Below are 53,358 nucleotides of genomic sequence, written 5' to 3'. Positions count from 1 at the left end.
GCGTCTGGGATCACCCGGGTGGACCGAGTGCTGCGGTACGAGCGTTGAACACCGCAATTCGCGCGTAGGCTTCAGGGGATATTAAAGGCCGGACCTTAAGCATCACGGGCTGTTTGAGTGATGTGGATAAGCCGAATGCCTCTCAGCCCCGCGCTGGATGCCGCCAAGCCTGCCCGGCCCGACGCTGCCTCGATGAGGCCGGCGACTGTCACCGAACGTGTCAGCGAGCCTGTATTCTCGCAACCGCTCGTGCCGATCCTGACGGCGGTCGGTGTGGCCCTGCTGATCGTGCTGTCGATCAATTTCGCCCGGACGGCCGGCCTGGTGGCCGCACTGTGGGGTGCCGGCGGTCTGGCGACCGTGGTCTGGCTGCGGACATCGAGAGGACCGGTCTACGACCTGGCCTATGGCGGGCTCGTGGCGCTGGGCATTCTGGTCGGCGAGTTTCTGGTCGGGAATCCGCCACTGCTCTCGGTGATGTTCACCGTCGCCAATATGATCGAGATTGTTCTGGCGGTGACGTTGGCCCGCCGGTTTGCGCCGGGCCTGAACCTGAGCACCGTCACCGGATGCGGGCGGTTCCTGCTGGGGGCCGCCATGCTGGCGCCGATCCCGGCGGCCCTGTTCGCCGCGCTCTGCCTCTATGCCATGAGTGGCGCGGACATCGGGGCCTCTTTCCAGACCTGGTGGTTCGGACATGCGCTTGGGCTGGCCATCATCGGGACCTTCGGTCTTGCGCTGACGCGCGGGCACATGCAGGTGCTGCGTCGTCCGTGGAAGATGGTGGAAACGATTGTCCTGCTGGGCCTGCTGACCGCAGCCTCCGTGCTCGTCTTCTGGTTCGCCACCGTGCCGATGAGCTTCATCGTCATTCCGCTGCTGATCCTGATCGCCGTGCGCCTGCGGGTGCTGGGCATTGCCGCCGGCTTGATGATCACGACCGTGATCGCCGTGGGCAGCGCCATGCTGGGACATGGTCCGTTCGCTCTGAGCGGAGAGGTGGCGGACCGTGCGATGCTGGCCCAGGTCATGGTCCTGCTGGGCTTCCTGCCCATTCTGCTGGTGGCGGCCCTGCTGGAAGAGCGCGATCTGCTGGCCGAGCGTGCGCGCGCCGGCCAGGTGCGGGCCGAGCGGGCCTCGGAGGCCAAGTCGCGCCTGCTGGCCAATGTGGCGCATGAGATCAAGAGCCCGGTGGGCGGCATCATAGGTATCGGCGAACTGTGGAAGTCCGGTCAGATCGGTGAGGTCACCGACGCCCAGAAGGACATGGCCGACATGCTGGTCCGCACCTCGCGTCAGATCGAGGCCCTCTCGCATGACCTTCTGGACGTCGCCCGCGCCGAGTCGGGCGCGGTAAAGGTCGACCTGCGGCCCACGGATGTGCACGGCGTTCTGGAGGATGTGGCGCGGGTTACGGCGCTTCGGCCGGATGCGGTGGGCGTCCGGATCGAGATGGAATGCGCCGTCGACGGCATGGTGGTGCTTGCGGACTCTCAGCGCCTGGCGCAGGTGCTCGGCAATCTATCCAGCAATGCCGTCAAGTATGGCGCGTCCGGCGGGGTGGTGACGCTCAAGGCGATGCGCGTGACCGGCGGCGTGCGGATCGAGGTCATCGATCGCGGCCCCGGCCTGTCGCCGGAGAAGCAGGCGCAACTGTTCGAACCGTTCAACCGGCTGGGTCTGGAACGCTCGACCATCGAGGGCCACGGCATCGGGCTGGCGCTGGCCAAGCGTCTGGTCGAGCTGCAGCGCGGCGATATCGGCGTGGTGTCCGAGCCGGGGGCAGGGGCGACCTTCTGGGTGGAACTGCCGGCGGCCTGATCCGCGGCACTTGCGCTCGGCAGGCGGGCGGACGATGGTTCGCCCCATGAAGATGACCTCGCTGATCCCGTCTGGCGCCGCTGCGGCCCTCGCGCTTGCCGCTGTCGCGTTCGCACCCGCCGTCGCCTTGGCCCAGGAGGCCGATGCCAGCGACATCACCCGCGACCTGAACAGTGGCCCGCCCGTGGCCACTCCGGCACCGTCGCCTGTTCCCGTGCCCCGCCCGGCGCCGCGGCCCGTACCTGCGCCTGCGCCTGCACCGGCGCCGCGCCCGGCACCGCAGCCTCAGCCTCAGCCTCAGGCAGAGCCCCAGGCCGTTACGCCTCCGGTGACCGCGGCTCCTGCCGTGACAACAGCGCCGGCGGCGCCTGCGCCGGCCCCCCTGACTCTCGCCGAGCGCCGGGCGTTGCCGTTCCGCATCGACCTGCCGGCGGACGGCGCCCTCTTTGCCGGTCGGTCGGGCCCGGACTTCGACATCTATTCCGTGCGGCGCGAGGGGCGCGGCCTGCTGATGATCTATGTCGGACCGACCCCGGATTTTCCCATTTATACCGGTGAAGAGCGTCAGCGGGCCGGTCGGCGCTCGATCGTGGTCACCGAGGATGGCAAGACCTTGGCGCTGGAGCACCTGTTCCGTCTCCGTGACGGGGTGCAAATCCACATCTGGGTGTCGGCCGTCACCGACGAGGACCGCGCCCTGGCCGACGCGATCGGCCATACCATCGAGCCGCGCTAGGCGGCCCGCCGCACCGGCCGGGTCTGTCCGTCGGGCATCAGGCGCAGGCCGCGTGCCCCGGTCATGATCAGGACCTCCTGTCCCGCGCGGGCCCAGGCCGCCAGGGTTTCCTGATAGGGCGCGCGCCGCCAGTCGTGCGGTCGGGCGGCGTCGCATTCGACGATCAGGCGGCGGCCTTGATCCTCGCTGTGCAGGACAAAGCCACAGGCGGAGGGCTTCCACTCCGGCCCCAGGGCGTCGGTCAGCAGCCACAGACAGTTGAAGATGCGGCAGTCCGCGGGCCGCCCGGCATAAATGCGGCATGCGGTCGATTTGCTGAAGTGGGGGCACCAGCGGCCGGCGGGCTTGTCGAGGGCGGTGACGCCCATCAGCTTGCAGCACAGGCCGCAGCCATCACACGACCGGTCTGGCGCGCCTTGCAGGGTCAGGTTTCCGACCGTGCGGCCAGTTGGCCCCCGGCCATTTCCAGATCGTCGGGCCGACCGTCTTTCCGCATCGTCGTCTCCTGCTGCGCGGAAAGGCTTGCCATGAGGGCACCGAATCCGCAAACCTGCAAATGAGTATCAATTACGACTCAGGGAGGCGGCCATGATCCTGATGATGGCGCCGGCGGGCGGGCTGGCACGGCTGCTGGATTTCGACCTAGAGCACCTCGCGCCGCGACAGGTGCCAAAGGGCGAGGGTCAGGGCCAGCAGGCCGCCGCCGAGACCCAGCCCCAGGGCCGTGTGCATGCGCCATCCGTCGCTCGCCAGCATATTGACCGGCATCTGCCAGGGCAGGAAGACGCCGATGCGGGCCGAAGTGGCGACCACGGCGAAGAAGGTGCCGCCGATCCCGACCACCAGACCCGGAACGAAGCTTGAGAACCGGAGCGCCAGCCACAGCTGGACCGCGATCAGCAACACCGCCGCCAGATACATCCGCCCCACGGTCTCCAGATAGGTCCGGGTCTCGAACACGCCGGTCGGATCGAGCTGCGGCTTGAGGGCCACCGCCAGTCGCACCGCAGTCCAGCTCAGAACGAGGACGGCGACGCTCATCAAGGCGACCACGAGGAAGACGCTGACGGCCTTGGCGGCGTAGAGGGTCCAGCGGCGCAGGGGCAGGGCGCGCAGGTGGTCCCATGAGCGAGGGCTATGCTCCATCTGGGCGACGAGGGCGGTCAGGGCCGTCACGCTCATCGGCAGCATGAAGAAGGCCCAGATCCCGAGGCTGCCGATCATCCACATGTCCCACGGCTGGGGGGCTTTGCCGCGCAGCACATTGAAGAAGGTGAAGACGGCGATCAGGCCGGGGGCGGCGACCGCGAGGGCGGCGGCCAGCGAGCGATTGAGCTTGCGCAGCTCGACAGTCAGAACCCGTAGCATCAGGCAGCCTCCTCGGTCGGGTTCGGGGACATCAGGGTGATGTCGCGATAGATGTCTTCCAGGGACCGGGGGCAGGGGCTCAGCTCATGCACCCCGATGCCGGCCTCGACCAGGGTGCGGTTCAGCTGGCGCGCGATGCCCGGCGCATCATCGGACGGCTGCAGGCTGACCAGTCCCCCTTGCGGGTCGACGGACAGGGTCAGGCCCAGACCCGCCAGCAGGGCGCGGGCCTGCTCGGGGGCATCACAGCCCAGTCTCAGGCGGGGCGCCTGACCGGCGCGCAGGCTGACCAGATCATCTTCGAGGACCAGACGGCCCTGATGAACGATGCCGACGCGGTCGGCGACCTGCTCGACCTCGCCCAGCAGGTGGCTGGACAGCAGGACAGTCGCCCCGGTGCGCACCGGCAGGTCACGCAGGAAGGTCCGCATGTCGGCAATGCCGTCGGGGTCGAGGCCATTGGTCGGCTCGTCGAGGATCAGCACCGCCGGCGATCCCAGCATGGCCCGCGCAATGCCCAGTCGCTGGCGCATGCCGAGCGAATAGCCGCCCACGCGACGATCGGCCTGTCGGCGCAGGTCCACGATCTCCAGCACCCGGTCGACCTCGCTGCGCGAGAGGCCCAGCAGGGTGCGGGTGATGTCCAGATTCTCGCGGCCCGACAGGTGGACGTAGAAGCCGTGGGCCTCCAGCAGGGCCCCCATGCAGCGGGCGGCGCCCAGCCGGTCGGCCCGGGCATCGATGCCGGCGATCCGGATCGTGCCCTGATCGGCGCGGATCAGGCCCAGCAGCATCTTGAGCGTCGTAGTCTTGCCGGCCCCGTTACGGCCCATGAAGCCATAGACGCAGCCTTTGGGGACATTCAGCGACACGGCGTCGACGGCAAGGGTGGGGCCGAAGCGGCGGGTCAGGTTTCGGGTCTCGATGGCGAGCATGTGCAGCCTCTCGGTTTTAACTCTTGTATAAAGTTGCGAGGCGTGGAAATTTAAGTCAAGATTAAAGTTCAGACAGGAAGGACCTCATGGCCGCTGACGACCTCGCCCGCTTTCGCACCCTGTGTGGCCACTACCGCTGGCTGGCGGTGTTCATGGTGGTCAGCGTCGGGGCCCTGCTGGCCCTGATGTATTTCGTGGCGCCGGCGATCCTGGCTGCCCGGGGAGATTTTCGGGGCACGACCACGAGCTGGCTGGGCGCAGTGGTCTGGGGAGCGCCGTCGCTGTTCTACCTCTATGCCGTCTGGTCGCTGGGCCAGGCCATGGGGCGTCTGGCCAAGGGAGACCTGATCCAGCCCACTCTGGCACGGGCGCTCAGGCGGGTCGGGCTGGCCCTCGGCATCGGCGGTGTGCTGAGCGTGTTCGGGGTGACCAATCTGACGCGGATCATCCAGAGCGGCGAGGGCGGCTGGCTGCATTTCGACGTCAGCGGCATGACGCTGGGCATGATCGGCGGGGCGCTGTTCCTGCTGGGCCGGGTGCTGGACCAGGCGACCGCCGTTCAGGCCGAGCTGGACGAGATGATCTGAATGCCCGTTCGCGTCACCCTTGATGCCGTTCTGGCCAAGCGCGGCCGGACGGCGCGCGACCTGGCCGCCGAAGTCGGCCTGAGCGAGACACAGATGTCCCTGTTCCGGTCGGGCAAGGTGAAGGGCATCCGCTTTTCGACCCTCGCCCGAATGTGCGCGGCGCTGGGGTGCCGTCCCGCCGACCTGCTGGACTACGAGCACGACCCGGCGGATTTGGCCGCTCCCGAAAACGACTGAGGGCGCGTCCCTCGCGGAACGCGCCCCCATTTTCGTCTCTCGTAAAGCCTAGCGGCGCGGGAAGTAGTTGTTCTCGCGGTCGGCGTCGGCGGTCTCCCAGTTGGGATCGACCTCGGTCTGCACCAGGGTCTTGTCGGTCACATACTGCCAGCTGACTTCCTGGTTGTTGAAGCGCCAGATCTCGGCGGGGATGCGGACGATCTCGCTGGTGCCGTCCTCGAAGGTCAGCTTCAGGATGATCGGCATGACCACGCCGCCGACGTTCTTGAAGGTGAAGCGATAGACGTTCGAGTCGAACGAGTCGGCCTCGGCGATCATGGCCGTCATGCCGTCACGGGCGCCCTGGCCGATGGCCCGGCGCTGCTCTTCGGTCAGCGGATAGCCGTGGTCGGCGGTGTCGTCATAGGCATCGATGCCCGGATTGCGCTCGATGACCGTCTCGATGCCGCTGTTGTTGGCGACCGTCAGGGGCACCGGCGGGGTGTCGTTGTTGGTGTTGCCGCCGCTCGTCGGGCGACGGGCCGGACGGTCGGCATCGGTTTCCGGACGGGCCTTGATGACGTTCTCGACCGAGATGTCGACGTGGTCGGTCGAGTAGAACCAGCCGCGCCAGAACCAATCGAGGTCCATGCCCGAGCTCTCTTCCATGGTGCGGAAGAAGTCATAGGGCGTGGCGCGCTTGAACTGCCAGCGGCGCGCATACTCCTGGAAGGCGCGGTCGAACAGCTCGCGGCCCATGACGGTCTCGCGCAGGACGACCAGGGCGGTGCCGGGCTTGCGATAGCCGATATTCCCCTGGTTCAGGGCGGTGTCGTAGCGGGTCATCAGGGGGACCTGATTGTCCGAGGTCATATAGCCAACGATGCCGCGGGGTTCGCCGCTGGCCGGGAAATCCGGGTCCCACAGCTTGGTCGCCTGGTACTCGAGGAAGGTATTGATGCCCTCGTCCATCCAGGTCCACTGACGCTCGTCGCTGTTGACGATCATCGGGAAATAGATGTGCCCGATCTCGTGGATGATGACGTCGACGAGGGCGTATTTGGTGCGGTCGCCGTTGATGATGTTGCCCTCGGCATCCCGCGTCGGACGGGCGCCGTTGAACGTGATCATCGGGTATTCCATCCCGCCCACCGGGCCGTTGACGGACTGGGCCGTCGGGTACGGGTAGGGGAAGGTGAAGGAGCTGTAGACGTCGATGGCGTGGGCCACGGCGCGGGTGGAATAGGTATCCCACATCGGCCGCGCTTCCTTGGTGTAGAAGGACATGGCCATCACGGTCGGGGCGCCCGGGGCGTCCTGCTCGACGGCCATGGCATCCCAGACGAAGCCGCGCGAGGACGCCCAGGCGAAGTCGCGGACGTTCTCGGCCCGGAAGCGCCAGGTGCGGGTGTCGGTGGAGCGGCCCTGTTCGCGGGCGAGGGCCTCGTCGGGCGTGACGACATAGACCGGCTCCTCGGTGCTGCGACGGGCCTCGGCCATGCGGGCCTGCTGCTCGCGGGTCAGGACGTCGCGACCGTTCTGAAGCTCGCCCGAGGCGGCCACAACGTGGTCGGCCGGAACGGTGATCGAGACCTCGTAATTGCCGAACTCGAGCGGGAATTCGCCAGATCCGAGGAAGGGCAGGGTGTGCCAGCCCTCGTAGTCGGAATAGGCGGCGAGGCGCGGGAACCACTGGGCCGCCTGGAAGATGCAGTTGCCGGCGGGCGTCGGCCCGGGGAAGCACTCATAGCCGCTGCGGGCGCCGGTAACGGCGGTCTCGGCGAACGGCATGCGATAGCTCATGTCGAACACGAAGGTCTCGCCGGGCGCCAGCGGGCGCGGCAGGTCCACGCGCAGCAGGGCGTCGACCTGGGTGGTGTTCAGCGGGCGACCGTCGGTGCCCTTGACCTGGATGTCCGAGAAGCCGCCTTCCCAGGTTTCGCTGCGCGCCAGCCCCAGGGTCTCATAGCGGCTGTAGGTTTCGGACGATGAGGAAGGCGAGGCCACGCTGGCCATCGAGCCCCTGGCCATGTCCTGCTGGTCCAGCAGGATCCAGACGTAGGTCAGGGTGTCGGGCGAGTTGTTGTGATAGGTGATCCGCTGGCTGCCGCTGAGGGATTTGGTGTCCTCGTCGAAGCGGACGTCGATGACGTAATCGACCTGCTGCTGCCAGTAGCGGTATCCGGGCGCGCCCGAAGCTGTGCGATAGTCGTTGGGGCTGGGCCACCCCTCGCCCTCGAACTGGCGGAAGGCATCCTCATAGGTGCCGCGGCTCTGGTCGACGGCGCCGACACTGACCTGGGCCATGGCGGACCCCGCCATGAGGGCCGCCGTCCCGACGGCAGCAAGCAGAAGACCGATACGCATGGAAACCCCACTGGATTGAACCCCGAATGGGCGGGGACCTTAACGGGCCGGCGGGGGGGCGCAAGCGGCGGAATATTACAGACAGTTCACAGTCCGCGTCGGCCCAGCCAGCCCTGAACCAGTTGCGGCCAGACCGCTGCGGGCCGACCCTCAATCAGGCGGATGCCAAATCCATGGCCGCCTTCCTCGAACAGGTGCATCTCGACCGGCACGGCATCGCGGCGCAGGGTGTCGGCCAGCATGAGCGAATTCTCGACCGGCACGGCTGTGTCGTCCATGGCGTGCAGCAGGAAGGTCGGGGCCGCGCCCTGCCAGTCCATCTGTTCCAGACTGTAGGCGGCGATCCGGTCGGGAGAGGGATTTTCGCCCAGCAACTCGCGCCGCGACCCGGCGTGGGCGAAGGGGTCGGTCAGGGTCGCCACCGGATACAGTAGCACCAGGGCATCCGGCCGATGCGAGGCCTCGTCGAGGGCGTCGACCGCGGCATAGGTCGCATCACGCCGGCCGCCCAGCAGACCGGCCAGATGGCCACCGGCCGAGGCCCCGAGCACGACGATCTGCTCCGGCGAGCGGTCCTCGGCCAGCGCCTGACCCCGGACCAGTCTCAAGGCGCGCTGGGCGTCCTGAAGCGGGGCGTCGGGCCCGGCGGCCCATCCGTCAGCGGGCAGGCGATAGCGCAGGACGTAACAGGTGTAGCCCATGGCCGCGAACACATGCGCGCAGTCCATGCCTTCCTTGTCGACCACAGCCCAGCGATAGCCGCCGCCGGGGATCAGCAGCAGGGAGACACCGTTGGCCTGCGCCGGCCGCACGACGGTCAGCAGGGGGTCGCGCGTGTGTTTCGCGATCCGGTCGTGATAGCCGGGGTCGGTCGAGCGCTCGATCACCTCGGGGGTGACGGTCACGGCCTCGCCACCCGGCGCCGCGCCAGGCCACAGGCGCAGCGTTTCGACCGTCGGTTCGTCGGCGGCCACCGCCAGGCCGGGCGACATCAGCCCCAGAGCGGTAAGACCCAGAGCCTGCCGCCGGTCCAGCATGGCGGGATCAGACCCGCTCGACGGCCATGGCGACGGCTTCGCCGCCACCGATGCAGAGTGAGGCCACGCCCTTCGTCTTGCCTTCGGCTTCCAGTGCGCCGAGCAGGGTGGCGAGGATGCGGGCCCCCGACGCCCCGATCGGGTGGCCGAGGGCGCAGGCGCCGCCGTTGATGTTCACCTTGTCGCGGCTCATGCCCATTTCCTTCATGGCGATCATCGGCACGACGGCGAAGGCTTCGTTGATCTCCCACAGATCGACGTCGTCGACGGACCAGCCGGCCTTCTTCAGGGCCTTCTGCATGGCGGGCACGGGGGCAGTCGTGAACAGGCCGGGCTCATGGGCGTGGGCGGCGTGGGCGACGACCCGGGCGACGATCGGCAGGTTCATGGCCTTGGCCACGCTCTCGCGCGTCATGACCAGGGCAGCGGCGCCGTCCGAGATCGAGCTGGCATTGGCGGCGGTGATGGTGCCGTCCTTGGCGAAGGCCGGACGCAGGGTCGGGATCTTCTCGGGGCGGGCCTTGCCCGGCTGCTCGTCGGTGGTGACCGTTTCGGTGCCCTTGCGCGTGGTCACCTCGACCGGCGTGATCTCGGCCTCGAAGGCGCCCTTTTCGATGGCGGCATTGGCACGGCGCAGGGACTCGATGGCGTATTCGTCCTGCTGTTCGCGGGTGAACTGGTACTGGCCGGCGGTGTCTTCGGCGAAGGCGCCCATCAGCTTGCCGGGGGTGTAGGCGTCCTCGAGACCGTCCATGTACATGGTGTCGACGATCACATCGTGGCCGATGCGGGCGCCGCCGCGGTGCTTGTTCATGACGTAGGGGGCGCCGGTCATGGACTCCATGCCGCCCGCCACGATGATGTCGGCCGTGCCGGCCATCAGGGCGTCGTGGGCCATCATGGCCGCCTGCATACCCGAGCCGCACATCTTGTTGACCGTGGTTGCCTCGACATGCTTGCCCAGACCGGCGCCGATGGCGGCCTGGCGGGCCGGGGCCTGGCCCAGACCGGCCGGAAGCACGCAGCCCATGAAAATCTGCTCGACCTTGTCGGCGGGGACGCCGGCACGCTCGACGGCGGCCTTGACGGCGGTGGCGCCCAGATCGGTCGCCTTCACGCCGGTCAGCGCGCCCTGGAAGCCGCCCATCGGGGTGCGGGCAAAGGCGACGATGACGACGGGATCATTGGATTGGGTCATGGAAAACTGTCCCTGAACTCGAATTTGGATGGGGGCTAGATCGACCTTTGTGCGCTGCAACGCAAGTCTGTTCGCAGCTGCGGTCAGTCTGCGGGCGGGCGGCGGGGGCCGAACAACTTGCGTCTCTGCCGGGCCAGAGCCAGCGGACGACCGTCGGGCGCGAAGGCCACGCCATCGTCCAGGGCCCAGCCTCCGGAGACGTCGCAGGTGCGGAACTGGAAGATGGCCCAGCCCTCGGGCGAGGTGTCGGGCGTGATCGGCTCGATCAGGTCGTAGCGCAGATCGACGCTGGCCGACGGCACCGGCGGCAGGGGCAGCACGCTCATGTAGGACGGGAAGATGCCGTCCAGCAGGAAGCACAGGGTCAGCTCGTCCAGAGGCCGGCCGTCGCGCGTGCGCATCCAGAGCCGCAGCGTCGGGTCCGTCAGGGGCGCACCGCCGCCCAGCTTGGGGCCGCCATCGAACCGGTGCTCGATATAGCGCGTGAACCAGGGCGCGAGGCGCGGGTCGACCGGCGTGGGGTCGAGCGCATCGAATGGCGTGGGAGAGGGCGAAAGGGGCCGCACCTCCGGGCCGTGGCCGAGCGTACCGAAGGTCCCCATGGCCGTCAGGGCCGGTCGACCGGGCTGTCCGGCCCGGACCGAGGCATAGGCCACGGAACGACCGCCCCGGTCGAGTGTGGGCGTGAAGGTGATGTCCTCGAACCGGGCTGCGGCCAGATACTGCACCGTCAAGGTCATCAGCGGGGGCTGGATGTCCAGACCCTCACGCATGGCCCGCACGGCCAGCGCCGCCATCAGGCCCCCGAAAGGAGCCCCCCTCAGCGGGTCCGTGGCGAGGGGGGCATTGGAGAAGTCCGGGGTCAGGGTCGCAATGCGCGCGACATCCTCGCCGAAGCTCAGCGCAAGGGCGTCATCGAGGGACTGGACAGGCTCGGGAGGGGTCATGGGAATACGGGTGGACAGGGTGCATTTCTAAAAAGGACTTACATAGGAGCATAGAGGCAGGGTTCAGAATAACAACCCACTTGCAATCAGGCTGCCGTGACGTCACTTTTCGCACATGGGACGCACCGCAGACTATTCCCGACAGAGCTGTTCGATCGCCGCCACCCTTGAGGTGATCGGCGATCCATGGACCCTGCTGGTCATTCGTGACGCCTTTCAGGGCGTGAGCCGCTTCGAGCAGTGGCAGGACCGCCTGGGCGTGGCGCGCAATGTGCTGGCCGCCCGGCTCAAGACCCTGGTGGCGCATGGCGTGCTGGAGGTCCGGCCCTATTCGGAACGGCCCCCGCGAAACGAATATGTGCTGACGGCCAAGGGCAAGGATCTGTCGGACGTGCTGCTGACCCTGCACGGCTGGGGATCCAAGCATCTGTATGGCGAGGCAGACTCGGGCGTGACCTTCACCCACAAGACCTGTGGTTCGGAGCTGTCGCCGCGTCTGGCCTGCTCCTGCTGCGGCGAGATCGTGAAGCGGAGCGACATCGCGGTCGCCTTCGAGGCTGACCGGCCCACGGTCGCCGATGTTCTGCCCAAGGACGAAGCGGCCTAGGCGGGCGGCGTCAGCGGATCGCATCCCCCTTCAGGGCGATCAGGGGGATGACGATGTCTTCCTCGTCGTCGAGATGGCGGGTCAGTGAGGGCAGGGCCGCGTCGAGGGCGTCGGCCAGCCGGTGGGCCGACGACGCCGCATCCGGTGCGTTGCCCGCCACCGCCATGTGAAATCCCCGCCCGGCCTCGAACAGGGCCTGCAGATGGGCGTGGACCGCGTCGTGATCCCGGTCCAGCAGGTCTATGCCTGCGGCGATGTCGGGCTCCATCTGGCGGAAAACCGGGAAATAGTGCCCGCTCTCGATGCGATGATGACCGTCCAAGTGCTGCAGGAAGGCCTGCAACGCCGGGATCAGCTGCGCATGCAGGCCCCGGGGATTGGCGGGGTCCGCCCGAAAGGCCGTGGTCAGGCCGGCCATGTGGTCGCCGTGGTGCCGGAAACCGGCATGCATCTGCAGCCAGTGCGCAGCGACGGGGTTCAGCCCGGCCTCGCCCCATCGGCTGCGCGGAAAGCGGTCGCGAAGGGCCAGCCACTCGCCCGGCAAACCCTGCCGATGCGCCAGATCGAGGGGATCAGACAACCGCGGTCGTGCTCGCGATGAAGCCACCGCCCAGCAGGCGGTCCGGATCGGCCGGGTCGTAGAGGGCGCAGGCCTGGCCCGGAGACACGCCTTCCTCGCCCTCGTCGAAGGCCACGCCGACCGCCTCGCCGTCACGGAACAGGCGGGCGGGCAGGGGCGGGCGGGTCGAGCGCACGCGGGCCAGCACCGGGCGCCCGGCGTCGGCGGCCGTCTGGATGTCGGCTTCGTCGCCCAGCCAGTTGGTCTCTTCCAGCGTCAGTGAACCGGTCAGCAGGGCTTCGCGGGGCCCGACAATGACGCGGCGGGTCCCGGGCTCAAGCCGGACGACGAACAGGGGGTCGCCCACAGCGACGTTGAGGCCCCGGCGCTGGCCGATGGTGTAGTCGGTGATGCCGGAGTGGGTGCCCAGCACGCGGCCGTCCATGTGCACGATCTCGCCCGCTTCGCGCCCCTGCGGACGCAGTCGGTCGATCAGCGTCCGATAGTCACCGGAGGGGACGAAGCAGATGTCCTGGCTGTCCGGCTTGGCGGCGATGCGCAGGCCGAGCTCGGCCGCCAGTCCCCGCACCTGCGGCTTTTCCAGATCGGCCAGCGGAAAGCGTAGATAGTCCAGCTGGTCGCGGGTGGTGGCGAACAGGAAGTAGGACTGGTCGCGCGAGGGGTCGATGGCCTTGCGCATCTGGCTGCGGCCGTCGGGGCCGACGGCGCGGCGCACATAGTGGCCGGTGGCCATGGCCTCGGCGCCCAGATCGCGCGCGACATCCAGCAGGTCGCGGAACTTGACCGTCTGGTTGCAGCGGATGCAGGGCACAGGGGTGCGCCCTTCCAGATAGCTATCGGCGAACTGGTCGATCACCGCCTCGCGGAAGCGGCTTTCGTAATCGAGCACATAGTGGGGGATGCCGAGGGTCTCGGCGGCCAGACGCGCGTCGTGGATGTCCTGGCCCGCGCAGCAGGCGCCCTTCTTCTTGAGGGCGGCGCCGTGATCGTAGAGCTGCAGGGTGACGCCCACGACGTCATAGCCCGCCTTGTGCAGCAGGGCCGCCACCACGGTGGAGTCCACGCCGCCGGACATGGCAGCCACCACGCGCGATCCGACCGGCAGGCCCACGGCCGCGCGCGCGGACGCGATGGCCGCGTCCATGTCGGCCGGAGCCATCGCGGGAATGGGGCAGGCGGTATCCTGCGGGCGGGAGATCACCGTGGTCATGCGCGGCATATAGAGCGCCTGCCCGGCTTTTTCGAGGCTCCCATAAGCAGATGGCCGCCCCTGCGTCGCAGGAGCGGCCATCTCAAGCCTTCGGGGAGAAGAAGCCTAGTTGCGGTAATGCTGGATGCGGGTGGTCCGCAGGCCCTGCATGCCCCATTTGTCGATGGCCTTTTGCCAGGCCAGGAATTCCTCGGCGGTCAGGCGGTAGCGCGCCAGTGCATCCTCGAGGCTCAGAAGCCCTCCGCGCACAGCGGCCACGACCTCGGCCTTGCGGCGGATCACCCAGCGGTCCGTGTTGACCGGCGGCAGGTCGCGCAGGGTCAACGGCGTGCCCGTGGGGCCGACCACATAGGCTTCACCGTCCTTGTTCAGTCGTCGCTCTTGCAACATGGGCTTATGCCTCTTTCACCACCATCACTGAGCAGAACCATAAGCCTCTGGCGCTAAAGGCCGTTTAAGCGTCGTGGTGAAGGAAGGGCTAACGCGCCGCCGCCGGGACGACGCGCTTCGCGGGGCTGAAAGGGCCATTTTTTCCATCGAATCCGACCTCCTCAGGCCCCGGATCAGCGCTTGATGCTGATCAGTTCGGCCAGCATTTCGTCGGCCGTGGTGATGATCTTGGACGAGGCCGAATAGGCCCGCTGGGTGGTGATCAGGCCGGTGAACTCGGCGGACAGGTCGACCGTGGAGGCCTCCAGCTGGGACGCGCCGATGTAGCCGGCGCCGCCCGATCCGGCGGTCTTGAGGTTGAACGTGCCGGAGCCCTGGCTGACGCGGAAGGCGTTGCCCGCCACCTCGGTCAGGCTGTCGGCACTGGGGAAGGTGGCGATGGCGACCTGGGCGATCTTGCGGGTCACGCCGTTGTCGAAGATGGCGGTCACGAAGCCGCGCTCGTCGATCTTCACCTCGCTGAGGTTACCGAAGGCCGTACCGTTGGTGATGGTGGCCTGGACGACTGAGGCGCTGTCGTACTGGGTCAGGCCACCAGCGGCGGCCGTCAGGTCGAAGGTCAGGGTCTGCTCGTCGATGCCGAGGCCCGCCGACCAGTTGAACTCGCCCGCCCCGGGAGCGGCGTCGCTGGACGCGCCGAAGTCCAGGGTGGCGTTGGCCGGGTCGTCGAACAGGGCCTGGGCGCCCAGGGCCTGCATGGCGTTGACGTCGAGACGACCGTCCTGGGTGAAGGCCACCAGACCGGTCTTCAGCTGGCCATTGGCCAGACCGGCACCGGTGATGACATCGCCGGACGGGATGGCGCGGATTTCGGCATACCACTGGTTCGGCGTGGTGCTCTTCAGGAAGGACATGGCGATGGTGCGCTGGCCGCCTTTGGAGTCCGAGACCGGAATGGTGACCTCGAAGTCGGGCTTCACGCCCGTGCCGGTTTCCGGATCCCACATGGCCATGGAGTTGGTCAGCGGGTCATAGGCCGTCGGTCCCGGCGGAACGGCGGCGGCGTCGGTCGCCTCGCTGGAGATCACCTGGCTGGATTTCAGGTTGGCGTTCAGCTGGATACGGGTGGTGGCCTCGGCCGTGCCGCCGACCGAGCCGACGTTGATGGTGCGCAGGCGCGACAGGTCGGACGGGTCGGTGGCGATGTCGCCGTTGGCATCGACCGGCCAGCCCTGCAGGTACAGGCCCGCCGTGTTCTTCAGGTAGCCGAGGTTATCGACGCGGAAGGCACCGGCGCGGGTGAACAGGCGGGTGTCGGTGACCTCGAGGTTCTCGGGCTTTTCCGTCACGACAAAGAAACCCTGACCGGCGATGCCCAGATCGGTGGCCGAGGTGGTGCGCTGCAGCTGTCCGTTCTGGCTGATGAAGTGGCGGGCAGCCGCCTGGACGCCACCGGCCGAATAGCCGGACCCCTGGCTCTGGCTGTTGACCACGGTGGCGAACTCGCTGCTGGTCCGCTTGTAGCCGACCGTGTTCACGTTCGCGATGTTCTGCGAGATCGCGGCGAGGGCGGCGGAGTTGGCGGTCAGGCCTGAAACGCCGGCCAGCAGGGCGCTGTTGATGCTCATGGGGTACTCTCCTTAGGACAGGAATTTCAGGGGGCTCATGGTCGAGGCGATCGAGGCCATCAGGCTCTCGTCCTCTTCCGGATCGGTAGGTGTGGTGGGGCTGGTCGCACTGCCTTCCTGCAGGGCGATGACGCTGCTGAGCGGCAGGATGGAGCCGCCCACGGTCAGATACGGCTGGCCGTCATAGAGCTCGACGCCCGAGATGCGGCCGCGGATCAGGACCTGGCTGTCGACGGCCTCTCCGGCGCCGTCCTTGGCCACGACCTTCAGCGTATAGACACCGCCGTCGGACACCTGGCCGCCGCCGGTCGTCTGGCCATTCCAGGTGAAATCATGCACGCCGTCCGTGGTCTCCGGGGCGTCTCCCGACCAGACGACATTGCCGCTGCCGTCGACGACCTGAAGGGTGACCTCGGCAGCATTGCCGGCCAGCTCATAGCTCCAGGAGGCCGTGCCATCCTGGAAGCGGGTGGCGGACCAGACGGCCGTCGCGTCCTTACCGATATAGGTGGCGGCGGTGTTCAGGCCGGTGCCCTGCTGGGCGGCCAGCAGGCTGGTCAGCAGGTCGTTGGTCAGCAGCTGCTGCTCGACGCCGGCCATCTGGGTCAGCTGGGCCGTGAACTCGTTGGAATCGACCGGGGACAGGGGGTCCTGATTCTTCAGTTGGGCGGTCAGCAGGCTGAGGAAGGTCTCGAAATTGCTGAACAGGCTGGTCGTACCGGCCCCGATCCGGTTGGCGGCAGCATTGGTGGTGATGGCATCGACCATGGATCAGACCTTCAGATCGACGCGGTCGCGCGTCAGGGTAAGGGGTTGCCAGACCGCGGCCTCGATCACCGGCGTATCGGCCTGATTGTGGAGGCTGGAGGCGCGGGAGAAGGCGCGACGGTCAAAGCCGCCAAAGCCCTGACCGGCCGACGAGGGATCGCGCTCGGTAAACTGGAGGGCGTCGTTGTCGAGGTGCAGGCCCGCCTGTTCCAGCTGGCGACGCAGCTCATCCGCCCGGCCCCGAAGCTCGGTCGCGGCGGCCGGATTGTCGAACGCCAGACGCGCGGCCAGACGACCGTCGGAGTCGATTTCCAAGCTGACGTCGACGCGGCCCAGCCCCTCGGGCGTCAGGGCCATTTCAAAGCGGGTCGTGCGTCCGCTCAGGCGGTTCTGGATCTGGGCGGCGATCAGGGCGGTGGTCTCGACCGTCGCGCGCGACAGGGTCGAGAGGCCGAGGTTGCGGTCGTGCACAGCCGGCCCGAGCTTGAACTCGCCGGACGGCTGGCCGTCGCTGTTCAGGGCGCCCCCTGCGCCGCCGTCGAGAGGCTGGGCCGGGGGAGGGGCCACCGGCTCGCCTGCGGTCCGGGCGACCGGAACCGGCGTTTGCGGTGCCGTGGCCGTCGGGGCGGCGCCCCCGGGCGCAGGCGCAGGGGTTTGCGGACCGGTGGCGCCGTCCGAGGTCTCGCGCGCCTTCGTGCCTGAAACCGGCTCGGCGGCGTTGGACGACCGGCCGGACGCAGCCTCACGGGCCTCGTGCGTGGCCAGCAGCCGTTTGATCAGGGTCGGAGCGACAGCCGGAGCCTGTTGCTGGCTTTGCGCGGCGGCATCCGGTGTCTTGCCCGGCGCGGGCGGCGGCTCTGCGGCCTCGGGCATCGGCTCGGTCGACGGGCCCGGGTTCACCTGGGGGGCGTCGGCGTTCTTCTTGCCCGCGACGACCGTCGGCTGGTCCGGCAGGACCGGCGGGCCCTCTGCGGGCTTGCCGACCGTCGGCGGCACGTGCGGCAGGACTTCAGGGCGGCCCTGATCCTTGGCCGTCGTTTCAGCCTCGTGCGGCAGGATCTGGGGTTCGACCGGCTTTGCCGTCGTTACCGGCGGTTCGTCGGGCAGAACCTCGGGCGCCTCCCCGGACTTTGCGGTGTCGACGGGGCCGGGGGGAAGAATCCGGGGCTGACCGTCCGCTTCGGCCGGGACGAGGGTCTGGGCGTCGGTGTCCCGGGGTTCAGACTTGACGGTTGCCTCGTCGGCGGCGGGCGCGACGTCAGCTTCGGCACTGCGCCGGACGGGAGTCGCGGCCCGCACCGACGCTTCGGCCTGCTGCGCTTCGCCCAGGATGTCGGCGAAGGCCTGACCGGCCGCGGTGCTGCCGGCACGCCCCGGGGACCGGGTCGCGGCCTCGGTGGCCGCCCCGCCCTGCAGGGGAGTGAAGACAGTGTCTGCGCGCATCGGGCCGGTGCCCCTCCGTGATGGTTCCAGCCCGGACGGACCGGGCCGGCCAAACCCGTCGCAAGGGCCGGGCCACTTCGGCGCAACTCGGAAAAACCAAGGAAAGCAAGGCGTTTTAACCCAGTCAGGAAATGGCACCTTCACCCTGCCGGGGCGAAACTTGCCGTGCGGACGGACGATTCTTGCCCGGTGGTCCGGGCGGTCGGCCCGGGCCGTTCGGGTTGGCCCGACCCTTGCGCCGAAATCGGTAGAAGGAATGAGCGCCGATTATGAACGCCAAGAATTACAATAGCCTGGCCTCGAGCCCTGCCGTCCCTGCCGGGCAAATTGCGCAGGCGTGCGGGAAGAGCTTGCCGGGTAACGCCCGTCCGGAGGTCTGCTGATGTCGCTGAATGCCATCATGAATACGGCCAACAGCGGCCTGACGGCGGCCCAGACCCAGCTGCGCGTGGTTTCGGACAATGTGTCGAACGTCAACACGCCCGGCTATGTGCGCAAGATCGCCGAGCAGCAGACCCTGGTCAGCATGGGTGTGGGCTCGGGCGTCGAGGTCGCGCGCATCCGTCTGGCCACCGACCGCTTCCTTCAGGCCGCCAGCTTTAACGCGGGGGCCGATGCCGCCCGCCAGTCGGTTCGCTATGAACTGTACGATCGGCTGCAGGGCCTGTTCGGTGATCCGGGTGGGGACAATGGCTTCTTCCAGGGCGTCGACAAGGCCTTTGCCGCCTTCGCCGCCGCTGCCGAGGATCCGGCGTCGTCGCCCCGTCGGCAGGAAGCCCTGTTCAGGACCCAGGCCCTGTTCGACGAAGGTAACCGGATTGCCGGCCAGATCCAGGCCGTGCGCGAGGACGCCGATGGCCGCATCCAGAGTGCCGTCGATCAGGCCAACAGCCTGCTGCAACAGATCGAGGCCCTGAACATCGAGATCGCGCGGTCAAGCGCGGTCGGCGGTGACGGATCCGGCGCCGAGACGGCCCAGGCGGCCCTGATCGGTCAGCTGTCCGAGCTGATGGACGTCCGCGTCTCGACCCGGTCGGTCGGCGGGGTGTCGATCCGCACGGGGGCCGGGGTGCTGCTGGCCGGCGAGGGCCATGCGACGCTCGAGTACAATCGGGCCGGCACGGTCAATGCCGAGACGGCCTTCAACGAAATCTGGGTGACCGAGCCGCGGGGCCAGAAGCGCCCCCTGCTGGAGAGCATCACCTCGGGCGAGATCAAGGGGCTGGTCGAGACGCGCGACATCGAGGCCCCCCAGGTCGCCGAGCGTCTGGCCGAACTGCTGACGCGGGTCGCGGACGAGCTGAACCGCGCGCACAATGCCAACTCCTCCGTGCCGGCACCCACGAGCCTGACAGGGCGCAATGTCGGCCAGTCGCTGGAAGCGGCCCTGACGGGTTTCACCGGCAATACGGCGGTGGCGGTGACTAATACCTCGGGCCAGGTGCAGGCCCGGGCCGACATCGTGTTCGGCGCCGGGACGATCACCATCAACGGCACGGCCACCACGCCGGCGGGCTTTCTGGCCACCCTGAACGCCGAACTGGGCGGCGCGGCGACCGCCAGCTTCAGCAACGGCGTGCTCAGCCTTTCGGCGACGGGCACCAACGGGGTGGTGGTGGCCGACGACCCCTCCAATCCGTCGAACAAGATCGGTCGCGGCTTCTCGCACTTCTTTGGTCTGAACGACCTGATCACCAGCGACCGCCCGGCCATCTATCAGACGGGCCTGACCACCAGCTCGCCGCACGGCTTCACGCCCGGTGAGACCATGACCCTGCGTTTCACGGGGGAAACAGGGGCCAAGATCCGCGACCTGAGCGTGGCCATCCCGGCAGGCGGCACGGTCGGCGACCTGCTGACGGCGCTGAACGATCCGGCGACCGGCGTCGGACGGTTCGGGTCCTTCGTGCTGGACAGCACGGACGGCACCCTGCGGTTCAACGCCCTCAATACCCCGGCCCCGCGCATCTCGGTGCTGGAAGACCGGACGACCCAGGTGCCGTCCGGCGTTTCGATCACCGAGCTGTTCGGCATCGGCGGCGGCGTGCGGGCCTCGCGCGGCGACGGCTTTTCGATGCGGACGGACATTCGCCAGAGCCCCTCGCTGCTGGGTCTGGCGCGTTTCGACTTTGCAGCAGGCGTCGGCGCCACCGCCCTGACGTCCGGTGACGGTCGCGGGGCGCTGGGGCTTGCGGACGCCGGTCAGGTGAACGCGGCCTTCCAGAGTGCAGGGGACTCCCTGGGCGGGCAGATTTCGGCATCGCGCTATGCGTCGGAACTGGCCGGGGATATCGGCGGACGGGCGGCCCTGACCAAGACCGCCATGGACAGCGCGGTGGCGCTGCACAGCGAGGCCGCCGCCCGCCAGCGCGCCGAGGAAGGCGTCAATCTGGACGAGGAACTGGTGCTGATGACCACCTATCAGCAGGCCTTTAACGCCTCGGCGCGCCTGATACAGGCCGCCCGGGACCTCTATGACATTCTGCTGGGAATGGTCTGATGCATCGCGTCTCTACCTTTGGAAATTACCAGACGGCCCTGCTGGACCTGATGACGGCCCAGAGCCGCGCGCAGGAGGCCCAGGAGCGGGTCTCGACCCAGAAGGTCGCCACCGACCTGACCGGCTTCGGGCGCAGCTCGGAAACCCTGACGGCGCTGAAGTCGACGCAGAGCCGGATCCAGGGCTTCATCGAGGCAGGCGAAACGGTCGCGGCCCGGCTGGAAACCCAGAGCCTCGCCCTGAACCGCACGGCCGAGGGCGTGGGTGGCGCGCGCGAAGCGATCGCTGCGGCTCTGGCCAGCGGCCGGACCGATGGCCTGATGCTGGAGATTCAGGGCTATTACCAGATTACCCAGGATGGGCTGAACAGCCGTCACCAGAACCGCTATCTGTTCGCAGGCGGCCAGAGCGCGGACGCTCCCGTGACGGCTATGACGCTCGCTGACCTTGCGGCCCTGCCGTCGGCGGCGGACGCCTTTGCCAACGACACGCTGAAGCAGGTGTCGCGCCTCGACGAGGGAACCTGGATGGAGACCGGCTTCCTCGCCAACGAGATCGGCGAGCCCGCCTTCGACATCTTCCGGGATATCCAGCTGTATCATCAGACCACGCCCCTGAACGGCAGTATGGATGACGCAACACGGGACTTCCTGACCGCCCAGCTGAACCGTCTGGATAAGGCACGCGAGACGGTGACGAACTTTGGCGCGCGCAACGGCTCGCTGCAGAATCGGGTCGACTCGATCCTGTCGTCGCAGAACACCCAGAAGGTGGCACTGGACGAGATGCTGTCGAAAAAGACCGATGCCGATCTGGCTGAGGCGCTGACCGATCTGGAACTGTCGCAGGTGGCCATTCAGGCCTCGGCCCAGGTGATCAACCAGCTGCGACAGGTCTCGTTGCTGAATTTCCTGAGCTGAGAGCAACCCGGCCGACGTCGGCGCATTTGACACAGGTTCCGCCGACCCCGCGGCTCCGGCCGCGTCCGGGGTGAATTCCTCGTGGGCAAAACGCGGCTTCCGTTCTAGTTAAGACCGCATGGCGACCGCCGATTTCGAGATTGAGAGCGACGAGGCGGGGGCCCGCCTGCGCCTGATCGGCGACTGGACGACGGCCGGGCTCTCGCATCACCGGGGCCGCCTTGGCCCGCGCTTGGGCCGCGAGCTGGGGGACCGGTCGGTCAAGGCCCTCGACCTGTCGAACATGGGACGGCTGGATACGACCGGTGCCCTGATCCTGTCGCGGGTGCTGGGCCGGGATCTCGACGCCGACGCCTGGTCGTCGCGCCCGGAGGCCGGCCGCATCTATCAGCGTGTGGTCAAGGTCGAGTGCAACGAGGGGAAACCTCTGAAGCGCACGCGGGGCCTGACGCGCATGTTCGCCAAGATCGGGCACGGCGTCTACGACATCGGCGGCGAGGCCATCCTGTCGATGGCCTTCCTGGGCCGTCTGATCACGGCCACGGGATCAGCCCTGAAACACCCCGGACGCATTCGCTGGCCCGCCTGGGTCAGCCAGATTGAGCGCGCGGGCCTGGATGCCATTCCGATCGTGGCAGTCACGTCCTTCTTCATCGGCGCCGTGGTGGCCTTCATCGGCGCGGACCTGCTGCAGCAGTTCGGCTTCGACGTCTTCGCGGTCGAGCTGATCGCCATCTCGGTGCTGCGCGAATTCGCCGTGGTGATCGCGGCCATCCTGCTGGCCGGGCGGTCCTCGTCTTCGTTCGCGGCCGAGATCGGTTCGATGAAGATGAATCAGGAGATTGACGCCATGCAGGTCATGGGCGTCAATCCGTTCCAGGCGCTGGTCATTCCGCGACTGGCGGCCATGGTGATCATGCTGCCGCTGCTGACCTTCATTGCCATGGTGGCGGGGCTATTCGGCGGCGCTTTGGTGAGCTGGAGCCAGTTGTCGCTCGGCCCGGACTTCTTCCTCCAGCGACTGGGCACCATCAATGACATCGGCAATCACCTGTTCGTCGGACTGGTGAAGGCTCCGGTCTTTGCCGTAGTTGTCGCGGCCATCGGCTGCCGCCAGGGCATGGCCGTGTCGGGCGATGTTGAATCGCTGGGCCGCCGCGTGACGGCGGCCGTGGTGCAGGCGATCTTTGCCATCATCTTCCTCGACGCCGTGTTCGCCCTGATCTTCCTGGAGCTGAACCTGTGACCGGGGATCGCGACGTCGTCATCGAGGTCGAGGGCCTGCTCAGCCAGTTCGGCGACCGGGTCATCCACCAGGACCTCGACCTGACCGTCGAGCGGGGACAGATTCTCGGCGTGGTCGGGGGGTCAGGCACAGGCAAGACCGTGCTGCTGAACACGATCATCGGCCTCAAGGAGCCCGACGGCGGCGTCGTCCGGCTACTGGGGCACGACATGGCCGCCGCGACCAAGGAAGACCTTGCCGACATTGAGCGCCGGACCGGGGTGCTGTTCCAGCAGGGCGCCCTGTTCTCGTCGTTAAGCGTCCTGCAGAACGTCGCCTCGCCGCTGGTCGAGCACACCGATCTGCCGCGCAGCCTGATCGAGGAGATCGCGGCGATGAAGATCGCCCTGGTCGGTCTGGGCCCCGAGTCGCATCACCTGAAGCCGGCCGAACTGTCGGGCGGGATGCGCAAGCGCGCCGGTCTGGCCCGCGCCCTGGCGCTGGACCCCGAGCTGCTGTTCCTCGACGAGCCGACCGCGGGTCTGGACCCGATCGGGGCGGCCGCCTTTGACGAGCTGATCCGGTCGCTGGCGGACGATCTGGGGCTGACCGTCTTTATGATCACCCACGATCTGGATAGCCTGTACGCCATCTGCGACAAGGTCGCGGTGCTGGCGGACAAACATGTCGTGAACACGGCCACGGTTTCCGAGCTCGAGCGTTCGGACCATCCCTGGATCCGGGAATATTTCCACGGTCCGCGGGGGCGCGCTGCCCACAGGACCGGCTGAGGAGCCACACAGGATATGGAAAGAGACGCCCACTACGCCGCAGTCGGCATCGCCACGGTCGCCCTGGCCGCGGCGCTGATCATCTTCTCGATCTGGCTGGCGCGCCTGTCGTTCAATGAGGAGTACGACCTCTACGACATCGTCTTCTACGGGCCGGTGCGCGGGCTGTCGGAGGGCGGCGAGGTGCACTTCAACGGCATCCGGGTCGGCATCGTCACGGACCTGAGGCTGGACCCCGAGAAGGGGGACCAGGTCGTGGCCCGCATTCGCGTGGATGCGACCACGCCGATCCGCGTGACCTCGCGCGCCCAGCTGGAACCGCAGGGCATCACCGGCCTGAACTATATCCAGATCACGGCCGGCACCGAGGGTAGCGCCCTGCTGAAGAGCCAGTATCCCAACAATGTCGTCCCTGTGCTGCAAAGCCAGCCCAGCCCGATCGCCGAGCTGTTGTCAGGGTCGGGCACCGTGCTGGCCCAGACGGTCGACGCCCTGAACCGCATCAATCGGGTGCTGTCCGACGAGAACATCCGCTCCTTCTCGCTCAGCCTGAAGAACATCGAATCCCTGACCACCGAGTTCGAGGCCCGCAAGGGGATGTTCGATGAGCTGGAGCAGGCGCTGGTCCGCGCCAATGCCGCCATGGCCGAATATCAGGCGCTGGGCGAGTCCGCCCGTCGCCTGATCGAGACCGACGGCCAGCAGGCCGTGAACAACCTCAACCGCGCCGCCGACCAGGCCGCCCAGGCGGCAGAGTCCGCCAATCGCATCGTCGAGGGTCTGGAAGGGCCGGTGAACGACTTTGCCGCCAGCGGCCTGCCCCAGCTGGAAGAGGCCATCCGCGGTCTGGATGCGGCCACCCGCTCGCTGGAGGACCTGGTCGACGAGGTCCGGACCAGCCCGCGCGAGTTCATCTCGCGGCCCTCATCGAATGAACTGGAGGTTCAGCCATGATCCCGGGATCGACCCTGTTCCTGCACCGCGGCCTTGCCGGTCTGGCCGCCCTGACGGTGGCCGGTCTGGGGCTGACCGGGTGTGCCCTGCTGTCGACGCCCGATCCGGTGCAGCTGTATCGCTTCGGCCCGCTGGACAGTGCCTTTGTCGGCGAACGCAGCCCGGCGACGGTGCAGGTGGCCCTGCGACGGATCGAGTTCCCCGACGCGGTGTCCGGTGAGCGCATTCTGGCCATAACCGGCAATGAGGCCGCCTATATCGGCGGCGCGCGGTGGGTCTCGGACGCCGAGGACCTCTACAATCAGAGCCTGGAGACGGCTTTCGGGGGCAGTGCGTCTGGTCTGCGGCTAATCGGGGGGCGAGAGCTGACCCGGGCCGACGTGTCGCTGGACGTGGATGTGACGACCTTCGAGACCCGCTACGCCTCGGCGGGTGCGGTGCCGCGCGTGGTCATCTCGGCGCGGGCACGGCTGCTGAGCATGCCGGGTCGGGACGTGGTTTCGGAGCAGGTCTTCTCGGTCAGCCAGCCGGCTGACGAGAACCGGATCAGCGCCATTGTAGCGGCCTATGATGCGGCCACCCAGGATCTGAACCAGCAGATCGTCGCCTGGACCGAAGCCAATGTCGGCCGGGCGGCAGCTGCCCGCTAGCCGTTTCGCAGGCTTTCCAGCCGGGCCACCTGCCCCTTGCGGCGGTCCAGCGCGGCCGAGACGTCGGCGCGGATGCGCTTGAGCGTGGCCAGCAGCTGATCGCGCAGGGCCTCCAGCTCCGAAACGTCAGGGCGGACCTTGCGCGGGCGCTTTCGATCCAGCCCCAGCCGGGCGGTCCAGTCCTCCTGCCAGTGGGAGAGGGCCGGGGCCGCGCGCCGCAGGGCATCAGTCGCCCAGGCGTCGGCATTCTGGACGGCGCGGACGCAGGGCAGGGCAGTGACGCCGGACGCCCGGTGGCGGTCGAGATCGTCGACGCGGGTGCGCAGAGCCGCCTGCGGGTCCTGGGGAGTGTCTTCGCCCTCACCGGCCACAGGCGGCGGAACAAGCGCCTCAAGTGCCACCTGGACGTGGCCGTTGATCTCCCGCACGCCGTCACGCAGGGCCTGCAAGGCGCCCTCCATCGCCTGACCGCGGCTTTCGACGCCCTTCAGCCGCTCCTCGATTTCCGCAAGCGTATCGCCGACGGTGCGGACCGCAGCCTGAAAGGCAGTCCGGAAGCGCTTGAGGCGCCCGTTCCGGCTGTCGAACAGGCCACCCAGTCCGGTCCGGGGCACCAGATCGCGGGGGCGAAGGCCTTCGATGCAGCTGACCAGATGATCCAGCCGGGCGACGGCCTCGGTCAGGTCGCCGGTGCGCGCCTCGGCCAGCACGCGGTCGAGGCAGTCGCGCACGGCCGCCCGCGAGCGCTCGCCATAGACTGCGACCTCATCGGCCTGCAATTCGGTCTGCATGCCCGCCAGCCGGTCGGACTCCGGCGCGGGGATCGCCCACGCACGCACACTGCTGCCATCCGCCATCACATCACCCTCCACTTCGGCCTGTTCCGGCCGATTGGGGCGACTATGCCAGCGACTTGAGCTTTTCGGAAATTGTGTAGCTGGCCTCGGTCTTTGCCGCGACCTCTTCCAGCGTCACGCCGTCGGCCAATTCGATCAGCTCCAGCCCCGCGCCGTCCGGCTTGACGTCGAAGACGCACAGGTCGGTGATGATGCGGCTGACCACGCCCGTGCCGGTCAGCGGCAAGGTGCAGGCCTTCAGGACCTTGGACTGGCCGTGCTTGTTGGCGTGATCCATGACCACCACCACGCGCTTGACGCCGGCGACCAGATCCATGGCGCCGCCCATGCCCTTCACCAGCTTGCCCGGGATCATCCAGTTGGCGATGTCGCCGTTCTCGGCCACTTCCATGGCGCCGAGGATGGACAGGTTGATGTGGCCGCCACGGATCATGGCAAAGCTGTCGGCCGAGCTGAAATAGCTGGTCTCGGGGATTTCCGAGATGGTCTGCTTGCCGGCGTTGATCAGGTCGGGGTCAACCTCGTCCTCATAGGGGAAGGGGCCCATGCCCAGCATGCCGTTCTCGGACTGGAGGGTAACCTCCATGCCGTCGGGAATATAGTTGGCGACCAAGGTCGGGATGCCGATGCCCAGGTTCACATAGAAGCCGTCCTGCAGCTCTTTGGCGGCGCGTTCAGCCAGTTGTTCGCGGGTGCGGGGCATGGATCAGGCTCCCTCTCTCTGACGGACGGTGCGCTGTTCGATGCGCTTTTCGAAAGTGCCCTTGATCAGGCGGTCGACATAGATGCCGGGGGTGTGGATCTGGTCGGGGTCCAGCGAGCCGGTGGGCACGATTTCCTCGACCTCGACCACGCAGGCCTTGCCCGCCGTCGCCATCATCGGATTGAAGTTGCGGGCGGTCTTGCGGAACACCAGATTGCCGCGCTCGTCCGCCTTCCAGGCCTTGACGATCGACAGGTCGGCGACCAGCCCGGTTTCCATCACATAGTCGCGGCCGTCGAAGTTACGGACTTCCTTGCCCTCGGCCACCAGGGTGCCGACGCCGGTCGCGGTGAAGAAGGCCGGGATGCCCGCGCCGCCGGCCCGGATACGCTCGGCCAAGGTGCCCTGGGGGTTGAACTCCAGCTCCAGCTCACCGGCCAGGTACTGACGCTCGAACTCCTTGTTCTCGCCGACGTAGGACGAGATCATCTTGGCGATCTGGCGGGTTTCCAGCAGCTGGCCGAGGCCGAACCCGTCGACGCCGGCGTTGTTGGAGATGACCGTCATCCCCTTGGTGCCGCTGTCGCGCAAGGCGGCGATCAGGTTCTCGGGAATGCCGCACAGGCCGAAGCCGCCAGCCATCACGGTCATGCCGTCGAAGGTCAGACCTTCGAGCGCGCTCCTGGCGTCAGGGTAGAGTTTCCTCATCGCTTCCTCTTATTTTCATCGTCTGATGAAATTGGGTCCGTCTGTTCGGTCTCTAGTGTGACCGGTCGCGAGGGGCAACCCCGCAGGGGGTCACAGTGCCGTGCCGTGGGTCACGGGACGGACCGGCGGACGGCCGCGTACGCGATAGCGGGCGCCCTTGAGCATCAGTTTGATCGCTTCCCAATGAATGGCGGCGATCACCTTCCAGGTCAGCAGCGGATGGGACCAGAAGGCGCGGGCCAGATGGGCGTCGTCGAGCGGGTGGTGGCGTCCGGCGAAGGTGGCCGTCAGGATCGGTTCGTCGCCGCGTCTGACATTCACCGTCACCGACAGATCATCGCCGGGCGGGCGGACGACGAAGTCGTAGGTCAAACCCATATCCATGAAGGGGCTGACGAAGAAGCGTTTGGGCGCACTCTGGCGAACGGGACCGGCGTCGGCCTCCGGTCTGGCGATCAGATAGCTGTGCCGCTCGCCGAAGGTGTTCGACACCTCATAGACCAGGGCCCTGAGCGCCCCGTCCGGCCCGTAGCAGAAGTAGACGCTGAGCGGATTGAAGCCGTAGCCCAGGATGCGCGGCATGGTCAGCAGCCGGATGGGGCCCCCGTCCAAAGCGATCCCGGCGGCTGACAGATGATCCTCGATCTGGGCGCGCAGGGGGCGCGGGTCGCCCGGAGCACCATAGTCGGCGGCGTTCCAGCGCATCAGGCCCCTGCGACCGGGCCGCAGCCATTTCAGCCGCGAAAGCTTGTCCCCGGCGGCATCGAGATCGAGCAGCAGCATATAGACGCGGTAGCGCAGCCGGTGGTCGAACGGGCGCACGCGCCGGTGGGTCACCTCACCGACGTAGAGACCGAAGGCGGGTGTGGCGGTCGTCACGCGGCTCGTTCGAGCGCCACGCCGGGAGCGGGGCCCAGGTGAATGCGACCGCTCTCGTTTTCAACCGACCAGGGCCTGCGGACGCCGCCCAATTGCTCGGCCACGGCGAGGCCCGCCTGGATGCCGTCCTCGTGGAAGCCCGAACCGAACCAGGCGCCGCAAAACCAGACATTGCGGCGTCCTTGCAGGCTCCAGAGCTGCTTCTGCGCCTCCAGCGCCGCGGCGTTGAAGACAGGGTGCTCATAGTCCCATTCGCCGAGCACGGTCTCGGGCGCGGGCTCGACGGCGGGGTTCAGGCTGACGAACAGCGGCGGGCCCTCAAGGCTCTGCAGTTCGTTCATCCAGTAGGTGACGCCGCCCTCGCCGGCGCGCTCGGAGAAGCCGAGATGGCTCCACGCGGCCCAGGCCTTGCGCCGCTTGGGCATCAGCCGGGTGTCCCGGTGCAGGACGGCCCGGTTCGGGCGATAGGCGATCGCGCCCAGCAGGTCCCGTTCCTCGGCCGACGGTGCTTCCAGCAGGCGCAGGGCCTGATCCGAATGGGTGGCCAGCACCACGGCATCGAACCGCTCGAACCGGCCGTCGCTAAAGCGCAGGGCGGCCTCGTCGCGGCCCCGGACCACGCTCTCGATACCGGCATTGGTGACGACCGTGCCGCCGAAGTCGGCCAGCAGGCGCGACACATATTCCCGCGACCCGCCGGTCACGGTGCGCCAGGTCGGGCGCAGATCGTACTTGAGCAGATTGTGGTTCATGTAGAACCGGACGAAGGCCGCGGCCGGATAGTCCGTCATCTGGTTGAGGGTGCACGACCAGATGGCCGCCGCCTGGGGCAGCAGGTGGGCGTCGCGGAACAGCGGACCGTAGCCCGAGCGCGTCAGATAGGAGTCGAGGGTCTCGCCGCTGCGCTCCAGCTCGGGCAGGTCCTTCGGCGCCTGCTTCTGGAAGCGCAGCAGATCGCCGATCATGCGCCAGAATTTGGGGCTGGCGTAGTTGCGCTTCTGGGCGAACAGGGCGCCCACCCCGTGGCTGGAATACTCCAGCGCCCCGTCGTCGATGGACACCGCAAACGACATATAGGCCGGCTGGGTCGGCACCTTCAGATGGTCGAACAGGGCGGTGAGGTTCGGGTAGTTGTCCTCGTTGAAGACGATAAATCCCGTGTCTACCGCGGTCGGGGTGCCGGTGTCCTCGACGGTGACCGTATGGCTGTGCCCGCCGATGCGGTCGTCGGCTTCATACAGAGTCACCTGATGGCGCTTTGACAGCAGCCAGGCCGCCGAAAGACCCGTTATCCCGGAACCGATGACAGCGATCCTGAGGCCGGTCGCACGGGCGGGATCGGGGTCCGAAGTCACGAGATGGGGGTTCATGGTCTCTCCCTGGGGCCGTCTTTCGGTAAGCTACGCGGCGGCGGGCAGGTCAGATGACTCATCCGGACTCCTGCGGCGCTCGTAAATGTCCAAAACCGGACACATCCGGGCGGAGCCTTTACGCCCGGAGCGACGTTTGGTTGCCAGCTTTGCCATAGGACCGGGGCCCTTCATGAATCCAGCGACCGCCGCCATCCGTCAGCTTCAGGACGCGCCCTTTCCCGATCCGGTCACGCGCTGGGCCATCGACAGCCTGGTGACCGAGGCGCGCAAACGACTGGATCGCGAGGCGCCCCATGACGAGGGGGCGTTCGCCCGCTCGATGACAGAGCGTGCCGTGGCCGAACACACCGAAGCGGCCAATGACCAGCACTATGAGCTGCCGCCCGAATTCTTCGAAATCTGTCTGGGCGACCGGCTGAAATACTCATGCTGCCTCTACCCGACCGGCGATGAGACCCTGGACGAGGCCGAGGTGCTGGCGCTGCGCGAGACCTGCGAACATGCCGATCTGGCGGACGGCCAGACCATTCTGGAGCTGGGCTGCGGATGGGGGTCGCTGAGCCTCTGGATGGCCGAGCAGTTTCCGGCGGCGCGGATCGTCGCCGTCTCCAACAGTCACGGCCAGCGCGGGCATATCGAGGCCGAGGCCCGGGCGCGCGGCCTGCAGAATCTGACGGTCATCACCTGTGACATGAACGACTTCGAGCCCCCCGCCGATGTGGCGGGCCGGATCGACCGGATCGTCTCGGTCGAGATGTTCGAGCACATGGCCAACTGGCGGGCCCTGCTGAGCCGGGCGCGGATCTGGCTGAAGCCGGACGGGCGGATGTTCATCCACATCTTCACCCATCGGGATGCGCCTTACCGGTTCGACCACACCGACAGCGGCGACTTCATCGCCCAGCACTTCTTCACCGGCGGCGTCATGCCCAGCCGGGGCCTGATCCGGCAGTTCCCCGACCTGTTCGAGGTCGAGAGCGAATGGACCTGGAACGGCGAGCACTATGCCCGGACGGCGCGGCACTGGCTGGCCAATATGGACCAGAACGCCGATCGCGTGGCCGAACTGATGGAAGCGACCTATGGCGATCAGGCCCGGCTGTGGACCCGGCGCTGGCGCCGCTTCTATCTGGCGACGGCGGGTCTGTTCGGGAATGACGGAGGCCGCACCTGGGCGGTCAGCCACTATCGTCTCAAGCCCGTGGCGGGCTGAGCAGGGAGGAACGACATGCTGAAATATCTGGCGGGCTACCTGGGTGCGGGTCTGGCGTTTGCGGCGATCGACGCCGTGTGGCTGACCACCATGACCAACCGCGTCTACAAGCCGATCCTCGGCCCGATCCTGGCCGAGAAGCCGGACATGAAGGCGGCGGTGGCCTTCTATCTGATCTACATCGCCGGGATTGTGTTTTTCGCCATTTCGCCGGCGCTGCGGGACGGGGGACTGGCCCGGGCGGCCCTGAACGGCGCGGTCCTCGGCTTCGTTGCCTATGCCACCTATGACCTGACCAACCAGGCGACTCTGAATGTCTGGTCCAGTCGCCTGACCCTGATCGATCTGGCGTGGGGCACGGTGCTGACCCTGTCGGCGTCCAGCATCGGTTACCTGGCCGCGCGCTGGGCCGAGGGCCGGCTGGGCAGCTGACGCATTTTAACCCTGTTGTTCGCCACAGGGGCGCAAGGCCTGTATACGAGCGTCGTATCGGTTAATCTGACCCTTCGGCCTGTCAGTTCGGCCAGAGGTTTCGTCGGGGGACGGCGTGCGCGCGGGTATCAATGCTTTGACGGTGGCCTTCGTGGTCGGGGTGCTTTCCGGGCTGCTGCTGACGCCGGACGGTCGGGCCTGGCTGGCGCATCCGACCCTGATGCTGGGCGGACAGGCCAATGCCTCCGCCTCCCCGGCCGAGGCCGGGGCGGTGGAGGCGTCCCCGGTTGAGACCGTCGCCGCCCCGGTTCCGCAAAGCACGCTCAAGACCCGCTATGCCGACGGCAAGCTGACCATCGGCGTGTTCGGCGACTCCATGGCGGATGGCCTGTGGGCCGCCCTGTATCGTGATCTGGGCGATCTGGACGGCGTCGAGGTCGTCAAGTTCAGCGAGGTGTCGACCGGGCTCAGCCGGTACGACTACGTCGACATCCAGGCCAAGAGCACCCGCCAGCTGTCGGAGCGCCCGGTCGATGTGGCGGTGGTCCTGTTCGGCACCAATGATGCCCAGGCCATTTCCATCGACGGGCAGATACACCCCTTCGGCAGCGAAGGCTGGAAGGCAGCCTATGCCCAGCGCATCGACAATCTGGTCGCGCTGATGCGTTCGCGCGGCGTGGAGGTCTACTGGGTCGGCCTTCCGCGCATGAAGAGCAGCGGCTTTGACGGACGTATGGCGATCATCAACGCGGTCGTCGAGGCGCGCATGGCCGCGCTGGGCGTGCCGTATTTCGACACTGTGGGCCTGACGTCCAACGAGGCCGGCGGCTATGAAGCCTATCTCAGCGACGACAGCGGGCGCCGCCGCCTGATGCGGGCGGGTGACGGCATCCACATGAGCATGAACGGCTATCTGCGCATGGCCGGGCCGGTGGCCGGGCGCCTCAAGCAGGATATGGGCGTCGACGACGAAGCGCCGTCCGAACCGGTCGCGCCCTGATCCATGGTGCGCGCCGGGGCTGCCTTCGCGGCTGCGACCCTGATGCTGGCGGCGTCGGCCTGTCGCGCCCAGACCCCCTATGTCCCGACCGAGCGCCCTGCGCCGGGTGAGACGGTCTGCGGTCAGCCGGTCTGTGGTGCGGACGCCCTTCATCCGGCCTTCCAGCGACTGGAGGCCACCGAGCGCGGCGAAGGCCGGTTCCGCATCCTTCAGATCGGCGACAGCCATACGGCGGGCGACCAGATCAGCGGTCAGGTACGCGGCCGGATGCAGGCGCGCTTCGGGCGCGGCGGACGGGGAATCCTGCCGCCCGGTGTACCCTATGCCGGCTATGCACCGCGACAGGCGACGGTCGAGGCGAGCGGGGCGACCTATCTGCCGGCCCCGCTGATCGCGGGTGGTACGCGCGTGCCCATGGGACTGGCGGGCGGGCAGGGGCGTCTGGAGCCCGGCGACGACCGGTTGATCCTGACGCTCGATCCCGGGGTGCCGCTCGACCGTGTCGGTGTCTGCGGTCAGGCCGGACCCGACCGGGGCACCCTGTGGCTTATCCCGGACATCGGACTGGCCCACCCGGTCGTATTCCGCGGCGAGAAGGCCCGGCCCCTGTGCGCGGAGGTCGCAGTGTCCGCAGCGGCCACCCGCCTGACCCTGATCGCCTCCGACGGTCCGGTGGTTCTGGATGATGTGCGGCTGGAGTCGGCCGGTGGGCTGAGCCTGTCCAATCTCGGGGTGGTGGGTTCGACCCTGATGGACATGGGAGGGCGCGACGAGGCCACGGCCCGCGCCCAGCTGGGCGCCGATCCCCCCGACCTGATTCTCCTCGCCTATGGCGTCAACGAGGGCTTCGACGCGGGGCTGGACCCGGTGGCCTATGAACAGGCGCTGCGAGCCCGCATCGCCTGGCTGCGGGCCGTGGTACCGGACGCGGCCCTGATGATCCTGCTGGCCCCTGAGGGGCTTCGCCGTCGCGCACCGGCCTCCGGACCGGAACGCTGGTCACAAAGCTGTGGCAGCGAGGGCGAATGGCAGGTGCCGCCCACCCTGGCTCTGGTCCGGGATGTGCAACGCCGTGTGTCCGAAGACTTGGGTGTGGCATTCTGGGACTGGTACGGGCGTATGGGCGGGGCATGTTCAGCGGATCGACTGGCGGGCGCGACCGATCCCCTGATGCGGGGGGACCGGGTGCATTTCACCGCAGCCGGGGCCGAGTGGATCGGCGACATCCTGGCCGATGACCTGATGGCGACCTATGACGGCTGGCGCGCCGCACGGACGGGCGGGGACTGAGGCATGCTGTTCCCGACGCTCGCCTTCGGCGTCTTCTTCCTGTTCGTCTATTTCACCTCGTGGTCGCTGGATCGCGAGAACGGCCGGCGCAAGCTGTTCCTGCTGCTGGCCAGCTGGTTCTTCTATGCCCAGTGGGACTGGCGGTTCGTCGGCCTGCTGATTCTGTCCGCGGTGCTGAACTGGGGCGTGGCCGCCCTGATCGCGCGCAACGACAACGACAGTCAGCGCAAATGGCTGGTGGCGCTGGGCGTCGCCGTGAACCTGATCATCCTCGGCTTCTTCAAATACTACGGCTTCTTCGTCGAGCAGATGGGCGCCCTGCTGGCCCAGGTCGGCTGGGAACGCGACCTGCCGCTGTTGCAGGTGGTGCTGCCGGTCGGGATCAGCTTCTTCACCTTCCAGGGCATCAGCTATGTGGTGGATGTGCACCGCCGCAAGACCGAGCCGGCCAACAGCCTGCTCGACGTCATGCTGCTGATGAGCTTCTTCCCGCATCTGGTTGCGGGGCCGATCGTGCGGGCGTCGGACCTGCTGCCCCAGTTCGCCAAGGCACCGCGCCTGACGCGCGAGGCAGCGACGCTTGGCCTGCTGCTGATCGTCTGGGGGCTGTTCAAGAAGACGATCATCGCCTCGGAGCTGGCGGTCAATCTGGTCGATCCGGTGTTCTTTGACCCCTCGGCCTATGGCGCGGGCGACATTGCCGCGGCGGTCTATGGCTATGCCGTCCAGATCTATTGCGACTTCTCGGCCTATTCGGACATGGCCATCGGGATCGCGGCCCTGCTGGGCTATTCCTTCCCGCGCAATTTCGACCAGCCCTATCGTGCGGCCTCGATGCAGCAGTTCTGGCGGCGCTGGCACATCAGCCTGTCCAGTTGGCTGCGCGACTATCTGTATGTGCCGCTGGGGGGCGGCAAGAAGGGGCTCGTCTCGTCCAGCATCAATGTGATGATCACCATGCTGCTGGGCGGGCTGTGGCACGGGGCGGCCTGGACCTTTGTCGCCTGGGGCGCGCTGCACGGCGGGGTGCAGGTGATGGAGCGGGTCGGACGGGCGATCGTCGGCGATCGCAAGGTCATCCCGACCGTGATCGGCGTGCTGATCACCTTCCATATCGTCTGCCTGGGCTGGATCCTGTTCCGGGCCGAAACCTTCGACCTGGCCATGGCCATGCTGCAGGGGTTGGGCCGGATGGGACCGCTGGCCCTCGCCACGCCCTTCATGCTGGGGCTGATCGTCATCGGTCTGGGTATGCACTGGCTGCCGCCGCGCGCGGCCGAGGGGCTGGCGGTGCGCCTGAAGGCCGCGCCGTCCCTGACGCTGGGCCTGCTGATCGGGGCGGCCTTCCTGCTGGTCGAGGCCATGCGCCCGGACGGCGTGGCGCCCTTCATCTATTTCCAGTTCTAGGGGAGGGTAGAGCACCATGGCCGATCACCCCGATGATCCGAACGAGCCGCGCGATCCGCTGGACCCGTTCCCCACGGATTTTCCCGCGCCGCCCCCCTCGCGCTTTCCGCCCGTCGGTCAGGAGGTCGCGCCGCCGACCGACAGCCCGGCCGAAGCGCCGGTCGATCCGACCGATCCGCCCAGCGACTGGAACGACCGGGCCGACGCCCACGATATGCCGGTCGAGACGGAGAAGGTCAGTCGGCTGAAGGTTCTGGGGCGTCTGGCCTTTCCGCCCCCGCCGCCGGCGGACGAGGCGACCCTGGCCGCCCGCGACCGTCGCTGGACCAGCCGTGTGATCGTGATCGTCGCGGTCTTCATGCTGATTTTCAACGGGGCCTCGATCCAGAACTGGGCCCGGCAGCAGCCGCCCAACTGGTTCACGGTGACCGTCCAGCAGATCGCCGACGTCTGGATGGGTCAACTCGCGCAACTCGGCGCCGACAAGCCACGTCAGGGCATCCGCGAAACCTATCAGGAAGCGCACGACGCCCGCTTTCCGGAACAGGACCCCGCCTGAGGCAAACGCGCGCTTGACCGCCGCGCACGGGCGCCCCTAGCTTGCCGCGCCTCCATGTCGGGGGTGATCAAGGGGGTGAGTACCATGCGGCATCGTCACTGGATGAACGGACTTTCGGCTCTGGCGATGGCGGGCGTCCTCGTGGCGCCCTCGGTGGTGCTGGCGCAGAGCGCGGCCACCGATCCGATCGCCTATCAGCAGCCCCCCGCGCCGATCGCGCAAATCCTGGACACCAAACCGAGCGCCGCGCCGAGCCTGAGCCCGGATCGCGATACCCTGGCCCTGTTCGACCGGTCGAACCTGGCGCCCATCTCCGAACTTGCCGAGCCGATGCTGCGGCTGGGCGGCTATCGCATCAATCCGCGCAACACCGGCCCGGCCAACAGCCGCGTGAGCTGGCTGACGGGCCTCAGCCTGAAGGGGCTGGACGGCGCCGAGGCCGAGGCCGTCGCCCTGCCGGAGGGCGCGCGCTTCACCGCGCCCAGCTGGTCGCCCGACGGCAGCGGCATCGCCTTCCTGATGGACGAGCCCGAGGGTCTGGCGCTGTGGGTCGTCGATGTGGAGAGCCGTGAGGCCCGCCGCCTGACCGCGCCTATCGTCAACGCCGCCGCCGGCACGGGCGTAGACTGGCTGCCCGACAGCTCGGGCCTGCTGATCAGGGCCATTCCGGAGGGCCGGGGTGCCGCCCCGGACGTGACCCGTCCGCCGTCCGGCCCGATCGTCGAGCAGAGCATGGGCCGCGCCGCCCCGGTCCGCACCTATCAGGACCTGCTGTCCAATCCGGGCGACGAGGCCCTGTTCGAACACTATTTCACCAGCCAGCTGATGGTGGTGCCGCTGAACGGCACGCCGAAACGCATCGGCCAGCCCGGCGTGTTTCTGGACGCCGCCCTGTCGCCGGATGGCCGCTTCATCCTGCAGACCGTGGCCAAGCGCCCCTTCAGCTATGTGGTGCCCGCGCGCCTGTTCCCCGCCGATGTGGTGGTCACCGACCTGAACGGGCGCCAGGTCCACCGGGTCGCCGACCTGCCGCTGCGGGACAATGTGCCGACGCCGTTCGACGCTGTACCGACCGGCCCGCGCTCCGTGCAATGGCGCGCGGATGCCGACGCCACCCTGGTCTGGGTCGAGGCGCTGGACGGGGGCGATCCCGCCAATGAGGTCGCCGCGCGTGACCGGGTGCTGATGCTGCAGGCGCCCTTCAATGGCCAGCCGACGACCCTGATCGATCTGCCGGAGCGTTATGCCGGGATCCAGTGGGGCCGCGATGACGTCGCCCTGGTGAATACCCGCTGGTTCAACACCCGGCACGAAGCGCGTTATGTCGTCGATCCCTCGAACCCCGGCTCGGGGCGGGTGCTGATCGATCGCAATTATCAGGACCGCTACAACGATCCGGGCTATCCGGTCATGGAGCCGAACGGGCAGGGGCGCACCCTGATCCGCTTCACCGACGATGGCTCGGCCATGGTCATGAGCGGCGCGGGCGCGACCCGTCAGGGCGAATATCCCTTCATCGCGACCATGGACCTGGCCACCGGCGAGCGCACCGAGCTGTGGCGGTCGGCCCAGGGTGAGTATGAGACCCTTGTCGGCTTCCTCGACGGGGACGGCACCCGGCTGATCACGCGCCGCGAGACCCTGACAGAGCCGGCCAACATCCAGTTGCGCGACCTGTCGGACGGCCGCCGGACGGCCCTGACAGCCTTCCCCGATCCCGCCCCGCAACTGGCCGGGGTGACCCGTCAGCTGATCACCTACGAGCGGGCGGACGGCGTGCAGCTGTCGGGCACCCTCTATCTGCCGGCCGGCTATGACAAGGATCGTGACGGGCCCCTGCCACTGTTGATGTGGGCCTATCCGGCCGAGTTCACCGACGCCAGCGTGGCCGGGCAGGTGGTCGACACCGCCAACCGCTTCGTGCGTCCCGGTGGCTCCAGCCATCTGTTCCTGCTGACCCAGGGCTATGCCATCCTGGATGACCCCTCCATGCCGATTATCGGGGCGGAAGGGACGGAGCCCAACGACACCTATATCGAACAGCTGTCCGCCTCGGCGGCGGCGGCGGTCGATGCTGTGGTCGAGCTGGGCGTCGCCGATCGCGACCGCATCGCCGTCGGCGGGCACAGCTATGGCGCCTTCATGACGGCAAACCTGCTGGCCCATACCGACCTGTTCCGCACGGGCATCGCGCGCTCTGGCGCCTATAACCGGACCCTGACCCCGTTCGGCTTCCAGGCCGAGCAGCGCACCTACTGGCAGGCGACCGAGACCTATACGGAGATGTCGCCCTTCACCTATGCCGATCAGGTCAATGAGCCGATCCTGCTGATCCACGGCGAGGCGGACGACAACTCCGGCACCTTCCCGATCCAGTCCGAGCGCTTCTATGCGGCGCTCAAGGGCCATGGCGCCACGGTCCGCTATGTGGTGCTGCCGCTGGAAGCCCACGGCTATCGCGCCCGGGAGTCGGTGGGCCACACCCTGTGGGAGATGAGCCGGTGGCTGGATCAGTACGTCAAGAACGCCGGCCCGCGCGAGGACTGAGCCCTCCGTTCGGATAGCGTCAGTTTTCGACAGGTGCAGTCTGGTCGAGGCATGGCACCCTCCCCGGGAAACCAAGGGAGGGTGCCATGTTCCATCGTGTGAAGCTGGCCGGGGCGGTCGTTCTGGCGTCCTTGTCGCTGGCGAGCTGTGAGTCGCTGATCACGGGCGGGGACCTGATCCGGGAGGGCGAGCCGATGGCGCGGTTCACATTTGAGAATCGGTCACGCGACCAGCCTTTCGACACCATTCTGATCTCGACCTGCGAGGCGTCGTCCTACGGTCTGGACCGCCTGCCCAACGGCGTGGTCATCCGTCCGGGCCAATCCTACACGTGGGACGTCTCGGCCGGCTGCTATGATACCATGGCCGGCAATGTCGGGGACGGATCCACCCGCAAACGGATCAACATTCCGCCGGGAACGCACTTCACGCTGTTCTATACCGGCGAGGGGGCCGACCCCTATCGGCAAGAAGTTCGCTAGCAGCGGGTCGGCGCGCCCGCCCGGCAGACGGGCGCATCCCGATCCTTCTCCTGCGTCAACCGCGATGTTCGCTAGGCTGGGCGGACACAGAATCGTTTGACGAGGGCCCCATGTCTGATCTGAACCGCCTGCTGATGACCCGGAAGTCCGATCTGGGCGAGACCCTGTTGGATACCGTCCCCGCGCCCGAGCCTGTTGAAGGCGAGGTGGTGCTGGCGCTGGACCGGTTCTCGCTGACGACCAACAACATCACCTATGCGGCGTACGGGGACGCCATCGGCTACTGGAAGGTCTTTCCGACCGGGCGGGACGACTATGGGCTGATGCCGGTCTGGGGCTTTGCCGATGTCGTGGAGTCGCGCGCCGAGGGGATCGAGGTCGGGGCGCGGGTGTTCGGCTATTTTCCCATGGCCGACCGGCTGGTGGTCCAGGCCGAGAAGATCAGCAAGGGCGGGTTCGCCGACGCGGCGCCTTGGCGCAAGGCGGTGCCCGATATCTACAACCGCTATGTGCTGTGCGCCGCCGACGCCAACTATGACGTGGCGCTGGAAAATCCGGAGGCCATTTTCCGACCGCTGTTCATCACATCCTATACGGCGGTGGATTTCCTGCGCGAGCACGACTTCTTCGGTGCCAGACAGGTGGTGGTGTCCAGTGCTTCGTCCAAGACGGCCTATGGCGCGGCCTGGTGCATGGCCGGCGACGACGTGCGGCTGATCGCCCTGACCGGCGCACGCAACCGGGCCTTCGTGGAGGGGCTGGGGGCCTATCAGGAAGTCTGCGGCTATGACGAGATCGAAAACCTGCCGACCGGCGTGCCGACGCTGTATCTGGACCTGGCGGGCGATCCCGACCTGCGGCGGCGGGTGCACGCCCGGTTTGGGGCGGACCTGACCTATGACTGCCTCGTCGGCTCGACCCAGGGTGACGCCTTTCCGACGGACGATCCCGAGCTGGTCGGACCGAAGCCCCGGTTCTTCTTCGCCGCGACCTGTCTGGACGCCCACCGGGAGCGCGGGACGCTGCGCGCCTTTTATGAGCGCTTCTTCGCCGACCAGCGGGCTTTCTTCGAGCGGGTGATCGACCCGGCCGCGCCGTGGATCCGCATCGTCGAGTACCCGGGGCTGGACGCGGCGGCGAAGGTGGTGCGGTCACTCGCCGACGGCGTATCGGACGCCGCGGAAGGGGCGGTGGTCCGCTGCCGTCCGGTTCAGGCGAGCCGTGTCGCAGACTGAGGAAACGATGGTGGGTGATGTAGGGCTCGAACCTACGACCCGCTGATTAAGAGTTGGCGGACCCCTGTGGGCGGGTCAATGAAATCAATCGCTTGCGGCCGGGCGGTCGGGCGTTTCCGGGTGGTTTCGGGCGCCATCGGGTGCCGAAGTCGCACGGTTTTGGAGGGCAGCTAGAGCGCGTACCCCTTCCGGGTCAGATAGGCGTCATAGGCCGCGCGGCCCTGTTCGGCGAGGGCGGGGTTGATGTCGCCATAGTGGGCGTCGGCCAGGTTCTTCATGTTCGCGCGAGACTGCAGGGTGCGGCTGGCCTTCAAGGTGTCGTCCATGCCGGCCTCGTCCATCCAGGTGAAGGCGGTATCGCGCAGGTCGGCGTCGGTCTTGGCGGCGACCGAGGGCATGGTGCGGGCGGCCTCGGCCCGGACAAAGGCGAAGCGCTTGCGATAGAAACTGCCGTCGTCGTGGTTCATGGGGCCCTTGAGCGTGGCGGACCAGATGACGTGCGTCGGGTGGGCGTCCATGTCGGCGTGGCGGCGGCGGATATCGGCCACGCGGGCCCGGCCGAGGGCCGTCAGCGGGGTGCCGCCCCGGCGCCCGGTTTTCTGGCGCCCCTGCTGGCCCGTGAGGGCCATGTCATTGCGCAGCCGATCCCAGGGCAGGTTGAGGCGGTCGGTCTGGGACCAGCTGAGGTCCAGCCCCAGCACGATGGCATCGCCGATTTCGGGCAGGCCCATCGCGTCGGCGGTGCGGACCATGTGGCGGATTTCGTCGAAGGTCCAGGTGACGATGCGGCCCTGCGGCGTCTCGCGCGAGACCTCGCTGGCCCAGTTATGGATGGTGCGGCTGCGCCATTCGCGCGCCCAGCTGAGGAAGGAGCCGAAGGCGGCCAGGGTGGCATAGGCCTGATTGACCCCGGCGTGGGCATGCAGGGCCCAGTAGGCATCGCGCAGCGGATCCTTGATGCCGCCGCGGGCCTCGAACGGGGCCAGCGTCTGGATGTGCAGGGCCTTGACCTGGGCGACGGCGCGGGCCTGTGCCGCCGTGGCGCGGGCGTCGTCGCGGGGTGCCTGTTCGGCATAGCCGGCGAGGGCGTCGAGCCCCCGCTTGATGGCCTTGCGATAGCCGTCACGGGTGCGCGGCTTGAGCCGGCCGAACACGTCGGAGGCATACCAGCTGTCCAGCAGCGGGCCGATGCACAGGGGGTCGCTGGGCACGGGGGCGCCCGCGTCGTCGCGGTCATCCAGCCGGGCGTCGGCCGGGGCGATGGCGACAAAGGCCGGGTCGATGGGCAGGCCCGCGCGCCAGTCGGCCACGGTGGCATTCAGGGCATGGGCGCGGTCGCGGCTGGCGCCATCCGACAGCCAGCGGCCCGTGGCGTCCTTGAGGTCCAGCCCGCGCCAGCCCGCGCGGCGCAGGGTGGGCGAGGGCGTCCAGCGCGGTCGCCCGTCGCGCCATTGCCAGTTGGCGGGCGCATCGCCATGCCGCCGCAGACGGCGGGCCGGGGTGGATTTTGTCGATCGAGACACGGCGGTTCTCCGTCGCCATGGAAGCGGGCAGGGTGACGGCGCCCGCGAAAGGGGTCAAGGCCGGGCCGTCAATCCCGGGGCGGCATGGCCCCGCCCGGCGGCACGTGCACCTCGCGCGGCTCGCGGTTGATGACCAGCACATAGGCAATGCCGGGTGACAGGGCGCGCAGCCGGTCGAACAGGGCGGTGGCGTCCTCGACCGTGGCCATGGCCTGGGCCGTCCAGCCACCGGCCAGCCGCGCCTCGACCGCATGCGGCAGGGTGGACGGGCAAGGGGCGGGGGCGGGGGTCATGGGGTGGCCCTCGGCACATAGCACTGGCCGGTCCCGCAACAGCCGTACTCAATGCAGTCGAGGCTCTTGCAGATGCGGCGCCGCCCAGATCCCCCGCAGCTGTCGCACGTCTTTCGGCCGCTTAGCCCTTCGAGGGTTCCCCGGCCCCGGCACGTCCCACACTGGACAATACGGTCGCTCACGATCCCGCCTCCTGTTGCTCGGGCTCAAGGGTGAAGTCGACCCGCCCCTTGCTCGTCCGGTAGCTGTCGGCCAGCATCTGACGGGTGACGGTGTGCCGCCCCCGCCGGTGCAGGACATGCAGCAGGGTGTCGACCGCCTGGCTGGGCTTCCATGCCGACAGGCCCGTGTCCTCGCCGTTCAGATAGATGACGCGCTTGGCGTAGGCGGGGGCGGTCATGGGCGCTCGACCTCGAAGGTGACGACCCAGACCCACGGATTTGCGGCCCAGCTGTCGGGGCCGTTGATGCCCGACCAGAGTGAGCGGAAGGCGCGCGCGGCGGTTTTCTCGTCGATCTGCGTGCCGTTGACGCCGAAGTGTCGCCCGCCGTCCCTATCGGGCGGGCCCTGAATGATGACGCCCTCGGCCTCGGCGTCGCTCTCGCTGATATCCTGCAGCCGCTCCACCCGCACGTCGCTGACCGCCAGCGTCAGGCGCGAGGCCCAGCGGGGCATGTGGATGGAAGGGCGCCAGCCCTCCTGCATCGGTCGCGGCGGATACTTCGACTTGGCCAGTTCGATCGGCACGTCGCGGTGCATTTCCGTCCAGCTTTGCCTTTGAGAAGCGGCATAGACGATCACCGACAGGTTGGTGAACCGCTCATGCTCGGTCCACGTCTCCTTAACCCACAGCCGGTCGCCGGGGACGCCGTAGGGGCAGCGGACTGCGTGCTCGGCCGAGCCGGTAAAGGCGCGCCACAAGCGGCCCGAATAGCCGTGGATCCTGTAGCCTTCGGGCGAGGCGATACGCAGCTGTTCGGCCTCGGCGGCCGCTGAGACCGGCGGCTTCACGATGCGCCGCGTCTGGGTTTTCCTGCCGTCCAGCAGGGCCCGGACCATCGGGCCAGAGAAAAGAATGGGACGTTCGGTCAAGGTGCTGGCTCCACCAGTATCTGTTGAAGGATGCCGTCGCCGCCCAGGGCGGTGCGGGCGTCGGCGGGGTCGGTGCCGCCCTCGACGGCGGCGACATAGGCGGTGAGGGGTTCCACCCCGGCCTCGATCACGGCGCGATCCGCCACCGCCGAGGCCACGGCGGGGTCCGCCGTGATGCCCCGGTGCGACAACTCAAGCGTCAGTGCCGAGGCGATCCGGTCGCGGAGGTCGGAGAGGACGGTCATGCGGGAAAGCCGTCGTGCAGCTGGCCGTCGAGGTGGCGGCCGACGGCCTTCTTGCCGAGGCAGGCAATGCCTGCATCGCTGGCCCATACACCGTTCCCGACCGCGCGCAGTTCGCCGGTCGCGCTGAGCCAATGCGTCGGCCGATCCGTCGCCGCCCATGCCCCCCACTGCTTGAACAGGAAGGGCACGCCCGCCTCGGCGCACTGGTCGCGCAGCTGGCGGGCCCAGTCGGGGTGCATGGGCCGGGCGCCCGACCCGCTTTCGCCGCCGGCGACAACCCAGTCGATGCGGGGCATTGCGTTACCCTCTTCATCGCGCGGGCTGGCGCGCCACCTGCCGGTCAAGGCGTTGATGCGGACGCACTCGTCATCAGTCGGGAGGCCGGGAAGCCCCCGCAAGCCGACCGGCCCCAGCAGGGGCTCGGCGCTGATCCAGCGGACGGCGGCGGGGGTGTCGAGCAGGATGGGGATACGGTCGTCGGCGCGGGTCTGATCCTCGACCGAGACGCCCAGCCAGACGTTGGGGAGGGGCCGACGCGGCCATGCTGGCCGGCCGATCAGGCTTCCCTCGACCGTCCAGAAGCGGTTCTGATCGAAGAGTTTGTCGCCGGTGATGATCCGGTCGATGGTGAGGTTGATACGGGACCAGCGGTCCTCGGTGTGGGCGGGTCTGGCCGGGATATCGAGGCCAGCGACGTGCATTGCTGGCTGAGCGGGAACTTGCCACGTCTCGGCGAAATACGCCCGCATCCGCTCGGGCCGCTTGGTCAGCACCTGAAAGGTGTGCTGGGGACACAGCGCCATGACGGCGAAGATCTGGTCCAGCCATTCGTCGGGCACCCCCTCATGGAACAGGTCGCCGTGGGCGCAGACGAAGATCATGCGCGGCTTGGTCCACCGCAGGGGTTGGGTCAGCCATTCGGCGTTGAAACGGACCTGACCATTCCACACGGGCCCAGCCTTGCTGTCGATCGTCAGGCCCGCGCGGCTGGGGTGGTGCTGCAGCCGGGTGCCCGCCAGCTTCATTGCATAGCAGTTCGTGCAGCCGGGAGAGACGACGGAACAGCCGGTGATGATGTTCCAGGTCGCGTCGGTCCATTCGATGGGGGTCTGGTCAGCCATCACCCCACGCCCCCGGCGCCGCCCACGGTCGCCTGGGCGATGATCCAGAGGATGATGGCCAGCAGGGTTAGCAGGATCGACAGGCTGAAATCCGGGCCGGTGTCGGTCGGGGTGACGCGGCGCGGGGATGTGCGGCGGCGGAACATGGATCAGGCCCTATGTTGCATGAGGGAAAACAGGGTCTCGCGGTCGCGCGACAGGCGCGGCGGGGCGGGGCGCCCGGGGCGAGGGTCATTCTGGTTGGCGGGTGCGCCAGTTTCGGGCGCAAGCACGGCGGCGCGCTGTTCGGCCTCGGCGCGGATCAGCCATGCCTGACAGGCGGCGGCGTTCCAGCGCAGGGGCGCGGTGTCGACGGGCGCGGGAAACCCCCGCCGCACCCAGCCCCGCCACCCCTTGCGCGCCGTGTCGTAGTGAACGCCCCGGAAGGCGGCCACCTGTGACAGGGTGAGCAGGGACGGCAGGGCAGAGGGGCGTACTGGGGCCGGGGAAGTCATGGCGTCAGGCCCAGCCGACGATCTGGAGGCGCAGCTGGCCGTTGGCGTCGGGGCGCCAGCTGCGGTCCTGATGGGTGTGATAGGCCCAGAGGCGCTTCCAGTCGGCAAAGCCCGCGAGGTTGGCCAGGGCCTTGCGCGCCGCATCGAGCGAGGCGGGCGGGGTGCCGTTCTCGGCGGCCAGCACGGCATAGGCCAAGCCCGTCCCCGGGATGGTGCGCCGGGGATCGATCACCCGCACAAGGCCATGCTCGTCGATGACGACGGAAGCGCGGAAGACGCATTTGGTTTCCAGCACCCGCCGGCGGGCGACCTGACCCGAGGCGGCGGCGTCGATGAACAGGGTATCGCCCGGCTCGGCATGGGGTGAATGCGGGGACCGCTCGCCGCCCATGATCAGACGCATGCGGGGCTTGGCCGCGGGCCGGCATTTGCGGCCCTGACTGGCGGTGATGACATAGACTGGCATGGTCAGACCTCGCCCAGGGCCGACAGGTACAGGTCGAAGATCGCCTCTTCTTCCTGACGCTTGGCCTTGTCCTGCTTGCGGGCGCGCAGCACCTTGCGCAGCACCTTGACGTCGTAGCCCTCGCCCTTGGCCTCGGCGAAGACCTCCTTCATGTCGCCCGCGATGGCGTCGGCGTCTTCCTGCAGGCGCTCCAGGCGTTCGATGATTGTGCGAAGGCGCCCCTGGGCCGTGGCCGTCAGGACGTCGGGGGATGGGGTGTCGGGGGTGTCAGCCATGGGGCGCTCCAGCGTGAAGGGGTGCCTCGCCGGGCCTGTCGACCCCGACCCTGCGTCGCCTCGCCTGGAAAGCGGAGGGGGATTGACGCGACGCCCGGCACCGTCCGGCCCGGCGAGACTAGCGAATGCGCAACAAACGACAGGTTCGTCGTAGCGTTATTCGCTATGAGCGCAATGAAGATAGCGATTTACGCAAGGTGTCAAGCCTGTTGTTGCGGGTCTAGAATGGAGCCGGCGAGAGGGAGGGTTTGCAGAATGAGAAAGTTAGCTGCCGCGATAGGTGTCGGCCTGCTGGCCTTGGCGCCCGGGGCCTCGGCCCAGGTGTTCGGCTACAGCCATGGGACGTTCACCGCCTGGATGGGGCGCCTCGAATGGGAGCCTGATTGCAGGCGCCTTGAGCCGCAGAGTTACGAGCGCAACAGCGGCTATGCGTTCGATTTAGCCTTGCAGGCATGGGGCCGCTGCGTCGATGAGCAGGGAGCGGCTGATCTTCGGGTAGCGGCGCGCGCGATCGAGGACGGGAAAAAGCAGGCCGCCGAGGACTTGGTGAACCGGCTGGCGCGTGGGTACTAGCGCCGCATGGTCGCGGCGTGGATGGCCTTTATATCAGTTTCTAGCAGCCGGATTTCCTTTTCAGGATTGTATTGCCACAGGAAAATATAGCCGTCTCGCCTGCCGCGATACTGCTTGACCAGGCCGGTGCCGTCCTTCAGCTCGACCACGCAGTCACCGAAACGAGTGGGCGTGACGTTCAGGGAGACCACCACGGTCTCGCCCGAAAACAGGCGAGGTTCCATGCTGTCACCGACAACGCGGATGGCGATGACGTCCCCCCGTAGGAGACCAGCAGGCAGTTCGATGTGGTCAAGGATCTGATCGGAGGCCATGGCCACGCGATCATCGTCGCCGGCGGCGGCATAGCCATAGACCGGCACCCTGATCGAGGTGCGCTCGGCCACAGGTGCGCGTAGATCGAAGAACGCCTCGACCTGCGCGGCCTCGCTCGGCGTCAGCTCGCGGTCGCTGTTGACAAGACGGCTGATGACAAAGGGTGAAACGCCCATGTGCGCGGCCAGCGCGACCTGTTTCTTGCCGGAGCGCTGGAGCAGCGCTTTGATGTCGGAACCCTTCATGGCGCCGACTGTCGCGGGAAACGCGAAAAATTGCTGTTGCGCTGAAGAGCAAATCACCCGCTAGCTTTATAGCGTTTATCGCTAGAAGCAAAGCACACCATGAAAGAGCGCCTTAATCGAACGCCTGCCGCGCGTCTGATTGCCCGGTTCGGTGCCGCCGCGTTGGCCCATTGGTCCGGCCGTCACGTAAGCCGTGTGTATGCCTGGACGTGGCCGCTGAGCAAGGGCGGCACGGGCGGGCTGGTGCCGCTGCGGGTGCGACAGAGCATCCGCGAAGGGGCGCGGGCCGAGGGCCACGAGATTGCCCTCCACGAGTTCGAGCCGATGGCCGATGAAGTCTACGATCTGGGAGAGGCCGCATGACCGCGAGCATCCAGATTGCCGCATCGTGGTCGGCCAAGGTGGATCGTCGGGGCGGGCCGAATGCCTGCTGGCCATGGACAGGATCAACCACGGTGACGGGCTATGGGCTGTCGCGGGTGAAGGAGGGCGGGCGCTGGCGCACCGCCGGGGCGCATCAGATCGCGCACTATCTGGCGACGGGCCGCTGGGAGCGGCGGGAGGATGGTCGGCTGGTCCGGCATCTGTGCCACAACCGGCCCTGTTGCAACCCCGCGCACCTGAGAGGCGGGACGCCGAAGGACAACGCCCGCGACCGGTTCGCCCGCGTGTCAGGCCGGGCGCTGGTGCGGACCAACCCCTTCCTGTTGCCGGTCGCCGGTGTCGCCAACCGGGTCTTCCTGGGAGAGGCCGCATGATGCGCCCCCTGTCAGCCATCCATGCGCGGTGGGCGGAGGTCCAGAACGCCTTTCTGGTCCAGTTGGGACAGCAGTTGGTGAAGGCCGGCCTGAAGCTCCAGGGCGCCGTCGACGGTGAGGGCGAGTATGCCCGAGCGAACCGCGAGGCGTTCGCCCGTTTGGGTGATCATTTCCGCCGCGAGGCCGATGCGGATCACGCCATCCGAAAAGCCGAGGGCCACGGTGCGGTCGGCGAAGAGGACGGGCGGGTCCGGTGCTGGTGGGTTCTGGGGCATGACCAGAGGGTGCGGCGATTCCCGGCCGGGGGGCAGTCATGACCCGGGCCATCCCCTTTGCGAATGCCGCCTGGCTGGGCCTGTGCGATCTGGCGAAGCGGGCGGTGGCCGGCGATGAGGACGCCGCCGCCATGCTGGGTGTCGAGGCGGGCAAGCGGACCGCGATCGCGCCCCCGGTGCAGGGCGTGCTGGCGGTGTGCCTGTGCAATGAGTTCCGCTGGGCCTGTCAGTCGTTCAGCGCGCATGCGCCCGAGGACCGGCTGGAACGGCGCGGGAGCCTGAAAGCCCTGGAATGGCGGGTGCGGTCGCTGGTCGAGCCCCCCGCGCCGGAGCCCGCCGCCGATGCGGGGACCGATGGCGGGGCCGAGGCGCCGCCGGTCGAGCCGGGCTGGATGAAGCGGGCGGACCTGAATGGCTAGTCTGGATGATCTGGCACGGGCGCCGTCGCTTGGGCGTTACGTGCGAAGCGGTTGGGCGCGCGATGATGCCCGCGCCCGGGCGGCTTGGGTGCTGGCTGTCGAGGTGTCCGCCACACTGATGGCGGACGTGCGGTTCGCCAGTGTTTTCGAGGCGCCCGGCCGGGCAGGGCGGACGTCGGACAACAAGACGGCGATCGCCCGGAAGCTGGCCTGCTATCTGGCGGTGATCGTCGCCGACTGCCCCGTGACATGCGTCGCCAAGGCGTCGGGCCTGAACCGGAAAACGGTGGATGGTCATCTGACGGCCGTCGAGGACTGGCGCGAAGAAGAGGCGTGGGACGCCGTGATTGAGGCAGCCAGCCGCGAGTTGGTCGGCATGGCCGCGCAGGTCGTGTTCGGGGCGCTCGCTCTGGTGCATCCGGGCGAGGTGGCGGCGTGATTGATCTGACCGAGGCCGCGCACGATCTGGCGGCGCTGGGCTGGGCGGTCTTTCCGCTTCGGCCCCGGGACAAGAAACCCTATCCGAACACGCGCGGTCTGGAAGATGCCAGTCAGGACGTGGCCGAGGTGGTGGCGTGGTGGCATGGCGCCGCCACGCTGCCCCGAAAGGATCCGGGCAAGCCCGCCGCGCGGGCCGGACGGGCCGCGAACGTCGGGGTAGCGACGGGCGCCGGTTCGGGCTTCTTCGTTCTGGACGTTGATGGCCAGACGGGCATGGATAGCCTGTTGCGGATGACGCGCGCCTATAGCCCGCTGCCGCACACTGTGCGCCAGTCGACAGGGAAGGGCGGGCACCTGCTGTTTGCGTGGCCGGAGGGCCGCGAGCCCCGAAACCGGGCGGGCAGTCTGGGCCAGACCGAGAGCGGGGTGCGGCCCTATCCCGGGCTCGATATCCGGGGAGAGGGTGGCTATATCGTCGCCGCGCCGTCGATCCACCCGAGTGGGCGGCTGTATAGCTGGGCCGAGGGGTGCAGCCCGTTCGAGCGGCCCTTGGCGGCCGCGCCTCGCTGGCTTCTGGACCTCGTATGCCCGGTTGAGGAGCCTCGCCCGTCGCCCCGATCATCGGTGAACGTCGGCGTGGGTAATGAGGACGCCTATGGCCGCGCTGCCCTGCAGGGGGCCTGTGATGCGATCAGCGGCGCAAGGCCGGGAACCCAGAACGACACCCTGCATCGCCGGGCGTTCAGCATAGGCCGCCTGGTCGCGGGCGGGGTGCTTGATCGCCAGCGGGCCGAGGCGGCGCTGGTTGCGGCGGGCATGGCCATGGCATCAGGAAACCCGCGCGAGCCGTGGACCCGTCAAGCTGTGGCCAAGGCCGTCGAGCACGCCATGAAGCGCGCCGAAGGCTTTCCGAAAGCAGCGCCGCCCAAGCGGCAGGAGGGGGCGCGTTGAAGGTCGCAGACGATCCGATGATGGCGGCCCTGATGCCTGCTGATGGTGCCGACTGGGAAATGATGCACCTGCGCGAGCAGGCGGCGCTGGACCCGCCGCCCGGGTGCCCGCTGAAACTGCCGACCGGCGAGGAACTGGACCCCGGCATGTGGCGCGATCGGGCCGACCGCTGGACGGGTCTGCCGCCGGAATGCCCCGTCGTGCCGCTGGGCCGGACGCGGGGGTCCAGCTGGTTCCTGGACGCGCGGGGCGACATTGCCGAGTTGAAGGACAGTTCCAGCGGCAAGGGCCCGATCGGGGGCCTGTTCGCCGGGCGTAGCCGGTGGCTGGAATGGGCGTGGCCGCGCTATGGCAAGCCGCCGAAGGGCGGCGGGCGCGGGCCTGTCGTCGGCTGGGAAGCGGATGACGCGCGACAGGCGCTGGTCGATGCCTGTGCCTTCATGGGCACCTATGACCCCGACCGGATGCACGGCCGGGGGGCGTGGCGCGATGATACGGGCCTGCTGGCGTATCACGCCGGGGACCGGGTGTTTGTGAGCGGGGCGTGGCGGGCGCCGGGGCGGCATGGGGACTGGATTTATCCGGCGCGCCCTGCGCTGGCGGCCCCGGACCCCTCGCCGGTGCCGGACCTGCATGGGCCGGTCGATGACCTGCGCCGCGTGTTGCAGACGTGGAACTGGCGCCGGGCCGAGGTGGATGTGCAGCTGCTGCTGGGCTGGGTCGCCATGGCGTGGATCAGCGGCGCGCTGGACTGGCGGTCCATGCTGTTCGTGACGGGCGAGAAGGGCTGCGGCAAGTCGACCCTGCTCAAGGTCGTGTCCATGCTGTTCAGCTGGGGTCTGTTGAAGGCCAGCGACCCGACCGGGGCCTATCTGTACCAGAAGCTGGGCCACGACAGCATTCCGGTGCTGATCGACGAACTGGAAGCCGCCGCCGGCCAGAGCCAGCACAAGGTGATGAAGATTGTCGAGCTGATCCGCCAGGCGTCCTCGGGCGACAAGGTGGGCCGGGGGTCGAGCGAGGGCATTGCGCTGGAGTTCGAGTGCCGTTCGGCGTTCCTGTGTGGGGCGATCAACAAGCCGCCGATGCGCCAACAGGACCAGAGCCGGTTCGCGGTGCTGCAGCTGGACCCGTTCGAGACGGCCGAGGCGGATGCGCCGATCCCGTGGGACAGGCTGAAAGGCTGGGGCCGCCAGATCCTTCGCCGGATGCTGGACGGGTGGGCGCGCTGGCCCCTGACCCTGCGGGCGTTCAAGGCGGCCCTGATCGAACAGGGGGGGCACGATGCGCGGGGCGCCGACCAGTTCGGGGCCCTGCTGGCCGCCGCCCATATCGCCGAGTTCGACCATGATCCCCGGCCCGATGAGTTGAAGCGGTGGGCGACCCTGCTGAAAGCCGAGGCGCTGGATGAGACGGCCACCAAGACCGAGGACTGGCGCGAGTGTCTGGCGCACCTGATGGACAAGACGCCGGATGCGGTCAGGAACAGGCCGTCGAGCAAGCCCAACCTCGGGTCGCGGCTGGCCGTGTACCGATCTGATCCTAACGCGCTGACCGATCTGGTGGATTTTGCCGTCATGATGGGCTTGGCGATCAGCTTTCCGAAAGGCCAGCCCGAGACCTGGGCGCATGCGCGCCTGTTCATCCCGGCCAGCCACCCGGAAACTCGGCGGACCTTTGCCGGGACGACATGGGAGGGGGCCGAGGGGACCGTGGGGGTGTGGCATTCGACCCTGCAGCGGGCGCCGCGGGACATGATCTGGCCCGACCAGTGCGGGCGCGGCCTGGACCGCAAGCGCCACGGCGTGATGGTCCAGCTGGCCAAGGCATTCCCGGAGGTCGAGGGGGACTAGCCCTCGGCCAGCAGCAGGGCGCGCAGGGCGCCCAATTCCTTTGCGCGGGTTTCGACCATGGCCGCCAGGTCCCGCCGCCATGCGCGGGCGGCGGGGTAGTCGTGGCCCGCGCGGGCGGCCTCGGCCACCCGCTGGACCGTGCGCAGCTGGACGCCCAGGGCGCGCGCCATGTCCGATTGCCACGCCTCGCCATAGAGGGCCCGGCCGGTCATGGCGGTGAGGACGGCGGCGTTCGGGGTGTCAGTCATTGCAGAGTGCATCCAGTGCTTGCCAGCAGGCCCAATAGGCCCGCCATCCGGCGGCATAGGCGAAGGTGCAGCCCTCGAAAAGCCCTATGCCGTCCTGAGCGTCATAGAAGCCTTGGTGGTAATCCGGGTGCGTCTGGATCATCAGAAAAGCTCCTGCTGAGCGCGCGCAGCATCGTCGAACAGGCCTCCGGAGGGCAAGGGGGCGTCACCCCGACCCTTGGCGCGGCGCGCCTGTTCCATCGCAATCAGGCGGGCGGTGAAGGGCACGGCGGACACGCCGGGCACAAGATGCTGATCCTCGGGGCCGTCGTGCAGCTGGACGGTTTCGGTTTCGACCAGGCCGGTGATGACGCTGACCGCATCGGCGCCCCGACCCCGCGTGGTGGAGCGGAAGACGGCGCCTGCAAAGACTGCCTCGGCGATCAGGTAGGCCTCGTCCTGGCTGCGGGCCTGAATGAGGAACTGGATCGCTTGGGGTGTGGCCGCACGACACCGGCGGAAGTCGCCCAGCGTCATCCAGCGGATGCTGATGGCCGTGTCGCGGCGGGTGGCGAGGAAGAAGGTTTCCATGGTCAGCTCTCCCCCTGACGTCCAGTCAGGAAGTCGTGAACGAAGTCGGCCGCAACGGAGCAGGCGCGGTCGGCGGGCCAACTCGACACGTAGGCTCGATAGGGTTCACCCATGCCATGACCGCCCGGTGCCGCCTGAGGCACAAGGATGGTATCGGCCAGCTCTGCGCCCTCAGTGTCGTAGTCGATCACCACGACTTCCACAGGCACGCCGAGCGTCAGAACGTTCTGGACAATGCCGCCTTCAACGATGACGGCAATGCGGACGGGTTCTTGCATTTGATCGGTCCTTTCCGATGCTGGCCCCGACCCGTTGCCGGGGCCTATAGCTGTCGCAATACTACGACAGATGAGCCGCTGTCAAGCGGCGAGATATCCAGGAGGAGGGCGAGGGCGATCAGCCCTCGGCGTCCGAGGCCGCGCAGCGAGCCGCAGGCGAGCGGTACGCGCGGCCACCGCATTCACCACCCTGACCCGGACCCCGGACGGTCGACGATCTGGCTGCTGTTGCGCCCTCATACCCACCCACACCCGGACCCCCAGATGATGGACAGGCATGGCGCGGGGATGCCTGGGCTTCGGGGTGTGGGGGACTTCCACCGACTTCCGGAGCGGCTTCCACCGGAACGCGAGCGATCACAGACAGTTAGGCGGCGTGGAAGCGTGGAAGCGGTGGAAGTCGCTCGCGGCTCATTACGCGATGGATCGCACCTAAAAACAGTCGCGCAATGAGGAAAGCCCACTTCCACGCTTCTATCGCTTCCACCTTACCCCTGAGCCCGAGAACGCTGGAAAAATACCGGAAGTGGCCGTGGAAGCGGTGGAAGCCGACTAAAAAAGGGGCATTTAATGACAGGGGGGCTGGCGCTGACGGGAGGAGCGGACGCGCCGAAGCGGCGGGGCCGCCCGAAGGGGTCGCGGAACCGGCGCGCGGCGGACCTGGCGGCCTATGTCGAGGTCAAGACGGGCGGGACGGCGGCGCTGCACCTGGCCAAGTCGTGCCTGCCGACCGTCGCGGACGTGCGAAGGGCCGGCTCTCCGATCGAGGCGGAAATGGCGCTCGCGCGGCGGCGGGTCGAGGCCGCCCAGGCCGAGGCCGAGCGGCTGGACGGGGGCCTGCGCCAGCTGGTGCGGGATCAGCTGGCCGATCTGGTCGAGGGGCTGGAGCGCGGGACCGTCGACAACCTGGGCAAGCGGCTGGAGGCGCTGCTGGACGGCTGGGCGGTCCACGCGGGCAAGATGACGCTGGCGCAGGCCTTCGCGGCGGTGAAGGCCGAGCAGGTGGCCCTGCTGCCCTACACCGACCAGAAACAGCCCCAGAAGGTCGAGGTGAAGGACGACCGGCCGCTGCCCGTGCTGATGCTGGTCGGAGGATCTGGCGGCCCAGCTGCCGCGGCACCCGAAAGTGTGGAAAATCAAGGCGCTAGCTTCGCGCTCATTGAGCAGGTCGCACAGGACAGGTCGCACGACGGGGGCGAAGGCCAATGATTACAGCGCCTTGTCGTCCTCGGCCCGCTGATGGTGGATTAGCTGCCGCCGCGCGCGGCCTGGGCGGGTTCGGCGGTTCGCTCCCGAGGGCGGCGCACCCCCCCCGGGGGGGGCGACCCCCCACCCCCCAAATCGGACCCGGGCGTCATCC

63 protein-coding genes (1 of these 63 only partly in view) are annotated in these 53,358 nt (G+C 68.1%); 30 read left to right on the top strand and 33 right to left on the bottom strand.

Annotated elements, in window-relative coordinates; genetic code table 11:
- The 3 genes from thiE to J7346_RS10255 all read left to right on the top strand — a co-directional run.
- On the top strand, positions 1-68 hold the end of the coding sequence (gene thiE / locus J7346_RS10265; RefSeq protein WP_209119833.1) for a thiamine phosphate synthase. 577 nt of this gene lie to the left of the window's left edge; 68 of the gene's 645 nt are visible here — the last part of the coding sequence; its start codon lies beyond the left edge, outside the window; its stop codon occupies positions 66-68.
- A gap of 67 nt (positions 69-135) precedes the next feature.
- A complete protein-coding gene (locus tag J7346_RS10260; protein ID WP_209119832.1) occupies positions 136-1,821 on the top strand; it encodes a sensor histidine kinase in 1,686 nt (561 codons plus the stop codon).
- A 346-nt stretch (positions 1,822-2,167) separates the two neighbouring features.
- On the top strand, positions 2,168-2,557 hold the full coding sequence (locus tag J7346_RS10255; RefSeq protein WP_209119831.1) for a hypothetical protein: 390 nt from the start codon (positions 2,168-2,170) through the stop codon (positions 2,555-2,557).
- Here the strand turns inward: J7346_RS10255 and J7346_RS10250 are convergent.
- The 3 genes from J7346_RS10250 to J7346_RS10240 all read right to left on the bottom strand — a co-directional run bounded on the left by J7346_RS10250 (position 2,554) and on the right by J7346_RS10240 (position 4,860).
- A complete protein-coding gene (locus J7346_RS10250) occupies positions 2,554-2,925 on the bottom strand; it encodes a YkgJ family cysteine cluster protein (RefSeq protein WP_209119830.1) in 372 nt (123 codons plus the stop codon). The genes J7346_RS10255 and J7346_RS10250 overlap by 4 nt on opposite strands.
- Before the next feature lie 274 nt (positions 2,926-3,199).
- Positions 3,200-3,925 carry an ABC transporter permease gene (locus tag J7346_RS10245; protein WP_209119829.1) on the bottom strand — a complete coding sequence of 242 codons (726 nt, stop codon included), beginning with the start codon at positions 3,923-3,925 and terminating at the stop codon, positions 3,200-3,202.
- The gene (locus J7346_RS10240) at positions 3,925-4,860 is read right to left on the bottom strand and encodes an ABC transporter ATP-binding protein (protein ID WP_209119828.1); all 936 of its coding nucleotides are present in this window, start codon (positions 4,858-4,860) and stop codon (positions 3,925-3,927) included. The genes J7346_RS10245 and J7346_RS10240 overlap by 1 nt, the downstream gene beginning before the upstream one ends.
- 86 nt (positions 4,861-4,946) lie before the next feature.
- On the opposite strand from J7346_RS10240, the gene J7346_RS10235 reads away from it, so the two are divergent.
- Both J7346_RS10235 and J7346_RS10230 read left to right on the top strand, forming a co-directional pair.
- Positions 4,947-5,447: a DUF2975 domain-containing protein gene (locus J7346_RS10235; RefSeq protein ID WP_209119827.1), complete on the top strand. Its 501-nt coding sequence runs from the start codon at positions 4,947-4,949 to the stop codon at positions 5,445-5,447.
- Positions 5,448-5,684, top strand: a complete 237-nt coding sequence (locus tag J7346_RS10230; protein ID WP_209119826.1) for a helix-turn-helix transcriptional regulator — start codon at positions 5,448-5,450, stop codon at positions 5,682-5,684.
- 48 nt (positions 5,685-5,732) lie between these two features.
- On the opposite strand, the gene J7346_RS10225 is transcribed toward J7346_RS10230, so the two are convergent.
- The 4 genes from J7346_RS10225 to J7346_RS10210 form a co-directional block, all read right to left on the bottom strand.
- Complete coding sequence (locus tag J7346_RS10225; RefSeq protein ID WP_209119825.1) at positions 5,733-8,030, bottom strand: M1 family metallopeptidase; 2,298 nt, start codon at positions 8,028-8,030, stop codon at positions 5,733-5,735.
- 86 nt (positions 8,031-8,116) lie between these two features.
- A complete protein-coding gene (locus J7346_RS10220; protein ID WP_209119824.1) occupies positions 8,117-9,067 on the bottom strand; it encodes an alpha/beta hydrolase in 951 nt (316 codons plus the stop codon).
- 7 nt (positions 9,068-9,074) lie between these two features.
- A complete protein-coding gene (locus J7346_RS10215) occupies positions 9,075-10,265 on the bottom strand; it encodes an acetyl-CoA C-acyltransferase (RefSeq protein ID WP_209119823.1) in 1,191 nt (396 codons plus the stop codon).
- Between the two features lie 83 nt (positions 10,266-10,348).
- On the bottom strand, positions 10,349-11,212 hold the full coding sequence (locus J7346_RS10210; protein ID WP_209119822.1) for a thioesterase family protein: 864 nt from the start codon (positions 11,210-11,212) through the stop codon (positions 10,349-10,351).
- Positions 11,213-11,327: 115 nt separating this feature from the next.
- Here J7346_RS10210 and J7346_RS10205 point away from each other — a divergent pair, with 115 nt between their 5' ends.
- On the top strand, positions 11,328-11,819 hold the full coding sequence (locus tag J7346_RS10205) for a helix-turn-helix domain-containing protein (RefSeq protein ID WP_209119821.1): 492 nt from the start codon (positions 11,328-11,330) through the stop codon (positions 11,817-11,819).
- Between the two features lie 10 nt (positions 11,820-11,829).
- Here J7346_RS10205 and J7346_RS10200 read toward each other — a convergent pair whose 3' ends face one another.
- The 6 genes from J7346_RS10200 to J7346_RS15035 all read right to left on the bottom strand — a co-directional run bounded on the left by J7346_RS10200 (position 11,830) and on the right by J7346_RS15035 (position 17,838).
- The gene (locus J7346_RS10200) at positions 11,830-12,399 is read right to left on the bottom strand and encodes a hemerythrin domain-containing protein (RefSeq protein ID WP_209119820.1); all 570 of its coding nucleotides are present in this window, start codon (positions 12,397-12,399) and stop codon (positions 11,830-11,832) included.
- A complete protein-coding gene (mnmA, locus tag J7346_RS10195) occupies positions 12,392-13,558 on the bottom strand; it encodes a tRNA 2-thiouridine(34) synthase MnmA (protein WP_245157794.1) in 1,167 nt (388 codons plus the stop codon). Before mnmA ends, J7346_RS10200 begins: the two co-directional genes overlap by 8 nt.
- A 156-nt stretch (positions 13,559-13,714) precedes the next feature.
- Complete coding sequence (locus J7346_RS10190; RefSeq protein ID WP_209119818.1) at positions 13,715-13,999, bottom strand: DUF1153 domain-containing protein; 285 nt, start codon at positions 13,997-13,999, stop codon at positions 13,715-13,717.
- Positions 14,000-14,172: 173 nt separating this feature from the next.
- Complete coding sequence (flgE, locus tag J7346_RS10185) at positions 14,173-15,627, bottom strand: flagellar hook protein FlgE (RefSeq protein WP_209119817.1); 1,455 nt, start codon at positions 15,625-15,627, stop codon at positions 14,173-14,175.
- A 12-nt stretch (positions 15,628-15,639) separates the two neighbouring features.
- Positions 15,640-16,395, bottom strand: a complete 756-nt coding sequence (locus J7346_RS10180) for a flagellar hook assembly protein FlgD (protein WP_209119816.1) — start codon at positions 16,393-16,395, stop codon at positions 15,640-15,642.
- A gap of 3 nt (positions 16,396-16,398) precedes the next feature.
- Positions 16,399-17,838: a flagellar hook-length control protein FliK gene (locus J7346_RS15035; protein WP_245157785.1), complete on the bottom strand. Its 1,440-nt coding sequence runs from the start codon at positions 17,836-17,838 to the stop codon at positions 16,399-16,401.
- A gap of 382 nt (positions 17,839-18,220) precedes the next feature.
- Here J7346_RS15035 and flgK point away from each other — a divergent pair, with 382 nt between their 5' ends.
- The 6 genes from flgK (at position 18,221) to J7346_RS10145 (ending at position 24,878) form a co-directional block, all read left to right on the top strand.
- Complete coding sequence (gene flgK, locus J7346_RS10170) at positions 18,221-20,338, top strand: flagellar hook-associated protein FlgK (protein ID WP_209119815.1); 2,118 nt, start codon at positions 18,221-18,223, stop codon at positions 20,336-20,338.
- A complete protein-coding gene (locus tag J7346_RS10165) occupies positions 20,338-21,258 on the top strand; it encodes a flagellin (RefSeq protein WP_209119814.1) in 921 nt (306 codons plus the stop codon). The genes flgK and J7346_RS10165 overlap by 1 nt, the downstream gene beginning before the upstream one ends.
- Positions 21,259-21,376: 118 nt before the next feature.
- The gene (locus J7346_RS10160; protein ID WP_209119813.1) at positions 21,377-22,504 is read left to right on the top strand and encodes an ABC transporter permease; all 1,128 of its coding nucleotides are present in this window, start codon (positions 21,377-21,379) and stop codon (positions 22,502-22,504) included.
- Positions 22,501-23,274, top strand: a complete 774-nt coding sequence (locus tag J7346_RS10155; protein WP_209119812.1) for an ABC transporter ATP-binding protein — start codon at positions 22,501-22,503, stop codon at positions 23,272-23,274. The genes J7346_RS10160 and J7346_RS10155 overlap by 4 nt, the downstream gene beginning before the upstream one ends.
- 15 nt (positions 23,275-23,289) lie before the next feature.
- Positions 23,290-24,228: an MlaD family protein gene (locus J7346_RS10150; RefSeq protein WP_209119811.1), complete on the top strand. Its 939-nt coding sequence runs from the start codon at positions 23,290-23,292 to the stop codon at positions 24,226-24,228.
- A complete protein-coding gene (locus tag J7346_RS10145; RefSeq protein WP_209119810.1) occupies positions 24,225-24,878 on the top strand; it encodes an ABC-type transport auxiliary lipoprotein family protein in 654 nt (217 codons plus the stop codon). The genes J7346_RS10150 and J7346_RS10145 overlap by 4 nt, the downstream gene beginning before the upstream one ends.
- On the opposite strand, the gene J7346_RS10140 is transcribed toward J7346_RS10145, so the two are convergent.
- From J7346_RS10140 to J7346_RS10120, 5 genes are all read right to left on the bottom strand, one after another.
- Positions 24,875-25,735: a toxic anion resistance protein gene (locus J7346_RS10140; protein WP_209119809.1), complete on the bottom strand. Its 861-nt coding sequence runs from the start codon at positions 25,733-25,735 to the stop codon at positions 24,875-24,877. The two genes, J7346_RS10145 and J7346_RS10140, sit on opposite strands and share 4 nt — an antisense overlap.
- Before the next feature lie 43 nt (positions 25,736-25,778).
- The gene (locus J7346_RS10135) at positions 25,779-26,438 is read right to left on the bottom strand and encodes a 3-oxoacid CoA-transferase subunit B (RefSeq protein ID WP_209119808.1); all 660 of its coding nucleotides are present in this window, start codon (positions 26,436-26,438) and stop codon (positions 25,779-25,781) included.
- A 3-nt stretch (positions 26,439-26,441) separates the two neighbouring features.
- Complete coding sequence (locus tag J7346_RS10130) at positions 26,442-27,146, bottom strand: CoA transferase subunit A (protein WP_209119807.1); 705 nt, start codon at positions 27,144-27,146, stop codon at positions 26,442-26,444.
- 90 nt (positions 27,147-27,236) lie between these two features.
- Positions 27,237-28,025 (bottom strand): DUF1365 domain-containing protein, encoded by a 789-nt coding sequence (locus tag J7346_RS10125; RefSeq protein ID WP_209119806.1) that lies wholly within the window; start codon positions 28,023-28,025, stop codon positions 27,237-27,239.
- Positions 28,022-29,395 (bottom strand): FAD-dependent oxidoreductase, encoded by a 1,374-nt coding sequence (locus J7346_RS10120; RefSeq protein ID WP_209119805.1) that lies wholly within the window; start codon positions 29,393-29,395, stop codon positions 28,022-28,024. Before J7346_RS10120 ends, J7346_RS10125 begins: the two co-directional genes overlap by 4 nt.
- A 172-nt stretch (positions 29,396-29,567) precedes the next feature.
- Here J7346_RS10120 and J7346_RS10115 point away from each other — a divergent pair, with 172 nt between their 5' ends.
- The 9 genes from J7346_RS10115 (at position 29,568) to J7346_RS10075 (ending at position 39,563) form a co-directional block, all read left to right on the top strand.
- The gene (locus tag J7346_RS10115) at positions 29,568-30,611 is read left to right on the top strand and encodes a cyclopropane-fatty-acyl-phospholipid synthase family protein (protein ID WP_209119804.1); all 1,044 of its coding nucleotides are present in this window, start codon (positions 29,568-29,570) and stop codon (positions 30,609-30,611) included.
- Positions 30,612-30,626: 15 nt separating this feature from the next.
- Entirely contained in the window at positions 30,627-31,043 is a 417-nt protein-coding gene (locus J7346_RS10110; protein WP_209119803.1) for a DUF2177 family protein, read from the top strand.
- A gap of 115 nt (positions 31,044-31,158) precedes the next feature.
- Entirely contained in the window at positions 31,159-32,043 is an 885-nt protein-coding gene (locus J7346_RS10105) for a DUF459 domain-containing protein (protein ID WP_209119802.1), read from the top strand.
- A 3-nt stretch (positions 32,044-32,046) separates the two neighbouring features.
- Positions 32,047-33,333: a GDSL-type esterase/lipase family protein gene (locus tag J7346_RS10100; protein ID WP_209119801.1), complete on the top strand. Its 1,287-nt coding sequence runs from the start codon at positions 32,047-32,049 to the stop codon at positions 33,331-33,333.
- Positions 33,334-33,336: 3 nt separating this feature from the next.
- Positions 33,337-34,740, top strand: coding sequence for an MBOAT family protein (locus J7346_RS10095; RefSeq protein WP_209119800.1), 1,404 nt, complete (start codon positions 33,337-33,339; stop codon positions 34,738-34,740).
- A 16-nt stretch (positions 34,741-34,756) separates the two neighbouring features.
- Positions 34,757-35,299 (top strand): hypothetical protein, encoded by a 543-nt coding sequence (locus J7346_RS10090; protein WP_209119799.1) that lies wholly within the window; start codon positions 34,757-34,759, stop codon positions 35,297-35,299.
- An 84-nt stretch (positions 35,300-35,383) separates the two neighbouring features.
- Complete coding sequence (locus J7346_RS10085; protein WP_245157784.1) at positions 35,384-37,846, top strand: prolyl oligopeptidase family serine peptidase; 2,463 nt, start codon at positions 35,384-35,386, stop codon at positions 37,844-37,846.
- An 86-nt stretch (positions 37,847-37,932) separates the two neighbouring features.
- Positions 37,933-38,328, top strand: a complete 396-nt coding sequence (locus J7346_RS10080; protein ID WP_209119798.1) for a hypothetical protein — start codon at positions 37,933-37,935, stop codon at positions 38,326-38,328.
- A gap of 110 nt (positions 38,329-38,438) precedes the next feature.
- Positions 38,439-39,563 carry a DUF2855 family protein gene (locus J7346_RS10075; protein WP_209119797.1) on the top strand — a complete coding sequence of 375 codons (1,125 nt, stop codon included), beginning with the start codon at positions 38,439-38,441 and terminating at the stop codon, positions 39,561-39,563.
- A 170-nt stretch (positions 39,564-39,733) separates the two neighbouring features.
- Here J7346_RS10075 and J7346_RS10070 read toward each other — a convergent pair whose 3' ends face one another.
- From J7346_RS10070 to J7346_RS10025, 10 genes are all read right to left on the bottom strand, one after another.
- Entirely contained in the window at positions 39,734-41,086 is a 1,353-nt protein-coding gene (locus tag J7346_RS10070; RefSeq protein WP_209119796.1) for a hypothetical protein, read from the bottom strand.
- Positions 41,087-41,154: 68 nt separating this feature from the next.
- On the bottom strand, positions 41,155-41,379 hold the full coding sequence (locus J7346_RS10065; RefSeq protein WP_209119795.1) for a hypothetical protein: 225 nt from the start codon (positions 41,377-41,379) through the stop codon (positions 41,155-41,157).
- A gap of 178 nt (positions 41,380-41,557) precedes the next feature.
- Entirely contained in the window at positions 41,558-41,779 is a 222-nt protein-coding gene (locus J7346_RS10060; RefSeq protein WP_209119794.1) for a hypothetical protein, read from the bottom strand.
- Positions 41,776-42,471, bottom strand: coding sequence for a hypothetical protein (locus J7346_RS10055; RefSeq protein ID WP_209119793.1), 696 nt, complete (start codon positions 42,469-42,471; stop codon positions 41,776-41,778). The genes J7346_RS10060 and J7346_RS10055 overlap by 4 nt, the downstream gene beginning before the upstream one ends.
- Positions 42,468-42,716 (bottom strand): hypothetical protein, encoded by a 249-nt coding sequence (locus tag J7346_RS10050; RefSeq protein ID WP_209119792.1) that lies wholly within the window; start codon positions 42,714-42,716, stop codon positions 42,468-42,470. Before J7346_RS10050 ends, J7346_RS10055 begins: the two co-directional genes overlap by 4 nt.
- Positions 42,713-43,837 carry a phage Gp37/Gp68 family protein gene (locus J7346_RS10045; RefSeq protein WP_209119791.1) on the bottom strand — a complete coding sequence of 375 codons (1,125 nt, stop codon included), beginning with the start codon at positions 43,835-43,837 and terminating at the stop codon, positions 42,713-42,715. Before J7346_RS10045 ends, J7346_RS10050 begins: the two co-directional genes overlap by 4 nt.
- Positions 43,837-43,983, bottom strand: a complete 147-nt coding sequence (locus J7346_RS10040) for a hypothetical protein (protein ID WP_209119790.1) — start codon at positions 43,981-43,983, stop codon at positions 43,837-43,839. Before J7346_RS10040 ends, J7346_RS10045 begins: the two co-directional genes overlap by 1 nt.
- 3 nt (positions 43,984-43,986) lie before the next feature.
- Complete coding sequence (locus J7346_RS10035) at positions 43,987-44,331, bottom strand: hypothetical protein (RefSeq protein ID WP_209119789.1); 345 nt, start codon at positions 44,329-44,331, stop codon at positions 43,987-43,989.
- A gap of 4 nt (positions 44,332-44,335) precedes the next feature.
- A complete protein-coding gene (locus J7346_RS10030; protein ID WP_209119788.1) occupies positions 44,336-44,797 on the bottom strand; it encodes a hypothetical protein in 462 nt (153 codons plus the stop codon).
- A 2-nt stretch (positions 44,798-44,799) separates the two neighbouring features.
- Positions 44,800-45,072, bottom strand: coding sequence for a DUF2312 domain-containing protein (locus J7346_RS10025; protein WP_209119787.1), 273 nt, complete (start codon positions 45,070-45,072; stop codon positions 44,800-44,802).
- 255 nt (positions 45,073-45,327) lie between these two features.
- On the opposite strand from J7346_RS10025, the gene J7346_RS10020 reads away from it, so the two are divergent.
- Positions 45,328-45,645: a hypothetical protein gene (locus J7346_RS10020; RefSeq protein WP_209119786.1), complete on the top strand. Its 318-nt coding sequence runs from the start codon at positions 45,328-45,330 to the stop codon at positions 45,643-45,645.
- Here J7346_RS10020 and J7346_RS10015 read toward each other — a convergent pair.
- Positions 45,642-46,205: an XRE family transcriptional regulator gene (locus tag J7346_RS10015; protein ID WP_209119785.1), complete on the bottom strand. Its 564-nt coding sequence runs from the start codon at positions 46,203-46,205 to the stop codon at positions 45,642-45,644. The two genes, J7346_RS10020 and J7346_RS10015, sit on opposite strands and share 4 nt — an antisense overlap.
- A 99-nt stretch (positions 46,206-46,304) precedes the next feature.
- Here J7346_RS10015 and J7346_RS10010 point away from each other — a divergent pair, with 99 nt between their 5' ends.
- The 7 genes from J7346_RS10010 to J7346_RS09980 are packed head-to-tail and all read left to right on the top strand — an operon-like array spanning position 46,305 to position 50,902.
- Entirely contained in the window at positions 46,305-46,568 is a 264-nt protein-coding gene (locus tag J7346_RS10010) for a hypothetical protein (protein WP_209119784.1), read from the top strand.
- Positions 46,565-46,963, top strand: a complete 399-nt coding sequence (locus J7346_RS10005; protein WP_209119783.1) for an HNH endonuclease — start codon at positions 46,565-46,567, stop codon at positions 46,961-46,963. Before J7346_RS10010 ends, J7346_RS10005 begins: the two co-directional genes overlap by 4 nt.
- Positions 46,960-47,280 (top strand): hypothetical protein, encoded by a 321-nt coding sequence (locus J7346_RS10000; protein WP_209119782.1) that lies wholly within the window; start codon positions 46,960-46,962, stop codon positions 47,278-47,280. The genes J7346_RS10005 and J7346_RS10000 overlap by 4 nt, the downstream gene beginning before the upstream one ends.
- Positions 47,277-47,657 (top strand): hypothetical protein, encoded by a 381-nt coding sequence (locus J7346_RS09995; protein WP_209119781.1) that lies wholly within the window; start codon positions 47,277-47,279, stop codon positions 47,655-47,657. Before J7346_RS10000 ends, J7346_RS09995 begins: the two co-directional genes overlap by 4 nt.
- On the top strand, positions 47,650-48,096 hold the full coding sequence (locus J7346_RS09990; RefSeq protein ID WP_209119780.1) for a hypothetical protein: 447 nt from the start codon (positions 47,650-47,652) through the stop codon (positions 48,094-48,096). Before J7346_RS09995 ends, J7346_RS09990 begins: the two co-directional genes overlap by 8 nt.
- Complete coding sequence (locus tag J7346_RS09985; protein ID WP_209119779.1) at positions 48,093-49,049, top strand: bifunctional DNA primase/polymerase; 957 nt, start codon at positions 48,093-48,095, stop codon at positions 49,047-49,049. The genes J7346_RS09990 and J7346_RS09985 overlap by 4 nt, the downstream gene beginning before the upstream one ends.
- Positions 49,046-50,902 (top strand): hypothetical protein, encoded by a 1,857-nt coding sequence (locus J7346_RS09980; RefSeq protein WP_209119778.1) that lies wholly within the window; start codon positions 49,046-49,048, stop codon positions 50,900-50,902. The genes J7346_RS09985 and J7346_RS09980 overlap by 4 nt, the downstream gene beginning before the upstream one ends.
- Here J7346_RS09980 and J7346_RS09975 read toward each other — a convergent pair.
- From J7346_RS09975 to J7346_RS09960, 4 genes are read right to left on the bottom strand one after another with little or no spacing between them, the layout of a single operon-like run.
- On the bottom strand, positions 50,899-51,150 hold the full coding sequence (locus tag J7346_RS09975) for a hypothetical protein (RefSeq protein WP_209119777.1): 252 nt from the start codon (positions 51,148-51,150) through the stop codon (positions 50,899-50,901). The genes J7346_RS09980 and J7346_RS09975 overlap by 4 nt on opposite strands.
- Positions 51,143-51,292 carry a hypothetical protein gene (locus J7346_RS09970; RefSeq protein ID WP_209119776.1) on the bottom strand — a complete coding sequence of 50 codons (150 nt, stop codon included), beginning with the start codon at positions 51,290-51,292 and terminating at the stop codon, positions 51,143-51,145. The genes J7346_RS09975 and J7346_RS09970 overlap by 8 nt, the downstream gene beginning before the upstream one ends.
- Positions 51,292-51,720: a hypothetical protein gene (locus J7346_RS09965; RefSeq protein ID WP_209119775.1), complete on the bottom strand. Its 429-nt coding sequence runs from the start codon at positions 51,718-51,720 to the stop codon at positions 51,292-51,294. Before J7346_RS09965 ends, J7346_RS09970 begins: the two co-directional genes overlap by 1 nt.
- A gap of 2 nt (positions 51,721-51,722) precedes the next feature.
- Entirely contained in the window at positions 51,723-51,998 is a 276-nt protein-coding gene (locus J7346_RS09960; protein WP_209119774.1) for a hypothetical protein, read from the bottom strand.
- A 570-nt stretch (positions 51,999-52,568) separates the two neighbouring features.
- On the opposite strand from J7346_RS09960, the gene J7346_RS09955 reads away from it, so the two are divergent.
- Positions 52,569-53,207 (top strand): hypothetical protein, encoded by a 639-nt coding sequence (locus J7346_RS09955; RefSeq protein ID WP_209119773.1) that lies wholly within the window; start codon positions 52,569-52,571, stop codon positions 53,205-53,207.
- Positions 53,208-53,358: the final 151 nt, after the last annotated feature.

Source organism: Brevundimonas sp. A19_0 (genome assembly GCF_017744255.1).
GTDB lineage: Bacteria > Pseudomonadota > Alphaproteobacteria > Caulobacterales > Caulobacteraceae > Brevundimonas.
The sequence above is the reverse complement of the archived record's forward strand: the minus strand, read 5'-3'. Positions and strand labels throughout refer to the sequence as shown.

Excerpts from the sequence above, each read along its gene's own strand:
- J7346_RS10140 (WP_209119809.1), bottom strand. The coding sequence starts at position 25,735 with ATGGCGGATGGCAGCAGTGTGCGTGCGTGGGCGATCCCCGCGCCGGAG.
- J7346_RS10260 (WP_209119832.1), top strand. The coding sequence starts at position 136 with ATGCCTCTCAGCCCCGCGCTGGATGCCGCCAAGCCTGCCCGGCCCGAC.
- J7346_RS10235 (WP_209119827.1), top strand. The coding sequence starts at position 4,947 with ATGGCCGCTGACGACCTCGCCCGCTTTCGCACCCTGTGTGGCCACTAC.
- J7346_RS10000 (WP_209119782.1), top strand. The coding sequence starts at position 46,960 with ATGATGCGCCCCCTGTCAGCCATCCATGCGCGGTGGGCGGAGGTCCAG.
- J7346_RS10165 (WP_209119814.1), top strand. The coding sequence starts at position 20,338 with ATGCATCGCGTCTCTACCTTTGGAAATTACCAGACGGCCCTGCTGGAC.
- J7346_RS10180 (WP_209119816.1), bottom strand. The coding sequence starts at position 16,395 with ATGGTCGATGCCATCACCACCAATGCTGCCGCCAACCGGATCGGGGCC.
- J7346_RS10050 (WP_209119792.1), bottom strand. The coding sequence starts at position 42,716 with ATGACCGTCCTCTCCGACCTCCGCGACCGGATCGCCTCGGCACTGACG.
- J7346_RS10110 (WP_209119803.1), top strand. The coding sequence starts at position 30,627 with ATGCTGAAATATCTGGCGGGCTACCTGGGTGCGGGTCTGGCGTTTGCG.
- J7346_RS10005 (WP_209119783.1), top strand. The coding sequence starts at position 46,565 with ATGACCGCGAGCATCCAGATTGCCGCATCGTGGTCGGCCAAGGTGGAT.
- J7346_RS10065 (WP_209119795.1), bottom strand. The coding sequence starts at position 41,379 with ATGACCCCCGCCCCCGCCCCTTGCCCGTCCACCCTGCCGCATGCGGTC.
- J7346_RS10210 (WP_209119822.1), bottom strand. The coding sequence starts at position 11,212 with ATGACCCCTCCCGAGCCTGTCCAGTCCCTCGATGACGCCCTTGCGCTG.
- J7346_RS09995 (WP_209119781.1), top strand. The coding sequence starts at position 47,277 with ATGACCCGGGCCATCCCCTTTGCGAATGCCGCCTGGCTGGGCCTGTGC.
- J7346_RS10020 (WP_209119786.1), top strand. The coding sequence starts at position 45,328 with ATGAGAAAGTTAGCTGCCGCGATAGGTGTCGGCCTGCTGGCCTTGGCG.
- J7346_RS10085 (WP_245157784.1), top strand. The coding sequence starts at position 35,384 with ATGCGGCATCGTCACTGGATGAACGGACTTTCGGCTCTGGCGATGGCG.
- J7346_RS10030 (WP_209119788.1), bottom strand. The coding sequence starts at position 44,797 with ATGCCAGTCTATGTCATCACCGCCAGTCAGGGCCGCAAATGCCGGCCC.
- J7346_RS10010 (WP_209119784.1), top strand. The coding sequence starts at position 46,305 with ATGAAAGAGCGCCTTAATCGAACGCCTGCCGCGCGTCTGATTGCCCGG.
- J7346_RS10230 (WP_209119826.1), top strand. The coding sequence starts at position 5,448 with ATGCCCGTTCGCGTCACCCTTGATGCCGTTCTGGCCAAGCGCGGCCGG.
- J7346_RS10040 (WP_209119790.1), bottom strand. The coding sequence starts at position 43,983 with ATGTTCCGCCGCCGCACATCCCCGCGCCGCGTCACCCCGACCGACACC.
- J7346_RS10095 (WP_209119800.1), top strand. The coding sequence starts at position 33,337 with ATGCTGTTCCCGACGCTCGCCTTCGGCGTCTTCTTCCTGTTCGTCTAT.
- J7346_RS10250 (WP_209119830.1), bottom strand. The coding sequence starts at position 2,925 with ATGGGCGTCACCGCCCTCGACAAGCCCGCCGGCCGCTGGTGCCCCCAC.
- J7346_RS10115 (WP_209119804.1), top strand. The coding sequence starts at position 29,568 with ATGAATCCAGCGACCGCCGCCATCCGTCAGCTTCAGGACGCGCCCTTT.
- J7346_RS10225 (WP_209119825.1), bottom strand. The coding sequence starts at position 8,030 with ATGCGTATCGGTCTTCTGCTTGCTGCCGTCGGGACGGCGGCCCTCATG.
- J7346_RS10130 (WP_209119807.1), bottom strand. The coding sequence starts at position 27,146 with ATGAGGAAACTCTACCCTGACGCCAGGAGCGCGCTCGAAGGTCTGACC.
- J7346_RS10245 (WP_209119829.1), bottom strand. The coding sequence starts at position 3,925 with ATGCTACGGGTTCTGACTGTCGAGCTGCGCAAGCTCAATCGCTCGCTG.
- J7346_RS10080 (WP_209119798.1), top strand. The coding sequence starts at position 37,933 with ATGTTCCATCGTGTGAAGCTGGCCGGGGCGGTCGTTCTGGCGTCCTTG.
- J7346_RS10060 (WP_209119794.1), bottom strand. The coding sequence starts at position 41,779 with ATGACCGCCCCCGCCTACGCCAAGCGCGTCATCTATCTGAACGGCGAG.
- J7346_RS10090 (WP_209119799.1), top strand. The coding sequence starts at position 34,757 with ATGGCCGATCACCCCGATGATCCGAACGAGCCGCGCGATCCGCTGGAC.
- J7346_RS09955 (WP_209119773.1), top strand. The coding sequence starts at position 52,569 with ATGACAGGGGGGCTGGCGCTGACGGGAGGAGCGGACGCGCCGAAGCGG.
- J7346_RS10035 (WP_209119789.1), bottom strand. The coding sequence starts at position 44,331 with ATGACTTCCCCGGCCCCAGTACGCCCCTCTGCCCTGCCGTCCCTGCTC.
- J7346_RS10145 (WP_209119810.1), top strand. The coding sequence starts at position 24,225 with ATGATCCCGGGATCGACCCTGTTCCTGCACCGCGGCCTTGCCGGTCTG.
- J7346_RS10120 (WP_209119805.1), bottom strand. The coding sequence starts at position 29,395 with ATGAACCCCCATCTCGTGACTTCGGACCCCGATCCCGCCCGTGCGACC.
- J7346_RS10015 (WP_209119785.1), bottom strand. The coding sequence starts at position 46,205 with ATGAAGGGTTCCGACATCAAAGCGCTGCTCCAGCGCTCCGGCAAGAAA.
- J7346_RS09965 (WP_209119775.1), bottom strand. The coding sequence starts at position 51,720 with ATGGAAACCTTCTTCCTCGCCACCCGCCGCGACACGGCCATCAGCATC.
- J7346_RS10135 (WP_209119808.1), bottom strand. The coding sequence starts at position 26,438 with ATGCCCCGCACCCGCGAACAACTGGCTGAACGCGCCGCCAAAGAGCTG.
- J7346_RS10215 (WP_209119823.1), bottom strand. The coding sequence starts at position 10,265 with ATGACCCAATCCAATGATCCCGTCGTCATCGTCGCCTTTGCCCGCACC.
- J7346_RS10100 (WP_209119801.1), top strand. The coding sequence starts at position 32,047 with ATGGTGCGCGCCGGGGCTGCCTTCGCGGCTGCGACCCTGATGCTGGCG.
- J7346_RS10025 (WP_209119787.1), bottom strand. The coding sequence starts at position 45,072 with ATGGCTGACACCCCCGACACCCCATCCCCCGACGTCCTGACGGCCACG.
- J7346_RS10075 (WP_209119797.1), top strand. The coding sequence starts at position 38,439 with ATGTCTGATCTGAACCGCCTGCTGATGACCCGGAAGTCCGATCTGGGC.
- J7346_RS10205 (WP_209119821.1), top strand. The coding sequence starts at position 11,328 with ATGGGACGCACCGCAGACTATTCCCGACAGAGCTGTTCGATCGCCGCC.
- J7346_RS10160 (WP_209119813.1), top strand. The coding sequence starts at position 21,377 with ATGGCGACCGCCGATTTCGAGATTGAGAGCGACGAGGCGGGGGCCCGC.
- mnmA (WP_245157794.1), bottom strand. The coding sequence starts at position 13,558 with ATGGCTCCGGCCGACATGGACGCGGCCATCGCGTCCGCGCGCGCGGCC.
- J7346_RS09970 (WP_209119776.1), bottom strand. The coding sequence starts at position 51,292 with ATGATCCAGACGCACCCGGATTACCACCAAGGCTTCTATGACGCTCAG.
- J7346_RS10240 (WP_209119828.1), bottom strand. The coding sequence starts at position 4,860 with ATGCTCGCCATCGAGACCCGAAACCTGACCCGCCGCTTCGGCCCCACC.
- J7346_RS09975 (WP_209119777.1), bottom strand. The coding sequence starts at position 51,150 with ATGACTGACACCCCGAACGCCGCCGTCCTCACCGCCATGACCGGCCGG.
- J7346_RS10220 (WP_209119824.1), bottom strand. The coding sequence starts at position 9,067 with ATGCTGGACCGGCGGCAGGCTCTGGGTCTTACCGCTCTGGGGCTGATG.
- J7346_RS09960 (WP_209119774.1), bottom strand. The coding sequence starts at position 51,998 with ATGCAAGAACCCGTCCGCATTGCCGTCATCGTTGAAGGCGGCATTGTC.
- flgE (WP_209119817.1), bottom strand. The coding sequence starts at position 15,627 with ATGAGCATCAACAGCGCCCTGCTGGCCGGCGTTTCAGGCCTGACCGCC.
- J7346_RS15035 (WP_245157785.1), bottom strand. The coding sequence starts at position 17,838 with ATGCGCGCAGACACTGTCTTCACTCCCCTGCAGGGCGGGGCGGCCACC.
- J7346_RS10150 (WP_209119811.1), top strand. The coding sequence starts at position 23,290 with ATGGAAAGAGACGCCCACTACGCCGCAGTCGGCATCGCCACGGTCGCC.
- flgK (WP_209119815.1), top strand. The coding sequence starts at position 18,221 with ATGTCGCTGAATGCCATCATGAATACGGCCAACAGCGGCCTGACGGCG.
- J7346_RS10190 (WP_209119818.1), bottom strand. The coding sequence starts at position 13,999 with ATGTTGCAAGAGCGACGACTGAACAAGGACGGTGAAGCCTATGTGGTC.
- J7346_RS10045 (WP_209119791.1), bottom strand. The coding sequence starts at position 43,837 with ATGGCTGACCAGACCCCCATCGAATGGACCGACGCGACCTGGAACATC.
- J7346_RS09990 (WP_209119780.1), top strand. The coding sequence starts at position 47,650 with ATGGCTAGTCTGGATGATCTGGCACGGGCGCCGTCGCTTGGGCGTTAC.